Origin of the sequence: Georgenia sp. EYE_87 (assembly GCF_023148685.1) — a bacterium.
Lineage (GTDB): Bacteria > Actinomycetota > Actinomycetes > Actinomycetales > Actinomycetaceae > Georgenia.
In genome coordinates this window covers 276,900-330,976 of sequence record NZ_JAHXNL010000003.1, presented here as the reverse complement: position 1 = coordinate 330,976, position 54,077 = coordinate 276,900, and the positions used below count along the sequence as shown (strand labels likewise).

At 73.5% G+C, this 54,077-nt stretch carries 60 protein-coding genes and 1 riboswitch (1 of these 61 only partly in view); of the genes, 31 read left to right on the top strand and 29 right to left on the bottom strand.

Features of this window, described 5'->3' with window-relative positions; translation table 11 throughout:
• Positions 1-2: 2 nt before the first annotated feature.
• Positions 3-209 carry a hypothetical protein gene (locus tag KZX45_RS07300; protein ID WP_248257063.1) on the top strand — a complete coding sequence of 69 codons (207 nt, stop codon included), beginning with the start codon at positions 3-5 and terminating at the stop codon, positions 207-209.
• Positions 210-680: 471 nt separating this feature from the next.
• On the opposite strand, the gene KZX45_RS07295 is transcribed toward KZX45_RS07300, so the two are convergent.
• From KZX45_RS07295 to KZX45_RS07285, 3 genes are all read right to left on the bottom strand, one after another.
• Positions 681-1,340 (bottom strand): hypothetical protein, encoded by a 660-nt coding sequence (locus tag KZX45_RS07295; RefSeq protein WP_248257062.1) that lies wholly within the window; start codon positions 1,338-1,340, stop codon positions 681-683.
• A 99-nt stretch (positions 1,341-1,439) separates the two neighbouring features.
• Positions 1,440-1,799, bottom strand: coding sequence for a hypothetical protein (locus KZX45_RS07290; protein WP_248257061.1), 360 nt, complete (start codon positions 1,797-1,799; stop codon positions 1,440-1,442).
• Positions 1,800-1,996: 197 nt separating this feature from the next.
• On the bottom strand, positions 1,997-2,281 hold the full coding sequence (locus KZX45_RS07285) for a hypothetical protein (RefSeq protein ID WP_248257060.1): 285 nt from the start codon (positions 2,279-2,281) through the stop codon (positions 1,997-1,999).
• Positions 2,282-2,480: 199 nt separating this feature from the next.
• On the opposite strand from KZX45_RS07285, the gene KZX45_RS07280 reads away from it, so the two are divergent.
• Positions 2,481-3,134: a TetR/AcrR family transcriptional regulator gene (locus KZX45_RS07280; RefSeq protein WP_248257059.1), complete on the top strand. Its 654-nt coding sequence runs from the start codon at positions 2,481-2,483 to the stop codon at positions 3,132-3,134.
• Between the two features lie 86 nt (positions 3,135-3,220).
• Here KZX45_RS07280 and KZX45_RS07275 read toward each other — a convergent pair whose 3' ends face one another.
• Positions 3,221-3,592, bottom strand: a complete 372-nt coding sequence (locus tag KZX45_RS07275) for a DUF4190 domain-containing protein (protein WP_248257058.1) — start codon at positions 3,590-3,592, stop codon at positions 3,221-3,223.
• Positions 3,593-3,882: 290 nt separating this feature from the next.
• Here KZX45_RS07275 and KZX45_RS07270 point away from each other — a divergent pair, with 290 nt between their 5' ends.
• Positions 3,883-4,398 carry a hypothetical protein gene (locus KZX45_RS07270; RefSeq protein WP_248257057.1) on the top strand — a complete coding sequence of 172 codons (516 nt, stop codon included), beginning with the start codon at positions 3,883-3,885 and terminating at the stop codon, positions 4,396-4,398.
• Positions 4,399-4,586: 188 nt separating this feature from the next.
• Complete coding sequence (locus KZX45_RS07265; RefSeq protein ID WP_248257056.1) at positions 4,587-6,014, top strand: flotillin family protein; 1,428 nt, start codon at positions 4,587-4,589, stop codon at positions 6,012-6,014.
• Here the strand turns inward: KZX45_RS07265 and KZX45_RS07260 are convergent.
• The 5 genes from KZX45_RS07260 to KZX45_RS07240 form a co-directional block, all read right to left on the bottom strand.
• Positions 6,011-6,382 carry a DUF4180 domain-containing protein gene (locus tag KZX45_RS07260; protein ID WP_248257055.1) on the bottom strand — a complete coding sequence of 124 codons (372 nt, stop codon included), beginning with the start codon at positions 6,380-6,382 and terminating at the stop codon, positions 6,011-6,013. The two genes, KZX45_RS07265 and KZX45_RS07260, sit on opposite strands and share 4 nt — an antisense overlap.
• 105 nt (positions 6,383-6,487) lie before the next feature.
• A complete protein-coding gene (locus tag KZX45_RS07255) occupies positions 6,488-7,087 on the bottom strand; it encodes a hypothetical protein (protein WP_248257054.1) in 600 nt (199 codons plus the stop codon).
• A complete protein-coding gene (locus KZX45_RS07250; protein ID WP_248257053.1) occupies positions 7,084-8,346 on the bottom strand; it encodes an RNA polymerase sigma factor in 1,263 nt (420 codons plus the stop codon). The genes KZX45_RS07255 and KZX45_RS07250 overlap by 4 nt, the downstream gene beginning before the upstream one ends.
• Positions 8,343-8,696 carry a YciI family protein gene (locus tag KZX45_RS07245; RefSeq protein ID WP_282453373.1) on the bottom strand — a complete coding sequence of 118 codons (354 nt, stop codon included), beginning with the start codon at positions 8,694-8,696 and terminating at the stop codon, positions 8,343-8,345. The genes KZX45_RS07250 and KZX45_RS07245 overlap by 4 nt, the downstream gene beginning before the upstream one ends.
• Before the next feature lie 111 nt (positions 8,697-8,807).
• A complete protein-coding gene (locus KZX45_RS07240) occupies positions 8,808-8,951 on the bottom strand; it encodes a hypothetical protein (protein ID WP_248257052.1) in 144 nt (47 codons plus the stop codon).
• Positions 8,952-9,089: 138 nt separating this feature from the next.
• Here KZX45_RS07240 and KZX45_RS07235 point away from each other — a divergent pair, with 138 nt between their 5' ends.
• Positions 9,090-9,917 (top strand): alpha/beta hydrolase, encoded by an 828-nt coding sequence (locus KZX45_RS07235; RefSeq protein ID WP_248257051.1) that lies wholly within the window; start codon positions 9,090-9,092, stop codon positions 9,915-9,917.
• A gap of 18 nt (positions 9,918-9,935) precedes the next feature.
• On the opposite strand, the gene KZX45_RS07230 is transcribed toward KZX45_RS07235, so the two are convergent.
• Positions 9,936-10,421 (bottom strand): GNAT family N-acetyltransferase, encoded by a 486-nt coding sequence (locus KZX45_RS07230; protein WP_248257050.1) that lies wholly within the window; start codon positions 10,419-10,421, stop codon positions 9,936-9,938.
• 118 nt (positions 10,422-10,539) lie between these two features.
• On the opposite strand from KZX45_RS07230, the gene KZX45_RS07225 reads away from it, so the two are divergent.
• Complete coding sequence (locus KZX45_RS07225) at positions 10,540-11,952, top strand: MFS transporter (protein ID WP_374112565.1); 1,413 nt, start codon at positions 10,540-10,542, stop codon at positions 11,950-11,952.
• A gap of 472 nt (positions 11,953-12,424) precedes the next feature.
• On the opposite strand, the gene KZX45_RS07220 is transcribed toward KZX45_RS07225, so the two are convergent.
• From KZX45_RS07220 to KZX45_RS07195, 6 genes are all read right to left on the bottom strand, one after another.
• Positions 12,425-12,922 (bottom strand): metallophosphoesterase, encoded by a 498-nt coding sequence (locus KZX45_RS07220; RefSeq protein ID WP_248257049.1) that lies wholly within the window; start codon positions 12,920-12,922, stop codon positions 12,425-12,427.
• Between the two features lie 30 nt (positions 12,923-12,952).
• Positions 12,953-13,576 carry a hypothetical protein gene (locus KZX45_RS07215; protein WP_248257048.1) on the bottom strand — a complete coding sequence of 208 codons (624 nt, stop codon included), beginning with the start codon at positions 13,574-13,576 and terminating at the stop codon, positions 12,953-12,955.
• Between the two features lie 106 nt (positions 13,577-13,682).
• Positions 13,683-14,438, bottom strand: coding sequence for a Mut7-C ubiquitin/RNAse domain-containing protein (locus KZX45_RS07210; RefSeq protein ID WP_248257047.1), 756 nt, complete (start codon positions 14,436-14,438; stop codon positions 13,683-13,685).
• A gap of 4 nt (positions 14,439-14,442) precedes the next feature.
• Positions 14,443-15,195, bottom strand: coding sequence for a 5'-methylthioadenosine/S-adenosylhomocysteine nucleosidase (gene mtnN / locus KZX45_RS07205; protein ID WP_248257046.1), 753 nt, complete (start codon positions 15,193-15,195; stop codon positions 14,443-14,445).
• Positions 15,192-15,644: an S-ribosylhomocysteine lyase gene (locus tag KZX45_RS07200; protein ID WP_374112570.1), complete on the bottom strand. Its 453-nt coding sequence runs from the start codon at positions 15,642-15,644 to the stop codon at positions 15,192-15,194. Before KZX45_RS07200 ends, mtnN begins: the two co-directional genes overlap by 4 nt.
• A 38-nt stretch (positions 15,645-15,682) precedes the next feature.
• Complete coding sequence (locus KZX45_RS07195) at positions 15,683-16,750, bottom strand: enoyl-CoA hydratase/isomerase family protein (protein ID WP_248257044.1); 1,068 nt, start codon at positions 16,748-16,750, stop codon at positions 15,683-15,685.
• 481 nt (positions 16,751-17,231) lie between these two features.
• On the opposite strand from KZX45_RS07195, the gene nrdH reads away from it, so the two are divergent.
• From nrdH to nrdF, 4 genes are all read left to right on the top strand, one after another.
• Positions 17,232-17,480, top strand: a complete 249-nt coding sequence (gene nrdH, locus KZX45_RS07190; protein WP_248257043.1) for a glutaredoxin-like protein NrdH — start codon at positions 17,232-17,234, stop codon at positions 17,478-17,480.
• A gap of 107 nt (positions 17,481-17,587) precedes the next feature.
• A complete protein-coding gene (gene nrdI / locus KZX45_RS07185; protein ID WP_248257042.1) occupies positions 17,588-18,004 on the top strand; it encodes a class Ib ribonucleoside-diphosphate reductase assembly flavoprotein NrdI in 417 nt (138 codons plus the stop codon).
• Positions 17,974-20,130, top strand: a complete 2,157-nt coding sequence (gene nrdE, locus KZX45_RS07180; RefSeq protein ID WP_248257041.1) for a class 1b ribonucleoside-diphosphate reductase subunit alpha — start codon at positions 17,974-17,976, stop codon at positions 20,128-20,130. Before nrdI ends, nrdE begins: the two co-directional genes overlap by 31 nt.
• Positions 20,131-20,283: 153 nt before the next feature.
• On the top strand, positions 20,284-21,258 hold the full coding sequence (nrdF, locus tag KZX45_RS07175) for a class 1b ribonucleoside-diphosphate reductase subunit beta (protein ID WP_248257040.1): 975 nt from the start codon (positions 20,284-20,286) through the stop codon (positions 21,256-21,258).
• A 162-nt stretch (positions 21,259-21,420) separates the two neighbouring features.
• On the opposite strand, the gene KZX45_RS07170 is transcribed toward nrdF, so the two are convergent.
• Together KZX45_RS07170 and KZX45_RS07165 are read right to left on the bottom strand one after the other, a co-directional pair.
• Entirely contained in the window at positions 21,421-22,218 is a 798-nt protein-coding gene (locus tag KZX45_RS07170; RefSeq protein WP_248257039.1) for a C40 family peptidase, read from the bottom strand.
• A gap of 2 nt (positions 22,219-22,220) precedes the next feature.
• Positions 22,221-22,370: riboswitch (cyclic di-AMP (ydaO/yuaA leader) on the bottom strand.
• 323 nt (positions 22,371-22,693) lie between these two features.
• A complete protein-coding gene (locus KZX45_RS07165; RefSeq protein WP_248257038.1) occupies positions 22,694-23,305 on the bottom strand; it encodes a superoxide dismutase family protein in 612 nt (203 codons plus the stop codon).
• A 387-nt stretch (positions 23,306-23,692) separates the two neighbouring features.
• On the opposite strand from KZX45_RS07165, the gene KZX45_RS07160 reads away from it, so the two are divergent.
• From KZX45_RS07160 to KZX45_RS07110, 11 genes are all read left to right on the top strand, one after another.
• On the top strand, positions 23,693-26,044 hold the full coding sequence (locus KZX45_RS07160; protein ID WP_248257037.1) for a heavy metal translocating P-type ATPase: 2,352 nt from the start codon (positions 23,693-23,695) through the stop codon (positions 26,042-26,044).
• A 208-nt stretch (positions 26,045-26,252) separates the two neighbouring features.
• Complete coding sequence (locus tag KZX45_RS07155) at positions 26,253-26,558, top strand: glutaredoxin family protein (RefSeq protein WP_248257036.1); 306 nt, start codon at positions 26,253-26,255, stop codon at positions 26,556-26,558.
• Between the two features lie 6 nt (positions 26,559-26,564).
• Positions 26,565-27,527: a cytochrome c biogenesis CcdA family protein gene (locus KZX45_RS07150; RefSeq protein WP_248257035.1), complete on the top strand. Its 963-nt coding sequence runs from the start codon at positions 26,565-26,567 to the stop codon at positions 27,525-27,527.
• Entirely contained in the window at positions 27,524-28,159 is a 636-nt protein-coding gene (locus tag KZX45_RS07145; protein ID WP_248257034.1) for a peroxiredoxin, read from the top strand. Before KZX45_RS07150 ends, KZX45_RS07145 begins: the two co-directional genes overlap by 4 nt.
• Positions 28,160-28,268: 109 nt before the next feature.
• The gene (locus KZX45_RS07140; RefSeq protein ID WP_248257033.1) at positions 28,269-29,573 is read left to right on the top strand and encodes a hypothetical protein; all 1,305 of its coding nucleotides are present in this window, start codon (positions 28,269-28,271) and stop codon (positions 29,571-29,573) included.
• On the top strand, positions 29,570-30,412 hold the full coding sequence (locus tag KZX45_RS07135; protein WP_248257032.1) for a hypothetical protein: 843 nt from the start codon (positions 29,570-29,572) through the stop codon (positions 30,410-30,412). Before KZX45_RS07140 ends, KZX45_RS07135 begins: the two co-directional genes overlap by 4 nt.
• Entirely contained in the window at positions 30,409-30,768 is a 360-nt protein-coding gene (locus KZX45_RS07130; RefSeq protein ID WP_248257031.1) for a hypothetical protein, read from the top strand. The genes KZX45_RS07135 and KZX45_RS07130 overlap by 4 nt, the downstream gene beginning before the upstream one ends.
• A gap of 23 nt (positions 30,769-30,791) precedes the next feature.
• The gene (locus tag KZX45_RS07125; protein WP_248257030.1) at positions 30,792-30,935 is read left to right on the top strand and encodes a hypothetical protein; all 144 of its coding nucleotides are present in this window, start codon (positions 30,792-30,794) and stop codon (positions 30,933-30,935) included.
• The gene (locus KZX45_RS07120; protein ID WP_248257029.1) at positions 30,932-31,585 is read left to right on the top strand and encodes a DUF305 domain-containing protein; all 654 of its coding nucleotides are present in this window, start codon (positions 30,932-30,934) and stop codon (positions 31,583-31,585) included. The genes KZX45_RS07125 and KZX45_RS07120 overlap by 4 nt, the downstream gene beginning before the upstream one ends.
• Positions 31,586-31,617: 32 nt before the next feature.
• The gene (locus tag KZX45_RS07115) at positions 31,618-32,343 is read left to right on the top strand and encodes a response regulator transcription factor (protein WP_248257028.1); all 726 of its coding nucleotides are present in this window, start codon (positions 31,618-31,620) and stop codon (positions 32,341-32,343) included.
• A complete protein-coding gene (locus tag KZX45_RS07110) occupies positions 32,340-33,473 on the top strand; it encodes an ATP-binding protein (protein WP_248257027.1) in 1,134 nt (377 codons plus the stop codon). The genes KZX45_RS07115 and KZX45_RS07110 overlap by 4 nt, the downstream gene beginning before the upstream one ends.
• Here KZX45_RS07110 and KZX45_RS07105 read toward each other — a convergent pair.
• Both KZX45_RS07105 and KZX45_RS07100 read right to left on the bottom strand, forming a co-directional pair.
• Positions 33,458-33,598 (bottom strand): hypothetical protein, encoded by a 141-nt coding sequence (locus tag KZX45_RS07105; RefSeq protein ID WP_248257026.1) that lies wholly within the window; start codon positions 33,596-33,598, stop codon positions 33,458-33,460. The two genes, KZX45_RS07110 and KZX45_RS07105, sit on opposite strands and share 16 nt — an antisense overlap.
• A gap of 95 nt (positions 33,599-33,693) precedes the next feature.
• A complete protein-coding gene (locus KZX45_RS07100) occupies positions 33,694-34,416 on the bottom strand; it encodes a DUF4386 domain-containing protein (RefSeq protein WP_248257025.1) in 723 nt (240 codons plus the stop codon).
• Positions 34,417-34,571: 155 nt separating this feature from the next.
• Here KZX45_RS07100 and KZX45_RS07095 point away from each other — a divergent pair, with 155 nt between their 5' ends.
• A complete protein-coding gene (locus tag KZX45_RS07095) occupies positions 34,572-35,261 on the top strand; it encodes a TetR/AcrR family transcriptional regulator (RefSeq protein WP_248257024.1) in 690 nt (229 codons plus the stop codon).
• A 79-nt stretch (positions 35,262-35,340) separates the two neighbouring features.
• On the opposite strand, the gene KZX45_RS07090 is transcribed toward KZX45_RS07095, so the two are convergent.
• Positions 35,341-36,756: a sugar porter family MFS transporter gene (locus KZX45_RS07090; RefSeq protein ID WP_248257023.1), complete on the bottom strand. Its 1,416-nt coding sequence runs from the start codon at positions 36,754-36,756 to the stop codon at positions 35,341-35,343.
• A gap of 196 nt (positions 36,757-36,952) precedes the next feature.
• Between KZX45_RS07090 and KZX45_RS07085 the strand changes: the two genes are divergently transcribed.
• A complete protein-coding gene (locus tag KZX45_RS07085) occupies positions 36,953-37,891 on the top strand; it encodes a Gmad2 immunoglobulin-like domain-containing protein (protein ID WP_248257022.1) in 939 nt (312 codons plus the stop codon).
• Between the two features lie 47 nt (positions 37,892-37,938).
• Here the strand turns inward: KZX45_RS07085 and KZX45_RS07080 are convergent, their stop codons facing one another.
• Positions 37,939-38,745, bottom strand: a complete 807-nt coding sequence (locus KZX45_RS07080; protein ID WP_248257021.1) for a dihydrofolate reductase family protein — start codon at positions 38,743-38,745, stop codon at positions 37,939-37,941.
• Positions 38,746-38,796: 51 nt separating this feature from the next.
• Between KZX45_RS07080 and KZX45_RS07075 the strand changes: the two genes are divergently transcribed.
• Positions 38,797-39,513: a hypothetical protein gene (locus tag KZX45_RS07075; RefSeq protein ID WP_248257020.1), complete on the top strand. Its 717-nt coding sequence runs from the start codon at positions 38,797-38,799 to the stop codon at positions 39,511-39,513.
• Here the strand turns inward: KZX45_RS07075 and KZX45_RS07070 are convergent.
• Both KZX45_RS07070 and KZX45_RS07065 read right to left on the bottom strand, forming a co-directional pair.
• Positions 39,470-40,720: an acyl-CoA dehydrogenase family protein gene (locus tag KZX45_RS07070; protein ID WP_248257019.1), complete on the bottom strand. Its 1,251-nt coding sequence runs from the start codon at positions 40,718-40,720 to the stop codon at positions 39,470-39,472. The genes KZX45_RS07075 and KZX45_RS07070 overlap by 44 nt on opposite strands.
• 10 nt (positions 40,721-40,730) lie before the next feature.
• Positions 40,731-41,489: an SDR family NAD(P)-dependent oxidoreductase gene (locus KZX45_RS07065; RefSeq protein WP_248257018.1), complete on the bottom strand. Its 759-nt coding sequence runs from the start codon at positions 41,487-41,489 to the stop codon at positions 40,731-40,733.
• Between the two features lie 260 nt (positions 41,490-41,749).
• On the opposite strand from KZX45_RS07065, the gene KZX45_RS07060 reads away from it, so the two are divergent.
• The 3 genes from KZX45_RS07060 to KZX45_RS07050 are packed head-to-tail and all read left to right on the top strand — an operon-like array spanning position 41,750 to position 45,234.
• On the top strand, positions 41,750-42,112 hold the full coding sequence (locus tag KZX45_RS07060; protein ID WP_248257017.1) for a VOC family protein: 363 nt from the start codon (positions 41,750-41,752) through the stop codon (positions 42,110-42,112).
• A gap of 25 nt (positions 42,113-42,137) precedes the next feature.
• Positions 42,138-43,535, top strand: a complete 1,398-nt coding sequence (locus KZX45_RS07055) for a phosphoribosyltransferase (protein ID WP_248257016.1) — start codon at positions 42,138-42,140, stop codon at positions 43,533-43,535.
• A gap of 55 nt (positions 43,536-43,590) precedes the next feature.
• Positions 43,591-45,234: a helix-turn-helix transcriptional regulator gene (locus KZX45_RS07050; protein ID WP_248257015.1), complete on the top strand. Its 1,644-nt coding sequence runs from the start codon at positions 43,591-43,593 to the stop codon at positions 45,232-45,234.
• A gap of 50 nt (positions 45,235-45,284) precedes the next feature.
• Here KZX45_RS07050 and KZX45_RS07045 read toward each other — a convergent pair whose 3' ends face one another.
• Positions 45,285-45,764 (bottom strand): GyrI-like domain-containing protein, encoded by a 480-nt coding sequence (locus KZX45_RS07045; RefSeq protein ID WP_248257014.1) that lies wholly within the window; start codon positions 45,762-45,764, stop codon positions 45,285-45,287.
• 76 nt (positions 45,765-45,840) lie between these two features.
• The gene (locus KZX45_RS07040) at positions 45,841-46,893 is read right to left on the bottom strand and encodes an LLM class F420-dependent oxidoreductase (RefSeq protein ID WP_248257013.1); all 1,053 of its coding nucleotides are present in this window, start codon (positions 46,891-46,893) and stop codon (positions 45,841-45,843) included.
• A gap of 96 nt (positions 46,894-46,989) precedes the next feature.
• On the opposite strand from KZX45_RS07040, the gene KZX45_RS07035 reads away from it, so the two are divergent.
• Positions 46,990-47,589 carry a YdeI family protein gene (locus KZX45_RS07035; protein ID WP_248257012.1) on the top strand — a complete coding sequence of 200 codons (600 nt, stop codon included), beginning with the start codon at positions 46,990-46,992 and terminating at the stop codon, positions 47,587-47,589.
• Positions 47,590-47,663: 74 nt separating this feature from the next.
• Here the strand turns inward: KZX45_RS07035 and KZX45_RS07030 are convergent, their stop codons facing one another.
• From KZX45_RS07030 to KZX45_RS07020, 3 genes are read right to left on the bottom strand one after another with little or no spacing between them, the layout of a single operon-like run.
• Positions 47,664-49,262 (bottom strand): ABC transporter permease, encoded by a 1,599-nt coding sequence (locus tag KZX45_RS07030; RefSeq protein ID WP_248257011.1) that lies wholly within the window; start codon positions 49,260-49,262, stop codon positions 47,664-47,666.
• A complete protein-coding gene (locus KZX45_RS07025) occupies positions 49,259-50,152 on the bottom strand; it encodes an ABC transporter ATP-binding protein (protein WP_248257010.1) in 894 nt (297 codons plus the stop codon). The genes KZX45_RS07030 and KZX45_RS07025 overlap by 4 nt, the downstream gene beginning before the upstream one ends.
• 30 nt (positions 50,153-50,182) lie before the next feature.
• On the bottom strand, positions 50,183-51,106 hold the full coding sequence (locus tag KZX45_RS07020) for an LLM class F420-dependent oxidoreductase (RefSeq protein WP_248257009.1): 924 nt from the start codon (positions 51,104-51,106) through the stop codon (positions 50,183-50,185).
• Positions 51,107-51,150: 44 nt separating this feature from the next.
• Between KZX45_RS07020 and KZX45_RS07015 the strand changes: the two genes are divergently transcribed.
• From KZX45_RS07015 to KZX45_RS07005, 3 genes are all read left to right on the top strand, one after another.
• A complete protein-coding gene (locus KZX45_RS07015) occupies positions 51,151-52,212 on the top strand; it encodes a winged helix DNA-binding domain-containing protein (protein ID WP_248257008.1) in 1,062 nt (353 codons plus the stop codon).
• Between the two features lie 640 nt (positions 52,213-52,852).
• Positions 52,853-53,653 (top strand): histidine kinase, encoded by an 801-nt coding sequence (locus tag KZX45_RS07010; RefSeq protein ID WP_248257007.1) that lies wholly within the window; start codon positions 52,853-52,855, stop codon positions 53,651-53,653.
• Positions 53,650-54,077: the 5' portion of a response regulator transcription factor gene (locus KZX45_RS07005; RefSeq protein ID WP_308221714.1), read on the top strand. Its footprint extends 193 nt past the window's final position; the window shows 428 of its 621 coding nt (coding positions 1-428); it begins with the start codon at positions 53,650-53,652; the stop codon falls past the right edge of the window. The genes KZX45_RS07010 and KZX45_RS07005 overlap by 4 nt, the downstream gene beginning before the upstream one ends.

Sequence of the window (54,077 nt, the reverse complement as noted above, 5' to 3'; positions counted from 1 at the left end):
CCATGCCCACCCAGGCAGCGCCCAGCCCCATCCCGCCAGCCACGTTCAGCGGCCAGACGAACCACCGGCCACCCACGAAGGAGACGGCCACCACCGCCACCCCCACACCCAACGCGATCAGCGACATCCCCTCCAGGCGGGCCGGGCCGTCGATCGGCACCCACGGGACCGACGGCATGTACTGGTCGTACAGGTGGTCCTGCATGTAGGTGCACCACCACAGCGGCTGGTCCGCGGGCAGGTCCACCGGTGGGGCGCCGCCGATGCACACCCCGAACCGCGCGTACCAGGCCCGCCATCCCAGCACGACCGACGCCCCGAGCAGGGCCACGCCGGCCACTCGTACGAGTGCTGCGACCACGACGCCGGCGGCCCGAAGGTCGCGCCTTCTGCGTGCAGGAGCTTCGGTGACCATCGCCGCTCCTTCCAGGTGGAGGTGCCCACATGGTCCCGGCAGCGGCGCGATCGCGCCGGCGAATGGAGCTCGACCGCCGCAACCGCTGAGCCGCGAGTCCATCGACTCACAAAGGGCGGCCGGCTCGGGATCCCGGCGGTCGCCGGGGCCCCGCCTGTTCCCTGGCGCATGCGCGCGGTTCGCCGGTCGCGGGGATCGGTCCGCCCGTCGTCGACGGCGAGGACGTCGCCGTCCCGCCCGGTGACCGGAACCGGTGACGGAGGCCCTACGGCCGTCGAAGGTGATCGTGGCGCCGGACGGCCCGCCGTCGGCGAGCAGGTCGCTGACGAGCGCACGAACGAGGACCGCTGGGGTGCCGATCCGCCGTGCGGCCTCGTCGGCGAGGGTGGTGCCGCGGCCGCCGGCCACGCGGGTGTGGGCGAGGGTGTCGCGGGTGCAGCCACGGTCGGGTTCGACCGCTCGCCGCTGTACCGATCGGGACGGTCCGCGCGCCAGGGACGAGCGGTGCCAGCGACCAGGCGAGGGTGGCGTTGAGCAGGACCGCCGCCTCCAGCAGCGCCAGGGCGGTGATCCCCGCCCTGGCGGGGAGGGCCGAGCCGACCGCGACGGTCCAGGCGAGTCCCGCGACCGCGACGGCGGGCACAGCGGAGCCGACGACGCGCACGGCCGCCGCGCTGCCTCCGTGCCGGGAGGTGAGGAGCACCGCCGCGCAGGTGATGCTCTGCAGGGACAGGCCGGCGACCATCCCGAGGCACGCGCCGATCAGCAGGCCGCCGACCCAGAACGCCGACCGGTCGTCCGGGGCCAGGAGGAGCAGCGCGCCGACGGTGGCACCGATCACGGCGCCCGAGACGGCGCCGGCGACCAGGAGACGACCGAGGGTGCGGAGGCCGGGCTGGGGATCAGCGGCCGGCCCGAGCGTCATGACGTGACGGTACCGCGGTGAGGCGCCCGCCCCGGAATCCGCCGGCGGGCGTGGGTCGGCCGGGGCCGGCATGAGTCCCCGATTCTTCGACGGGCCCGGCTACCGGGCGAGATCGCCGGCGGACTCCCCGAAGATCTCGAGCTGACGCTGCAGATCCGCGCCGGTGTACGCGGTGGTGACACCGACGTTGTCCACGACCATGGAGACGCGGGTGAGGAGTCGCTCGAAGGCGGCATCACGCCGGACCTCGTCGAGCTTGGTCCTGTCTCCCCGCAGCAGGAAGAAGCCGTTGAGGTCGCCGCCGTGGCGCTCCATGAACCACGGCTCGAAGCCCTCGATGCGGCCGTCCTGCTGCAGCTGGCCGAAGTACTCGACGGCCTCCTTGAAAAGCTCTGGGCCGCTCCGCTCACGGCCTCGGACGATCTCGCCCCAACCGACGAACAGCGCTGAATCGGCCATCTCGCCCTCCTTGGCGTTGATCCGACAGCGTCACGGTAGGCGGTGCACGTAGGACCGATCAAGAGTGGCGATCAGGGCGGGGCTTATCGCTGCCACCTGAGGATCAGGGGCGTTCCGGCAGCCACCGGTTCCCGGGGCGAGGGAGGTACTCGTGGAGGAGACCGGACGCCGTTCGCCGACCGGTCCGGCCGGCGGGGTCAGCCGGAGCCGTCCTCGATGATGCCGACGTCGTCCGCCACCGGCTCGGTCAGCTGCCAGCCGCTCTCCTCGAGGTCGCGCAGCTCCTGCGCGAACGCCTCGAGCTTCGCGGCGGCCTCCGACAGGGTGCGGGCGCCGTCCATGGACCACTTCGCGCGGATGATGTCGCGGCCCTCGCTCAGCTCGTCGAGGTCGTCCAGCTCGTCGTCGTCGGAGGTCTCGAAAAGGTCGTCGTCCAGCTCCGTGGCGTCGTCCAGGTCGTCGTACGAGTGCTCGGCGGACATCGTCCCTCCCCGTGAGCGGTGGTGCCTGCGCGGCGAGATTCTGCCAGCCGCACCCGGCCTTGCGAAGGCCTACGGAGAACCCGAGCGGGCTGCCGGGTGCCGCTCACCCTATTACCGCCCGTGGGCGTCCGCCGCGATGTAGTCTCCGTCCACACGTTTGGCGCTGCTCGGGGGAACAGCGAGATCAAAGGGGCTCGACATGACACAGCTGACAGCGACCTCCCCCACGGAGACCGGCGAGCAGCAGCCGCGCCGCCGTCCGGGGCGTCCGCGGCACGCCGACACGGAACCGCGGGCCTACAAGGCCGTGATCGAGCTGTTCGGGCAGCGCGGGTGGTCCGGGCTCACCCTCGACGCGGTGGCCACTCACGCGGGCATCGGGAAGTCGTCCATCTACCTGCGGTGGGACACGAAGCACGATCTGCTGATCGAGGCGATCCGCGACTTCGAGTCGAAGAACGACCTGAGCCCGGACGAGAACCTGCCGCTGCGGGAGTACCTCGTCACCTACGCCGTCGGCCGCGGGAAGGCGCTGCTCGGCGAAGAGGGGCAGACCATGCTCAACATCGTCTCCGCGGCGGCCGCCAACCCGGTCGAGTTCCAGGAGATCCGTGAGGAGTCCATCGGTCACGGCATCCTGCCGCTGACCGGTCGGCTGGAGCGGGCCGTCGCCGAGGGGGAGCTGCCGCCCGGGACGGACACCGGCGCGGTCATCGACGGGCTCGAGGGCGCGCTCATCTTCCACCTGCTCATCGCGCCGCGCGGGGCCACCCGCGAGGAGCTGGCGGCCGACCTGGAGCGGTACGTGACGAACCTGGTCGACGTCGCCGTCCGGGGCCTGAACAGCCGCTGACGAGCACCGCACCCACGACGACGGCCGGTCCCCTCGCGGCGCCGGCCGCCGTCCGTGGTGCCCGGCGGCGGTGGTGGTGACCGGTCTCAGATCCCGGAGGTCACCGAGGCGCCCGCCATCAGCACGAAGAAGGCGATGGCGGCGACCACGCCGAGGATCACCATGACGATGCCGATCCACCCCAGCACCTTGCCGGCGGTGGCGGGCTTGCCGAGCCGCTCGGCCTTCTTGGCCTGCCACAGGGCGAGCGGGCCGAAGACGATCGGGAGGAGGACGACGGCGAGGATGCCGAAGACCAGGGACAGGGTCGCCGCGCTGTTGGCCTCCTGCGAGGTGGCGTCGTAGCCGTAGGCGGGCGGGGCGGCGGGGACGTAGCCCCCGGCGCCGGCGCCGTACGAGCCGTACTGGCCCTGGGGGCTGTGCTGCTGCGGGGTGGGCTGGTACGGGTTCTCAGACATCGTTGCTCTCCTGCTGGTGGGGGTCACGACGCGGGCCCTCGCCCAGCGTACGTCCACGAAGCGTAGGGGCACGGGGGCCAGTTATGAGACAGAACTGGTCAGGAAAGTCGTTCGTCGTCAACTTCGCCCGGTGAGGCGTCCGCGTGGCAGGAACGGGCCATGGCAGCAAGTGGCGCCAGGATTTCGGACGCTCCATGGGTGATCTGGGGGCACTGTCGAGATGTCGGTGCTGAGCACGGCGGAGGATCCGTCGTCGTCGTGGCCCGACGTCCGCCACAGGGAGTCGCACGTTGTCCAGGCCCACGCTCAGCGCCGCAGCCTCCACGCTCGCCGGCGTGGCCCTGCTGCTCGGCGCCCCCCACGCGTTCGGGTCCGTCGACTCCGGGGCGCCCCTCGGCGCCGGGACGGTGGAGATCGAGGCGACCGGCGTGGAGACGGAGGCGTCCGGGCGCGCCGCCGGCGAGCTCGTCGTCGTCCCGGGAGAGACCGTGACGTTCACGGCCAGGGCCCGGGCCACCGTGCGCGGCGAGGGAATGAGCGCCGTCCTGCGGCTCGACGCGGCCGAGCTCTTCGCCGTCGCGCCCGAGCCGCTGCGCGACGACCTGGAGGCCGGCACCCGCGTGCAGCTGAAGGGGCTGACCCCGGTCGCGGGCACGGACGACACCTGGCTGCTGCCGGCCCGGGAGCGGCCCTACGACGTCGAGGCCGTCGTCACCGTGACGGTGCCCGACCTGACCGGCGCGCAGGGCCGTCCGCTGTCCGCCGGAACCCTCTCCTGGTCCCTGACGCAGGTCCCGCCCGGCTGACGGGCGCGCCCGGAGGCGGCCTGCCCTCCGGCTTCACACCCTCCACGGTGGCCGGCGTTGGAGACGGATGTCGCGACAACCGCAGTCGCCCCGACGAAAGCGGGCACACGGCCGGCCTATTTCCGGCAGAATCGTCCCGAAACCCGCGCCTGACGTCGTCGGCGCGCCCGGCGAACGAAGGAACGTCCGTGGAACTCATCCTCGGGAGCCTCCCGCTCCTCGTGGCGCTGCTCGTCGTGGCGATCGTCGTCTTCGTGGCGGTCAGGCGCTCGATCCGCACGGTCGACCTCAACGAGGCCCTCGTCATCGTGGGCCGCAGCGACGGCCGGGGCGGCCCCACCGGCAGCCTCGACGCCCTGCCCAGCTCCACGGAGGTCGCCGAGGGCAGGGGTGGTCCGCGGGTCGTCATCGGGGGCCGGGCCTTCGTCAAGCCGTTCTTCGAGTCGGTCACGAAGATCTCCCTCGAGCAGCGCCAGCTGTCGCTGACCGTGGAGGGCGTCGACAAGAACTTCATCGCGGTCGGCGTGAAGGCGTCCGTCCTGTTCAAGGTGCGCGGTGACGCCGACGGCGTCCGCCGGGCCGCCCAGCGCTTCACCAGCCAGCAGGCCAACCTCGAGCAGCCGCTCCAGCAGGCCCTCGAGGGCGCGCTGCGGCCGGTGCTCGGCTCGATGACGGTGGAGGAGATCATCTCCGACCGCGAGGCACTGCAGAAGCAGGTCTTCGACTCCATCCGCCCCGATCTTCACCAGCAGGGTTTCCACATCGACCTGGTGAACCTCTCCGACATCTCCACGCCGGGGTCGGACTACCTGGCCAACCTGGGTCGTGCCCAGGCGGCACGCGCGCGGCAGATCGCCGAGGTGCAGGAGGCCGAGGCACGCCTGGCCTCGGAGACGGCGCAGCTCCACGCCCAGGAGCAGATCGCGGAGCGTCAGCGCGACCTCGCCCTGAAGCAGGCCACCATCCGGGCACAGACCGACCGCGCCGGCGCCGAGGCCCAGGCGGCCGGCCAGCTCGCCCGCGCCGAGCAGGACCGGCTGGTCGCCGCCCAGGAGCGTGAGGCGCTGCAGGAGAAGGCGCGGGTGGCCGAGCAGCAGCTCGACATCGACGTGCGCAAGCCGGCCGACGCCGCCGCCTACGCCGCGGCCAAGCAGGCCGAGGGCGAGCGCGACGCCCGCAAGGCCGAGGCCGAGGCGGAGGCGTTCCAGCGCCGCACCCTCGCGGAGGCCGAGCTGGCGGCGCAGAAGAACGAGGCGGAGGCCGTCGAGACGCTCGGCCGGGCCCGCGCGGAGGCCGCCAGGGCGGAGGGCCTCGCCGCCGCCGCGGCCACCGAGGCGCAGGCCCAGGCGCTGGCCGAGCAGGGGCAGGCCGTCATCGTCCAGCAGCTGGTCGCGAACCTGCCCGAGATCATGCGCGCCGCCGCTGAGCCGGTCGGGCAGATCGACAACCTCACCGTCGTCTCCACCGACGGCGCCGGGGCGGTCTCGAAGATCGCCGGCCAGGTGCTGGGCGAGGGCCAGGCCGTCGTCCACAGCCTGTCCGGGATCGACCTCGGCTCGCTCCTCAACGGCTTCGCCGCCCGGTCCGACGTCGCCGAGACCGAGGTCGTCAACTAGGACCGTGCGGGCGGTGCGAGGCGGCGCACCAGGTCGGCCGGACCGTCGAGGAACCACACGTGCCCGCCGCGGTTGGACTCGCGGACGTAGTCGCGCAGCGCGTCGCTGGCCCCGACGTGCTCGGAGATGTCGCCGAGGACAGCCAGCCTCAGCCGGTAGTTGACGAGCTTCTGGACGAACTCGCCGGCCAGGCCCGAGCGCAGGTCGAAGAACGACGGGGCGAACCGGCTCACCGGGACGGCGACGACCTCGGCCTGCACCGCCCATGCCTCGCCGACGACGTCCAGGGCGTCCTGGCCGACGGCGATCGGCGACCCGGTCCCGGTCAGGTGCAGGACGACGGTGCCGTTCACGGTCTCCACGGGCATGGTCCCGACGCTACGGACGACGGCGGATCGGGGCCAGGGCATATCGGAGAACGCGCGCGCCCGGTGGTCGGAGGGCTCGGCCGGGAGCAGCCTGCGGCGGAGGTGTCAGTCGCCGAACCCGTCACGGAGGAACCCCACGATCCGCGGGGGCAGCCCGGCCAGCGCCTCCCCGGCCGAGGCCTCGGGGTAGGACGCGGCGCCCAGCCAGTCGCTCTTGACGACGCTACCGGCGTCCGCCCAGTGCGAGCCGGCACGCTCACCGTCCACCACCAGGTCAAGGCGCAGGCACTGCCGGGGCCCCGCGGCCAGCCCGACCGTCTCGGTCCCCGCCCGCGACAGCACGGCGCGTCGCGGTTCCCCGGCGGGGTCGGCGTCGTCCAGGCGCCGGAACGTCACGGAGTCGGCGCCCGACCCGAGCAGGTCGAGGACGAGCCTGAACTCCCCGAAGCTGGGCAGGGTGTCCGCGCCCAGTCCGGCCGCGGCGCGGGTGACGTCGGCCGCGGCCCCACCGGGATCCTGCCGGTAGCGGGCCGCGGCCCAGGTCACGCCGTCGCCCTCGAAGGCGATGACTGACTCCGCCCGGTAGTCCTCGCCGTCGCCGAGGGGGAAGGCGATCCGGGTGGTGAGGACGCCGTCTTCGAACCGGCGCCACAGCGCCCCCACCTTGCGGCCCGCCTCGTGGAAGCTCTCCCAACGCTCGGTCATGCGGTGCCCGTCGTCTCGCCCGCCGGCAGGTCCGGCGTCCCGGGCCGGAGCTCCGCGAGGCGGCGGCGCAGCAGGTCCCGCTCAGCCCCGTTGGCCGTCAGCTCGAGCGCCCTCTCGAGCGCCAGGACCGCCTCGTCGGTGCGCCCGAGGCGGCCGAGGAGGTCGGCCCGGGTGACGTGGAAAAGGTGGTAGCCGTCGAGGTCCAGCCCGTCCACCACCTCCAGCGCGGGACCGGGCCCGGACATCTCCGCCAGGGCCACGGCGCGGTTCAGGGCGACGACCGGCGTCGGCGTCATGACGAGCAGCTGGTCGTACAGCGCGAGGACCTGCGCCCAGTCGGTCTCTGCGGCGCTCGCGGCGTCGCTGTGCACCGCGGCGATGGCGGCCTGCACCTGGTACGGGCCGGGCGCGCCGCGGCGCAGGCACTGGCGCACCAGCTCCTGCCCCTCGGAGACCAGGGCTCCGTCCCACCGCGACCGGTCCTGCTCGGGGAGCGGCACCAGGGCGCCGTCCGCCGCCGTGCGGGCGGGCCGGCGCGACTCCGTCAGCAGCATCAGGGCGAGCAGCCCGCGGGCCTCGGGCTCGTCGGGCATGAGGCCGAGGAGAACCCGGCCCAGGCGGATCGCCTCGGCGGAGAGGTCCGGGCGGGTGAGCTCGGCGCCGGCCGAGCCGGTGTAGCCCTCGTTGAACACCAGGTAGATCACCGCGAGCACGGACCTCAGCCGGTCGGGCAGGTCGTGCTCCTCCGGCACCCGGTACGGGATGCGGGCGGCCACGATTTTCCGCTTCGCCCGGACAAGGCGCTGCGCCATCGTCGGCTCGGGCACGAGGAAGGCACGGGCGATCTCCGCCGTCGTCAGCCCGCCCAGGGTTCGCAGGGTCAGCGCCACCCGGGTCGCGGGCGCCAGGGCGGGGTGACAGCACATGAACAGCATCCGCAGCTGGTCGTCGCTCACGGGACCCACCGGCTCCGGCTCCTCGGGGGCCAGCAGCAGCGCGGCCTGGGCGTGCTTGTCATCGCGTTTCGCCTCCCTGCGCAGGCGGTCGACCGCCCGGCGCCGCGCGGTGACCACGATCCAGGCCCCCGGACTGGGTGGGACGCCCTCTACCGGCCAGCGCTCGACGGCGGTCGTGAAGGCGTCCTGGACCGCGTCCTCGGCGAGCGCGAGGTCACCGAGGACGCGGGTCAGGGTGGAGACGCACCGGCCGTACTCCTCGCGGAAGACTTGGCCGACGGCGTCCGGCACCGCGGTCGTCACTCCGCCTGGAACGGGCGGACCTCCACCTTGGCCATGCAGGCGGCGGAGGCCTCGCGGGCGAGCGCGAGGGCGGCGTCGAGGTCGGGCGCCTCGAGCACCCAGAACCCGCCGAGCTGCTCCTTGGTCTCCAGGAACGGGCCGTCGGTGACGACGGCCTCGCCGTTCCTGGCATCGACCGTGGTCGCCGTGCTCGGGGCCTCCAGGCCGCCGGCGAACACCCACGCGCCGGACTCCTGCATCCGCTTGTTGAACGCGTCGACCTGCACGTAGGCCTTCTCCATCACCTGGGGGTCAGGGTTCTCGTACGACTCCTCCTCGGTACCCCACACGGAGATCAGGTACTGCGTCATGGTTGTCAGCTCCCTCGTCGGTGGACGGGCCCCGTGCCCGTCCTTCACCCGCTCTACGAACGAGCGTGCCGTGGATCGACAGCTCGTGGGGAGGGAATTTCTCCCGGAGGGTCAGGGACGGGCAGAGCGGTCCCGCGCGTCCGCGTGCCGCTCCGCCTCCCGACGGCTGCGCTCGGCCTCCAGCCTGCGCTCGAACGCGCGGCGGGCGCGGGCGACGGCGGGGGTGGGGGAGTTGTAGGTGCCGGCCTTGCTCACACCCCGATCTTTCACCGCTGCGCCGGCGGGACGAAGGGACCTTCGGACCCGGTCCGAGGTGCCTGTCAGGGGGTTTCGACCGGTGCCCGTCCGTGCCAGGATCGACCGAAGGCGGGTCGATGCGCGGAGGAGGCCGACATGGGTGGATGGACGTTCCAGGGGCACGGCGGCGAGGTCGCCGCCCGCTCGTGGCCGGTGGCGGACCCCCGCTACATCGCGGTCCTGTGCCACGGCTACGGCGAGCACGTCGGACGCTACGAGTGGGTGGCTGCGACGCTCAACGAGCACGGCGCGTCCGTCTACGGGCACGACCACGTCGGGCACGGGGCGAGCGCCGGGGAGCGAGTCCTGATCCGGGACTTCGAGCCGGTGGTCGACGATCTGCACATCCTCGTGCTCGCCGCCCGGCGGGAGAACACCGGCGTGCCCGTCGTCCTCGTGGGGCACTCGATGGGCGGGATGATCGCCGCCCGCTACGCCCAGCGGTACCCCGAGACGCTCGCCGCGGTGGTGCTGTCCGGCCCTGTCCTCGGCCGGTGGGACGTCGTCCGCGAGCTGCTCGCCCAGGACCCGATCCCGCCGACCCCGATCGACCCGGCCACCCTCTCTCGCGACCCGGAGGTGGGCCGGGCCTACGCCGAGGACCCGCTCGTCTGGCACGGCGACTTCAGGCGGCCCACCCTCGAGGCGATCCAGGCGACCCTCGAGTCGATCCGTGCCGCTGGCGCCGTCGACCTGCCGCTGCTCCACCTCCACGGCGAGGCAGACCAGCTGGTCCCGGTCGGCCCGAGCCTGGAGGGACTCGACGCGATCCGCGGCTCGCGGACGGAGCGCCGGACGTATCCGGGCCTGCGGCACGAGATCTTCAACGAGACCACGAAGGAGGAGGTCCTGGCTGACGTGACCTCGTTCGTGGACTGTGCGCTCGCAGGGGAGCTCGCCCCGGAGGCCGCCCGCCGCGGCTGAGGCGCGGATGGCCGGGCTTCAGAGCATGCGGTGCATGACGTGCAGCCCGACGCGCCCCAGCGTGGGGTGCTCGAAGGCCTCGGGCACCGTGCCGACGATCGAGAACCCCAGCTCGGTCCACAGGTGCACGGCCGCGGCGTTGGTCTCCACCACCGCGTTGAACTGCATGGCCGCGTAACCGTCGGCCCGGGCGCGATCGAGGACGTGCTCGCCGAGCAGGCGGCCGACGCCACGGCCGCGCGCCGCACCCGCGACCATGAAGCTCGCGGTGGCGACGTGGGCCCCTCGGCCGGGCCGGTTGGGGCCCATCTTCGCCGTGCCGAGGATCTCGCCGGCGTCGACCGCGACCACGGTCCGGGCGGGGGGCGGTTCGACCCAGACCTCGTGGAGCCGCTCGCCGGTCCAGGCTGGGTCGTAGGCGTAGGTCTCCCCCGCGAGCACGACCTGCCGCAGGATCGGGAGGACGTGCTCCCAGTCGGCTTCGGCGTAGTCGCGGATGTGCACGGCAGCAGGGTACGCGGCGGCGTCGTCGGTGAAATCGATCTCAGATCGCGGTTGCCCCTGTCCGAAGTGTGGGCAGAGGCATATCGTCAGTCGGTCGATTTCCCGAACAGGAGACCCCGTGAGCACGTTGAGCACGACCACCGCCGACCGCCGGCCGACCGATCCCGAGCACGCGCCGGTCCCGCGCGGCCGCGTCATCTTCGCGAGCCTCGTCGGCACGTCGATCGAGTTCTACGACTTCTACATCTACGCGACGGCGGCCATCTCGGTCTTCCCGCTGCTGTTCTTCCCCTCCGCAAGCGCCACCGGCGCGCTCCTGGCGTCCCTCGCCACGTTCGGCGTCGCCTTCGTCGCCCGGCCGGTCGGGTCGGTGCTCTTCGGGCACTACGGCGACCGCATCGGCCGCAAGGCCACGCTCCTCGGCTCGCTGCTGACCATGGGCATCGCCACCGTGCTGATCGGCCTGCTGCCCACCTACTCCCAGATCGGCCTGTGGGCCCCGGCGATGCTCGCGATCATGCGCTTCGGCCAGGGCCTCGGCCTCGGCGGCGAGTGGAGCGGCGCCGCGCTGCTCGCCACCGAGTACGCCGAGAAGGGCAAGCGAGCCCGGGCCGCGATGTGGCCCCAGCTCGGTGCGCCGATCGGCTTCCTCTTCGCCAACGGGTTCTTCCTGCTGCTGGCCGTGGTCATGGGGCACGACAGCACCGACCCCGCCCACGACGGCGCCTTCCTCACCTGGGGCTGGCGCGTGCCGTTCCTGGCCTCGGCCGTGATCGTCGCGCTCGGCGTCTACGTCCGGGTCAAGCTGGAGGAGACCCCGGTCTTCTCCCGCGCCGTCGCCCGCGGCGAGAAGGTCAAGACGCCGCTGAAGGAGGTCTTCCGCACCAGCTGGCGTCAGCTGATCCAGGGCACGTTCATCATGCTGGCGACGTACACGCTGTTCTACCTGTTCACCACGTGGATCCTCAGCTACTCCATCGGCGCGGTCGAGGACGGCTTCCTCGGCATCGGGTACCAGAACTTCCTCGTCCTGCAGCTGCTCGCGATCCTCTTCTTCGCCGCGTTCGTGCCGGTCTCGGGCTCGCTGGCGGACCGCTTCGGCCGCAAGCCGTTCCTGATCGTGGTGACCGCCCTCATCCTCGTGTTCGGCCTGACCTTCAACGCCTTCCTCAGCCCCGACGTGATGGGCACCGGCGAGGGCGCGAACATGGGTCTCATGCTCGTCTTCCTCGTCATCGGCATGACGCTGATGGGCCTGACGTTCGGCGTGCAGAGCGCCATCCTGCCGGAGCTGTTCCCGACCAACGTGCGCTACACGGGCTCGGCGATCGCCTACAACGTCTCCTCGATCCTGGGTGCCGCCGTCGCCCCGTTCATCGCGGCCTGGCTGGCCAGCTCCCACGGGGTCGGCTGGGTGGGCGTCTACCTCAGCGCGATGGCCCTGCTGACCCTCCTCGCGCTGTTCACGACCAAGGAGACCAGGGACCTCGACCTCGACACCCTGGACGACGACGCGCGCGTCGCCGCCTGATCGTCCCCCGCCGCCCGGCCGCCCCGTCGTTCGGCCGCGAGGGCGCGCCCCCGCACCACGGTGTCTCTCGGGCCCCGTCACCTTCGGGTGGCGGGGCCCGCCCCGTCCCTGCTCGCCGCCGCCCGCTCGCAGACGGAGGACCGGAGGGCTGGGGACCGGGGACCCGGAGGTCCGGGTGACCGCGGGATCGGGGACCCGGAGGGCTGGGTGACCGCGGGACCGGGGACCGGGCGACCGCGGGACCGGGGACCGGGGAAGATTTGTGTCGCCTGGCGACAGCAAACGTCCCCGATGTCGGGGCCGCCGCCGCTCGCGCCTCTCCGCCGCTGGTCGCAGCCCCCGATCCCGTCGCCATTCCCCGGGCCCGGCGGGTGGTGCACCGGTCCGCCGTCGGCGCAGGGCGTGGCGGGTGGCACAACGGCCGCCGGCACCTCAGGGCGCGGCGGGTGGTCCGGGCCGCCGTCGCCGCAGCTCAGAGGCGGTGGAGGGTGACCTCGGGCGGTGCTGCGCCGTCGAGCACCACCGTCATGTACGTGCGGTGAGGCTGACGACGGCGATCGGTCGGCGACCCCGGGTTGAGCAGCCGCATCCCGCGCGGACTCACCGTGTCCCAGGGGATGTGGCTGTGGCCGAAGACCAGGACGTCGGCGTCGGGGAAGAGGGCGTCCATCCGGTGCTCGCGCCCCGAGGCGGCCCCGGTCTCGTGCACCACGGCGATGCGGGTGCCCTCGACCGTCACCCGGGCCACCTCGGGGAGCCGGCTGCGGATCTCCGGCCCGTCGTTGTTGCCCCAGCACGCGACCAGGCGCCGGGACCGCGCGGCGAGGTCGTCGACCAGCCGCACGTCCACCCAGTCGCCGGCGTGGAGCACGAGGTCGGCGTGATCGGCCGCGGCCCAGACCTCGGCGGGAAGCTCTCTGGCCCGCCTGGGCCAGTGGGTGTCGGCGAGCAGGAGCGCGGTGGTGGTCACCGCTGGGCCCCGGTCAGGTCAGTGAGCCGGTCAGGTGAGCGGTCGGTCGTCGGTCCTCCTGGGATCGACGTCGCCCTCGTGGCGACCGTGATCACGGTCGGTGAGGCGCTCCTCGTCGGCGAGGCGGTCCCGGTCGGCGAGGCGGTCCCGCTCGGCGAGGCGGTCCCGGTCAGGGAAGCCGTCCCGGTCGGCGTCCCGGTCAGGGAAGCCGTCCCGGTCCCGGTCGGTGAGGCGAGAGTCCGTCGCTCCGGCGTCGTCGGCGTACGTGTCGGTCGTGTGGCGGCCGTGCGTGCCCTCGCGCGAGGTGAAGTCGTCCGCGTCCGGGTCGAGCGCCGAGGCGTCGCGCTGGTGCCGCTCGGCCTCGAGACGAACCTTCTCAGCCTCCTCGGCACGCTGCCGTGCCTCGTGCTCGAGCTTGTCGGCGTCGACCCGGGCCCGCTGGGCCTGGGCGTCGGCCGCCGCCGCCTCGGCGGCACGCTCGCGGGCGGCCAGGTCCCGCTCCTCGCCCTTCGCGCGGAGGTCCCGGGCCTGGGCACGGCGCTCCTGCTGCGCGACCAGCTCCCGTTCCTTCTTCTTCCTGCTCGCGGCGATGGCCAGGATGATGATCAGCGCCACGACGACGACCGCGATGACGATCCAGATCCACGGTTCCATGAGGACGTGCCTCCTTAGGTTCGGTAATGCCTGGTCTCATGGAACCGGAGGTAGAGCGTTCCGGCCACCGGAGAGGCCCGCTCACCTGCGCTGATGCCCTGTCCGCTCACGCGTGCCTGCGCAGCGCCTGCTGCACGAGGGCGTCGAGCCGGCGCCCGTGGGCGCCGTGCCAGTAAGGCCGCCCGCACCCAGCGCAGCGGACGAACACCTCATAGGTGCGCAGCGTGCCGGGCTCGAGCAGGTGTGCCACCTCGTCGACGCTCGCCGGCACCAGCTCCCCGCCGCAGGCGACGCAGCGCGTGTACGGAGCAAGCAGGGGCGCGAAGCGGTTCAGGACGTCGTCGAGCTGGTCCGCGACCGCGCTCCCGCGCACGTGCGCCGCCCGCGCGAGCCGCGGGCAGCCGTCGGCCGCCGGGACGGGCGCCAGCGCGCGCCGGCGCAGCAGCGCGTGGTCCTGGGTGAGCAGCACCCGGGCCTCGCCGAGCGCGCGGGCCACCAGCTCGGCGTCGCCCGCGTCGTTGCCGTAGGCCACGTCGAGCCCGAGGAGACGCAGCCGGCGGGCCAGCGCGCCGAGGTGGACGTCGAGCACGAAGCGGGCGGAGACCGCCGGCTGGGGACGACCGACCGCGCCGACCTCCACCATCGCGCCGGGGGAGGGGCGGTGCTCCGGGGTGACCTGGGCGTCGTCGTCGACGACCCGCAGGGCGCCCACCTCGGTGAGCGGGACGCCCGCCGCCGGGACGAGGTGGACGAGGGGCGTGCCGGGGTCGAGCGGGACGTCGAGGCCGCCGTCGCCCCGGGACCGTGGCGGGAGGAAGGCGCGCAGCTCAGGCGCGACGAGCAGCCGGACCGTCGCGCCCATCGCGCTACGCCCCGAGCGCCGCCAGGACGACGACGGCGGCCCGCTCGGCGGCCTCGTCCACGCCGAGGTGGAAGTCCTCGTCGGCGTCCGGCCCGCACAGGTCGGAGATGCCGCGAACCGAGAGGAAGGGCAGGGAGTAGGAGTGGGCCACCTGCGCCAGGGCGGTGGTCTCCATGTCCGTGCTCAGCGCGTCGGGGAAGTGGCCGCGGACCTCGGCGAGGTTGACCTCGGTGATGAAGGAGTCGTCCGAGACCATCTGGCCCACCCGGAGCGCACCGGCGGGCGGGGCCGTCCGGGAGGCCGCCGCGAGCAGCTCCGCGTCCGCCTCGTAGGACGCCGGCATGCCGGGGACCTGCCCGCGGACGTAGTCGAACGCCGTCGCGTCGGCACCGGCGTACGTGTAGGAGTCGCCGACGACGACGTCGCCCACCTTCACGCCCTTCGCGAGACCGCCGGCCGAGCCGGTGGAGATGATGGCGCGTGGCCGGGAGGTGGAGAGGGCGGCCACCGCCGCCGCGGCCGCGTTGACCAGCCCGATCCCGCTGCGCACGATCAGCAGCGTCGCGCCGCCGATCGTCACGACCTGGCCCCGGGCGCGGCCGCGCTCGACCACCGGGCCGGCGTCGGTGGCGCGGCGTGAGTAGGGGCGGATCTCTTCGTCCATCGCCCCGACGACGACGGCGTCCACCACCGGCCCGCGGCCGGGCGGCGTCGCGATGCCCGAGGCGTCCGCGGCGGTGGTGTGGTGGGTGCTCACGCGGTCACCTGCGTCCACTCGTCGCGGCGCGCGAGCATCGCCCGTGCGGCCTCCTGCGCCCCGGGGAGGGTGTGGCTGGCGGCCCACCCGCACTGCGTCTCGTTGGCGGCGGGGACCTCGGTGGCATCGACGACGTCCTGCAGGGTGGTGGCGACGAGGTCGATCACCTCCTCGTACGGGTGCTCGCCGACCAGCAGCAGGTAGAAGCCGGTCTGGCAGCCCATGGGGGAGAAGTCCACGACGTCGCCCGAGTGGTTGCGCACGTGCTCGGCGAAGGTGTGCTCGAGGGAGTGCACCACCGGCATCTCGAGGTGGTCGACGTTGGGCTGGCAGAAGCGCACGTCGTACTTGGTCAGCACGTCCCCGCCGGGCAGGCGCTTGGTGTCGGCCACCCGGACGTACGGCGCGGCGACGGTGCGGTGGTCGAGGTTGAAGCTCTCGACGTTCATGGGCATGCGGGGCTCCTTCGGTGAGGTCTGCGCCGCCATCATCCCGCAGCCGGCGCCGTGACGAGCAGCTGACGGATCTCGTCAGCGTCGACGTCCCGGACCGCGGGCGGCGACCAGGCGGCGTCGCGGTCCTTGTCGACGAGCACCGCGCGCACGCCCTCGGCGAAGTCCGGGCGCCCGGTAAGAAACACGGCGGCCCGCAGCTCGTTCTCCAGGGACCGGGCGAGGGACGACGTCGCGGCCGCTTTGAGCAGCTCCAGCGCCACGACCAGGGAGGTCGGGCTCATCGCGCGCAGGGTCGCGGCGGTGCCGGCCGCCCACTCGTCGCCGGCGGCGTCCAGGCGGTCGAGGATCTCCGGCACCGTGCCGGCGGAGAAGACGGCGTCGATCGCGTCGCGGTGCGGCGCGAGGCCTGGTGCACCGGCGTCCGCCGGGTCCCCGGCGTGGCGGGCGAGGGACGCCGCGGCGCCGTCGGCTCCGACGTCGTCCAGGAGGGCGACGACGGACCCGGCCGGGACGAAGTGGGTCGCCAGGCCCAGGGCGAGGGCGTCGGCAGCACCGATGCGGGCACCGGTCAGGGCGAGGTAGCGGCCGACGGCGCCCGTGGGGTCCCCGGCGAGGTGGGAGAGGAAGTGCGTGGCGCCCACGTCGGGGGTGAAGCCGAGCGCCGTCTCGGGCATGGCGAGCAGTGCCCGCTCGCTGACCACGCGCGCGCTGCCGTGGATGCTCACGCCCAGCCCGCCGCCCATCGCGACCCCGTCGATCACCGCGACGTACGGCTTGGGGTACTCGGCGATCGCCCGGTTGAGGGCGTACTCCTCGGCGAAGAACGTCTCCGCGAGCTCGGGGCGCCCGGCGAGGATGGCCTCGCGGGCGGCGCGCACGTCGCCGCCCGAGCAGAAGGCGCGCCCGCCGGCGCCGGTGATGAGCACCTCGGCCACCGCGTCGTCCGACCGCCAGCGCTCGAGCACCTCGCGCAGGGCCCGGATCATGCCCAGGTCCAGCGCGTTGAGAGCCTGGGGCCGGTCCAGCTCGAGCCGGCCGACCTCCCCTTCCGTCCACGACCGCACCGTCATGCCCGTCACCTTCTCACGACCCGCTGCCACGCGATCTCCCTGGCGAGATGTCACGACACGCCGGGACGGCGGCGACACGCCGGAATATCGGACCGCTCCAGGACGCGTGCCGGGCCGGTTCGACGGCGTGGGTGCACAGCGTGTGGACGACGGGCGCCCGGCGCTGTCCACAGGCAGGCCGCCCGGTGGGCACGGGGGTCGATGTCAGTGGTGCGTGGGAGTGTCGGACACGGGCGAGGCACCCGTCACAGGTGGGACCAGGCCTCGTCCACAGGCCGTCCCCACGAAGGCGGCGCGGCTCCACAGAGAGGTGGTGAGGGGTGTGGACGCACGGGAGGCACCGACACGCCCTTCCCCATCATCTTGGGGTCCCTCTCGCGGACCACCCCCAGGTGTAGTGTTTGAACCCGGGATGAACTACAGCCCGGCACGAACCACATTCTTGTTGTTACAACCGTGTCAGACTCTCTCTGGCCTGTGACGACGCACCGAGGCAAGGAGATCGGCTCAGATGAGCATCACCGTCTACAGCAAGCCGTCCTGCGTCCAGTGCGACGCCACCTACCGCGCGCTGAACAAGCAGGGTCTCGAGTACGAGGTCGTGGACATCACGGTCGACGCCGAGGCGCTGGAGAGCGTCAAGGCGCTCGGCTACCAGCAGGCGCCGGTGGTCTTCGCCGACGGCGACCACTGGTCCGGCTTCCGTCCCGACAAGATCAAGGCGCTGGCGGCCCAGCAGGCCGCCGCGGTGAGCGCCTGAGGTTCGCCACCGAACTTCGGCCGGGCCATCGCGACCCGGTGGCCCGGCCGAACACCAACGGCACCACCCGCGGCGGCGCGGTCAGCACCGGCACGAGGAGGGCAGGAATGGGCAGCATCGTCTACTTCTCCTCCGCCACGAACAACACCCACCGGTTCGTGGAGAAGCTTGGGCTGCCCGCTCACCGCATCCCGCTGCGGGCGACCGACCCGCCGCTGCGTGCGGAGGAGGAGTACGTGCTCCTCGTCCCCACCTACGGCGGCGGGAACGGCCGCGGCGCGGTGCCCAAGCAGGTCATCCGGTTCCTCAACGACGAGCACAACCGTTCACTCATCCGGGGCGTCATCGCCGCCGGCAACCTCAACTTCGGTACGGCCTACTGCATCGCGGGCGACATCGTCGCCGCGAAGTGCGAGGTGCCGTACCTGTACCGATTCGAACTACTGGGAACGACTGAGGACGTCACGCGCGTCCGCGAGGGATTGGGGCAGTTTTGGCAGCAACGCTCACAGATACCGGCGTAGAGGTCGCCAGCGCACCGGAGCTCGACTACCACGCGCTGAACGCGATGCTCAACCTGTACGACGCGGACGGCAAGATCCAGTTCGACGCCGACCGCGAGGCGGCACGCCAGTACTTCCTCCAGCACGTCAACCAGAACACCGTCTTCTTCCACACCCTCAAGGAGAAGCTCGACTATCTGGTCGAGGAGGGCTACTACGAGGGTGAGGTGCTCGCCAGGTACTCCTTCGAGTTCCTCACGAAGCTCTGGGACCGCGCCTGGTCGAAGAAGTTCCGGTTCGACACCTTCCTCGGCGCGTTCAAGTACTACACGTCGTACACGCTCAAGACGTTCGACGGGAAGCGTTACCTCGAGCGGTTCGAGGACCGCGTGGTCATGGTCTCCCTCGCCCTGGCCGACGGCGACGAGACGTTGGCGACGAACATGGTCGAGGAGATCCTCGCCGGCCGCTTCCAGCCCGCCACCCCCACGTTCCTCAACGCCGGCAAGGCCCAGCGCGGCGAGCTCGTCAGCTGCTTCCTGCTGCGCGTCGAGGACAACATGGAGTCGATCGCCCGCGGCATCAACTCCGCGCTCCAGCTCTCCAAGCGCGGCGGGGGCGTGGCGCTGTCCCTGACCAACATCCGCGAGGCCGGCGCCCCGATCAAGAAGATCCAGAACCAGTCCTCGGGCGTCATCCCCGTGATGAAGCTTCTCGAGGACTCCTTCTCCTACGCCAACCAGCTCGGGGCCCGTCAGGGCGCCGGTGCGGTGTACCTCAACGCCCACCACCCCGACATCATGAAGTTCCTCGACACGAAGCGGGAGAACGCGGACGAGAAGATCCGCATCAAGACCCTCTCGCTCGGCGTGGTCATCCCGGACATCACCTTCGAGCTGGCCAAGAAGAACGAGGACATGTACCTGTTCTCGCCCTACGACGTCGAGCGCGTCTACGGGGTGCCGTTCTCCGAGGTGAACGTCTCGGAGAAGTACCACGAGATGGTCGACGACGGCCGCATCAAGAAGACCAAGCTCAACGCGCGCAACTTCTTCCAGACCCTCGCCGAGCTGCAGTTCGAGTCGGGCTACCCCTACATCGTGTTCGAGGACACGGTGAACCGGGCCAACCCGATCAAGGGCAAGATCACCATGTCGAACCTGTGCTCGGAGATCCTCCAGGTCTCCACGCCGTCCACGTTCAACGAGGACCTCAGCTACGCCCAGGTCGGCAAGGACATCTCCTGCAACCTCGGCTCGCTGAACATCGCCAAGGCCATGGACTCCCCGGACCTCGGGAGGACGGTCGGCACCGCGATCCGCGCGCTGACCGCCGTCGCCGACCAGACCCACATCTGGTCCGTGCCCTCGGTCGAGCAGGGCAACAACGACTCCCACGCCATCGGCCTGGGCCAGATGAACCTGCACGGCTACCTGGCGCGCGAGCGGATCTTCTACGGCTCCGACGAGGGCCTGGACTTCACGAACATGTACTTCTACACGGTGGCGTTCCACGCCATCGCGGAGTCCAACAAGATCGCCATCGAGAAGGGTCAGACCTTCAAGGGCTTCGAGGACTCCAAGTACGCCAGCGGCGAGTACTTCGAGAAGTACGTCAACGGCACCTGGGAGCCCCGCACCGAGCGGGTGCGTCAGCTCTTCGCCGACGCCGGCGTGCACATCCCCACCCAGGAGGACTGGCGCGCGCTGGCCGAGTCCGTGAAGCAGCACGGCATCTACAACCAGAACCTCCAGGCCGTGCCGCCCACCGGCTCGATCTCCTACATCAACAACTCCACGTCCTCCATCCACCCGATCGTGTCCAAGGTGGAGATTCGCAAGGAGGGCAAGATCGGCCGCGTGTACTACCCGGCGCCGTACATGACGAACGACAACGTGGAGTACTACGAGGACGCCTACGAGATCGGCCCCGAGAAGATCATCGACACCTACGCCGAGGCCACGCAGCACGTGGACCAGGGGCTGTCGCTGACGCTCTTCTTCAAGGACACCGCCACCACGCGTGACGTGAACAGGGCCCAGATCTACGCCTGGCGCAAGGGCATCAAGACGCTCTACTACATCCGCGTGCGCCAGCTCGCCCTCGAGGGCACCGAGGTGGAGGGCTGCGTCAGCTGCATGCTCTGACGCCCCATATCCACCAACCACCGGCCGACGGCGGACGCCACGCTCCGCCGTCGGCCCCCGGTGGGAGGATCCCACCCGGGCAGCCCCCGCTCCCGAGAACGCCGCACACCCCCGGCCCGCGCGCCGGATGACGAAACAGGAGAGGCACGCACCGTGTCGGAGAAGCTGAAGCTGGTCAGCAGCGTCCAGGCCATCAACTGGAACCGCGTCCAGGACGAGAAGGACGTCGAGGTCTGGGACCGCCTGACCTCCAACTTCTGGCTGCCCGAGAAGGTGCCGCTGTCCAACGACATCCAGTCGTGGGCCACGCTGACCGAGTCAGAGAAGCTCATGACCACGCGCGTGTTCACCGGCCTGACGCTCCTGGACACCATCCAGGGCACGGTCGGCGCCGTCTCGCTCATCCCCGACGCGGTGACCCCGCACGAGGAGGCCGTCTACACGAACATCGCGTTCATGGAGTCGGTCCACGCGAAGAGCTACTCCTCGATCTTCTCCACGCTGATCTCCACCAAGGAGATCGACGAGGCCTTCCGCTGGTCGGAGGAGAACGAGAACCTCCAGCGCAAGGCGCAGATCGTCATGGACTACTACCGCGGCGACGACCCGGAGAAGCGCAAGGTTGCCTCGACCATGCTCGAATCCTTCCTGTTCTACTCCGGCTTCTACGCGCCGATGTACTGGTCCAGCCACGCCAAGCTGACCAACACCGCCGACCTCATCCGCCTGATCATCCGCGACGAGGCCGTCCACGGGTACTACATCGGCTACAAGTTCCAGAAGGCCCTCGAGCAGGCGTCCCCCGAGCGCCGCCAGGAGCTCAAGGACTACACGTTCGAGCTGCTCTTCGAGCTGTACGAGAACGAGGAGCAGTACACCGAGGACCTGTACGACCCGCTCGGCCTGACCGAGGACGTCAAGGCGTTCCTGCGCTACAACGCCAACAAGGCGCTGAACAACCTCGGGTACGAGGGCCTGTTCCCCAAGGACCAGACGAACGTCAGCCCGGCGATCCTCTCCGCGCTGAGCCCCAACGCGGACGAAAATCACGACTTCTTCTCCGGCTCCGGCTCCAGCTACGTGATGGGCAAGGCCGTGAACACCGAGGACGACGACTGGGACTTCTGAGGGCGACGGGCGGGCGGCGGCGGCCGGCCGGCCTGCGGCGGCGGATCGCGCCGCACGCGAGTGGGGCGCCTGCCCGCCGGTAGGGGCGTCCAGGAGCGTTGCGGCGGTGGCGGCCCGCCCCCTCGGGGCGGACCGCCGTCACCGGTGGGACGTCAGTGCCGCTCAGCTGACGCGGATGAACGTCGGACTCGAGTGGTAGATGGGTCCTTCGGTCAGCGGGGTGCCCGGCTGACGTGCCGCGATGTTGTTCCCGTTACCCGTGTAGATCCCCACGTGTCCCGGCCACGTGACCAGGTCGCCCGGCCGTGCCTCCGCGGCTGAGACCCGGGTCCCGGCCGTCGCCTGCGCGCCGGAGGTCCGAGGCAGGCTGATGCCGAACTGCGAGAACACGTACAGGGTGAAGCCGGAGCAGTCGAAACCGGCCGGTGTGGTTCCACCCCACACGTACGGCGTGCCCAGGAACTGGCGGGCGTAGTCGACGATCGCGCTTCCCGACGTGGCCGGAGCCGGTGCGACCTCGGCAGAGGTGTATGGAGCGGTGCTGGCCGGCGCGCCGCGCTCCCCGGCACGTGAGGCAGCGCCCGCCCGCGTCGCGACAGGTTCCGGATCGACGGACGGTTCGGGCTCGAGCACCGGCCCAGGCTCCGGGGGCGGAGCCGCCTCAGCGGTGACGGTGTCGACCTTCCACTCGACGTCCGCCGGGACCGAGACAGCCGGCGTGGTCAGCATGGCCGTGGCTGCTTCCGCCACGGAGGCGGTCGAGTCCACCGCCGGCAGTGCCGCATCGGCAGTCCCAGCCGCGGTAGCGCTGGTCGCCGCCATAGTGAGCACGAGGCCGGAGGACGCTACAGCGGCGAAGCCGCGCCGGGTGCTCGGAGTGATGTTGTCGGCGAGAAGAGAGAGTGGGGTTGAGGGACGGACTTCCGCGCGATGGCGCGCGGGGGCGTTGCGGGAGCTCACGGACTACCTCTCTGGCTCCTGCGGGGTGAGCTGTCGGGTCAGGGCAGAGATTCCCCTGTGCCGCGCACGGCACTTCACCCCAAGGCCCCGGTGGGCCACAGGCACTGGTTCCCCCGCCCCTGCCGCTCGTCGGTGCACAGATGAGACCTGGACGCCGGCAGGGTTCGGACTGCGTCCAAGGACTTCCGGACGGGCTGCCCTAGAAGCATCGTCACGCTACAAACCAGGCCGTGCGATGTCACGGTTCAATAACGCTCTTCGTCAAACCTTCATAGAACCGTGGTCGAGGGTTCAGGACGTCCGCGAGAGGAAGTGGCCGGCGGCGTCTGCATGTCTGCGGGTGGGGGAGCGGGAGTGTGGGCAGGACCGTGGCTCGGTGCGCCGGGCGCGACCGCCCCACCGGGAGCACCGCAACTCCTTCGGCGGTGAGGATCCTCGTGGCCCCCGGTGGGGCGAGGTCGTACGGCGGACGGGCCTAGTCGTCGACGACGGCGCAGGCCACCCGCCCACCGGCGTCCCCGGTGGCGCGGGTGGTCGCGTCCGGGCCGTCGGGTGCGTAGCGCTCCGGGATGTTGGCGAAGTTGTCCCGGCCCGCGTGGATCATGACGGCGCTGCCGTCGTCGTCGAGCAGGTCGTCCTCGTCGAAGGCGTCCGTCACGAACGTCAGCGTCGCCCGCCCGTCCTCGCCGACGAACAGCGACGGCAGGTCCCCGATGTGCTCGCCGTGGTCCGCCTCGCCGGCCCCGAGGTGGCCGCCGGCCGAGAGGAAGTCGCCCACCTGCTTCGGGTCGGACGGGTTCGCGCTGTCCGGCTCGCACTTCCCGATCGCGTGCACGTGGAAGGCGTGGAAGCCCGGCTCGAGGTCGCGCACCCGTACCGAGACGCGGCTCTCGTCATCGTCGGTGTCGATCCGGACCCTGCCGAGCGAGTCGCCGTCGGCGTCGTGGAAGGTCCCCGACAGGTCCCAGCCGCCGTGGCGCTGACCGTGACCGTCCCCCCGGCCGTGGTCCTGGCCGAAGCTCAGCATCCCGCCCGCCGCCAGCAGCATGCCGACAGATGCGGCGCTGGCCATCACTGCTCTCCGCATGACTTCCTCCTTCGGTGGTCAGCCGAGGCGGCTCCGCCCAGGACGGGGAGCGCCCGCCCGGCGGTCGTCCCGGTGCGCGACCCCGATGTCGCGCCGGTCCTCGGCGCCCACATTCTGTCCTGGCGGCTATGACCCGATCGTCATCGGGGTGTCACCGACGCGTTGCAGGCTGCTGATCGCCCGAAGCCTTCGTCCAACGGCAGGTCCCGCCCCGACGACGGCGCACTGCGCTCAAGCGCCCGCAGGCCCCTCCTCGCCGTCGCCCCGGAGCGACCCGCTGCGGGCAGCGTCCGCGGGGTGGGATGTATGAAGAAATGACGAATTCTGGTGAATCGGGAACACGCCGGGGCGGCGGGGGGTTGTGCCGCATACCCCATGGGGGTATCAATGAGGGGAAGGCAGGAGGCCTACGCGATGAACGGCACCGAGCACAGGCACGGTCACCACGGCGACCACGGCGACCACGGCGATGCCGGCGAGGTGTCGCCGGCGCACGACCGCCACGGCGGCCACGACGCCGAGCAGCTGGCCCAGGCCGGGCATCACACGCCGGCCGCGGTGAGAACCGGCCACCACGGCGACGGCGACGACGATCACGCCGGCCATGTCGGCGACGACGCCCACGGCGGGCACGACGCCCACGCGGGGCACGGCGGGCACGCCGGCCATGTCGGCGACGACGCCCACGGCGGGCACGCCGGCCACGGCGACCACGTCGGGATGTTCCGCCGCCTCTTCTGGATCAACCTCATCCTCGCGGTCCCCACGGTGCTGCTCAGCGGCATGTTCGCGGACCTGCTCGGGTACTCCCTGCCCGAGATCCCCGGCCTCGAGTACGTCGCGCCGGTCCTGGGCACGGTCATCTTCGCCTGGGGCGGCCGGCCGTTCCTCACCGGCGCCGTCGCGGAGGTCCGCGCCCGCAAGCCCGGGATGATGCTCCTGATCGGCATGGCGATCACCGTCGCCTTCGTCGCCTCGTGGGGCGCCACGCTCGGCGTGCTGGCGCACGACCTCGACTTCTGGTGGGAGCTCGCGCTCCTGGTCGTCATCATGCTGCTCGGCCACTGGCTCGAGATGCGCTCGCTCGCCAAGACCTCCTCGGCCCTGGACGCCCTCGCCGCCCTCCTGCCGGACGAGGCGGAGAAGGTCGACGGCGACCGCGTCGTCACCGTCTCCCCCGCGGACCTGCGGCTCGGCGACGTCGTCATCGTCCGCCCGGGTGGGCGCATCCCCGCCGACGGGACGGTGGTCGACGGCGCCGCGGACGTCGACGAGTCCATGATCACCGGCGAGTCCCGCCCGGTGCGTCGCGAGGTCGGCGCGCACGTCGTCGCCGGCACCGTGGCCACCGACAACGCGCTGCGGGTGCAGGTCGACGCCGTCGGCGACGACACCGCCCTCGCCGGCATCCAGCGGCTGGTCGCCGAGGCGCAGTCCTCCACCACCCGCGCCCAGCTCCTCGCCGACCGGGCCGCCGGCTGGCTGTTCTGGTTCGCGCTGATCGCGGCGATCATCACGGTCGCGGTGTGGTCCGCCGTCGGCAGCCCCGACTTCGCGATCGTCCGGGCGATCACCGTCCTGGTCATCGCCTGCCCCCACGCCCTCGGCCTCGCGATCCCCCTCGTGGTGTCGATCTCGACCGAGCGCGCTGCCCGCGGTGGCGTTCTGGTCAAGGACCGCGCGGCGCTGGAACGCATGCGCACCGTCGACGCCGTCCTCTTCGACAAGACCGGCACCCTCACCAAGGGCGAGCCCGCGCTGCACGACATCGAGACCACGGGCCTGGGCCAGGACGAGCTCCTCGCGCTCGCCGCGGCCGCCGAGTCCGACAGCGAGCACCCGCTGGCCCGGGCGATTACCGGCGCGGCGAGGGACCGGGGCCTGGACGTGCCCCGCGCGAGCGACTTCTCCGCCTCGACCGCCGTCGGCGTCACCGCCACCGCGGGCGGGCGCCGGGTCGCCGTCGGCGGACCCAACCTGCTCGCCGAGCACGGCCTGGAGCCGCTGCCGCAGACGGCGGCGTGGTCCGACCGGGGCGCCATCGTCCTGCACGTGCTCGTCGACGGGCAGGTCGCCGGCGCGCTGGCCCTGGAGGACGAGGTGCGCCAGGAGTCCCGCGAGGCGGTCGACGCCCTGCACGCGCTCGGCCTCCACGTCGTGATGATCACCGGCGACGCCGAACCGGTCGCCCGGGCCGTCGCGGCCGAGCTCGGCATCGACCAGGTCTTCGCCGGCGTCCGGCCCGAGAACAAGAGCGAGAAGGTTCTCGAGCTGCAGCGGCAGGGCCGCACCGTCGCCATGGTCGGCGACGGCGTGAACGACGCGCCCGCCCTCGCCCAGGCCGACGTCGGCATCGCCATCGGCGCCGGCACGGACGTCGCGATCGCCTCGGCCGGCGTCATCCTCGCCTCCGACGACCCGCGCTCGGTGCTCTCCGTCATCCAGCTCTCCCGGGCCGGGTACCGGAAGATGAAGCAGAACCTGTGGTGGGCGGCCGGCTACAACATCGCCGCGGTCCCGCTGGCCGCCGGCATCCTCGCCCCCGTGGGGTTCGTCCTGCCCATGGAGATCGGCGCGCTGCTCATGTCCGCCTCGACCATCGTCGTCGCCGCCAACGCCCAGCTCCTGCGGCGGCTCGATCTCAGCCCCGAGGCCTCGACCGCCGCCGCGCACGGTGCGGCGCAGGTCCCGAGCCCCCAGGCGTCCCGCCGGGACGAGGCAGAGCTCGTGCGGCGCTGACCGGGTCTCCGGCGTGCCGGCCCTCCACCGTCGACGGTGGAGGGCCGCCGCGTGCGTGGGCACCGCCGTGCCCGACTCGTCCCTTTTCGGAAGGCGCCTTCACCATTTCTTGACGGAACGGCCATCGTCCGACCGGCACTGGGGCCCGATGCTTCTCGGGCGGGGACGACCCCGCGGAGCGTGGCAGGGGCTGACCGAGGGGGCCGACGTGGACCAGGACGACCGTGGGGCCGAGGTGACGGTGGTGCACGCACCCGCCTGTCACCTCTGCGACGACGCCGAGCGGGCGCTGAGCACCCTCGCCGAGCGGTTCAGGCTCGCGGTCTGCACGGTCGACGTCGACTCCGCCGAGGGGCGCGAGCTCCTCGCGGTGCACCGCCCGGCGATGTATCCGCTGGTGCTCGTGGGCGGCAGCTTCTTCAGCTCGGGGCGGCTGCCGCGCCGCAAGCTCGAGAAGCTCCTCACCTCCGGACGGGCCCGGGAGCTCACGGCTCCGGCAGCGGTCAGGGAGTAGGCGACCGTGGGTACCGAGCTCCTGGCGACCGGCAGCGTCCTGGCCGCCTTCTTCGCCGGCGGCGTTGCGCTGTTCGCCCCGTGCTGCATCGTGTTCCTGGCGCCGAGCTACCTCGCGGGGGCGGTGAAGAACCGGCTGTGGCGGCTGCTGCCACTGACGTTCGTGTTCGCCGCAGGCCTCGCGCTCGTGCTCGTCCCGATCACCCTGGGCGTCAGCATGATCGCCGGGGCCATCAACCAGTACCACGCCCAGCTGTACTGGGCCGGCGGCCTGCTCATGATCGCCCTGGCCGTGCTCTCCCTCTCCGGGAGGATGTGGTCGCTGCCCAGCTTCCTGCGGGCGCCGGACACCTCCCGCGGGGACACCGCCAGCTTCTTCGCCCTCGGGGTCTTCTCCGGGATCGCCTCGAGCTGCTGCGCCCCCGTCCTCGCCGGCGTCATGGCTCTCTCCGCGCTCTCGGGATCGGCGGCCGGCGGCGTGGTGCTGGGACTGGCGTACGTCTTCGGCATGGTGTTCCCCCTCTTCGTCATGGCGCTGGTGTGGGACAGGACCCGCCTCGGTGAGCGCACGCTTTTCCGCGCCAGGCTGGTCAAGCTTCGCCTCGGCTCGCGGGTGCTGGTCACCAGCACGGTGAACCTCGCCGTCGCGATCGGGTTCACGGTCATGGGTGTCTGGGTCATCACGCTCGCCGGCAGCGGGACCATGACCGGCGGCACGGCGATGCAGACCGCGGTCGGCGAGTGGCTCGCCGACGTCCTCGGCCGGTTCCAGGTGCTGGTCGCCCCGGTCCCCGAGCCGGTCCTCGGCCTGGCGCTGATGGCCCTGGCCGGCGCCTTCGTCGTCGTCACCCTGCGCGACCGCCGCCGGGACGACGCTCGCGGTGCCTCCTGCCACGAGCCCCACGACCACGAGCCGGCCACTGCGAGCGACCAGCACGACGAGCACCGCCAGGAAGGACTGCCCCGATGACCTCCGCCGCCACCACGCCCCGCCCGACCGCCAAGGAGCGGAAGATGGAGGCCCGGGCCGCCCGGGCCCGGGCCGAGACCGCAGCGGCCGCGCGGCGTGCCCGCACCCGGCGCATCGCCTGGGTGGTCGGTCTGCTCGTCGTGGTCGCCGTCGTCGCGTTCGGGCTGGCCAGCTCCCGCCAGGTGTCCTCCGAGGGCACACGGGTCGCGCCCGACTTCACGCTGCCGACCACCGACGGCGGAACCGTCAGCCTTTCCGACCTTCGTGGTTCGCCCGTGGTGCTGTACTTCAACGAGGGCGCCGGCTGCGCGTCCTGCACGGTCCAGATGGTGGAGATCGAGAAGGAGCCCGGGTTCGCCGAGGCCGGCATCACCGTGCTGCCGATCGTGATGAACACGGCCGAGCAGATGCTGGCAGACATGCAGCGCTACGGCGCGACCACGCCGTACCTCCTCGACGACGGCACCGTCTCCGAGGCCTACGGCACGCTCGGCACCGGCATGCACGAGGGTCTCCCCGGGCACGGGTTCGTCCTGATCGACGCCGAGGGCAACCAGCTGTGGCAGGGGGAGTACCCCTCGATGTGGCTCGAGCCGGCCCAGCTGCTCGAGGAGGTCGTCTCCCGTCTCTGACCCCGGCGGGGCTTCATGAAATCTTCACCGGCAAACCGGGATCGGCGCGGTGCCCCGCGGATACGGTCGGTGTGAACTCCCCCCGACCGTCCTGCCGGCTGGAGCACCCATGGACCCCCTCGCCCTCGCCCGGCGAACAGCGTTCTGGACGCTGGACCGGCTGCGCGGGCGACCGGTGGCGAGCGCCGTCGCCGGGATCACCGCGCTCCACCACGACCCCGGGAGCCCGGCCGCCGTCGCGACGCGTCGGGCCCGGCTGGCCCGCATCCTCCGGCACACCCGCGCCACCACGCCGTTCTACGCCGCCCACGACGGGGACACGCTCGAGTCGTTCCCGGTGGTGGACAAGTCGACGTTCCGCGAGAACGGCCCGGCGATGCTCGCCTCCGGGTACGACCGCGAGAGGCTCCACCCGCACCGCACCTCGGGCTCGACCGGCACCCCGTTCACGGCGCTGTGGGACGACCACAAGGTGATGCGCAACCGGGCCGACACCATCGCCCACGCCCAGCTGGCCGGGTACCGCCTCGGTGGACCGATGTACTACCTCCGGATCTGGGACGGGCAGTACCGCAAAGGACGCCTCCGGCAGCTCCTGGAGGGCATCGTCCCGGTCGAGGTGCGAGGTCTCGACGAGGACCGCGCGCGAGAGCTCCTCGAGGCGATCCGGCGACGGCGGAGCCCGGTCGCCCTCCTCGGCTACGCCTCGGCCCTGGAGTCGCTGTGCCGTGCGGCGGCCCGCGACGGCACGAGCGTGACCGGGCACGTGGACGCCGTCGTCGCCGTCGGCGAGGCGCCCACCGAGCTCCTGCGGGCCGGCGCGTCCGCGACGTTCGGCCGCCCGGTCGTCGCGCGGTACTCCAACACCGAGAACGGCATCCTGGCGCAGGAGCGACCGGGGAGCCCGGGCTACCGGGTCAACGTCGCCGGCTACGCCGTCGAGATCCTCCAGCACGACGCGGACCTGCCCGCGCCACCCGGCCACGAGGGGCGCATCGTGGTGACCGACCTGCACAACCGGGCCATGCCCTTCATCCGGTACGACACCGGCGACGTGGGCAGCTTCGCGGTGGACGCGCACGGCGAGGTCGACGACACCGTGCTCGCCACCGTCGCCGGACGCACGCTCGACAGCCTCTTCGACACCGCCGGTCGCAGCATCAACCCCATGGCCGTCCCCGAGCTCACCGACCACGACCTCAGGCAGTACCAGCTCGTCCAGACGGGCCCGGGGGCGTACACGCTCCGGCTCAACGCGGACCGGGACGCCCGCCGCGACGGGCGCATCCGGGAGGAGTTCCTCAGGGTGCTCGGGCGCGACGCCGACGTCGTGGTCGAGTACGTCGACGAGGTCCCGCTCCTCGCGTCCGGCAAGCGGCAGATCGTCGTCAGCCAGTGGCAGCCCCCGCCGTGACCGGTGGACCGCCGGCGGACCAGGGCGGCTCGGCGGCGCGCCGCCGCCGCGCGCGACTGGCGGCCCTCGCGGGCGGCCTCGCCGTGACGGTGGCTGCGTGCCAGCCGTCGCCCCCGGGGGGCCAGCCGTCGTCCCCGGGCGACCGGCCGTCGTCGGACCAGGTCCGCCCGGGCCCCGGGGCCGTGGAGCGCCACCTGATCAAGTACGGCCAGGACATCCCGTACCCCCAGGAGGTGGCGGCCGACCCGGCGGCGTACACCCGGCTCCCCTTCGACGGCATCGTCCTGCGCGTCCCGGCGTCCGTCGACATCTTCTCGCCCCGCGCCGTCGACGGGTCCGCGCTGCTCCGCGACGTCTCGGAGCTGCCGGCCGACCTCGGCGACCTCGAGCGCAACTGGGTCAGGATCGCCATGCTCGACGAGCTCGACTGGTCCGACGACGCCCTGTGGGACGGGATCGCCGCGAACAGCGCCGCGCTCGCCGAGGCGATGCGCGAGAGCGGCGACCCCTACGTCGGGGTCTGGTTCGACAACGAGTTCTACGGCGAGGGCTCGTCCCCGTGGAACTACGGGGAGGGCCACGACCCCTGGACCTTCTCCGCCACCGACGGTGCCACGCCCGGGCTGCAGCCCGAGGAGGCGCGGGACCTCGTCCGCCGGCGCGGCGCCCAGGTGATGGCCGCGATGGCCGACGCCTGGCCGGGACTGGAGGTCATGGTGCTCTTCGGCCCGTGGTTCTCCGCGCCGGCGTCGTCGCCCGGGCCTGCCGAGGCGGGGCTGCACTGGAACGACCTGGCCTGGGTCGCGGAGTCGACGCCGCCGACGACCGGGCCCGGGTGATCGACGGCGGCGAGTTCTACGACGCGCGCAGCGCCGCCGACTACCGGGCCTTCCGGGTCTGGCAGGACGGGGCCTTCCTGGAGGGGGACGGCGGGTTCCTGGCGCCCGGCCTCACGCCGGAGGACTATGACGCCGCCGTCTCCTCGGCCCTGGCGGTGTACGACCGCGACCAGCTGTCTGGCTACGAGGTGCTGGCGCCGGAGACCGTCGGCGAGCTCGTGCGGGACGCGCTGGCGGAGACGGACGAGTACGTCTGGCTGTACACGGAGGAGCACGAGTGGGGGGCCTCCGCCTCGGGCAAGCCGCCCGTGCCGGAGGAGTACGTCGACGCGGTGAGGGCGGCCGGCGGCGGCTGACGGGTCCCTTCTGTGAAGACTCGATGAAGTTCGGGCTCGTGGCTGGCGACGCCCGCAGCCACCTTGTTGACTCGAGGGCGTGGCACGAGGTGACGCTCTGCCGCGCCCCGGAGAACCCCGATCTCACCGGCACCGCGGGTGGGATCTCGATCGAGAAGGACCTATGACTCTCAAGAACCGTGTGTGGACCGCAACCGGCGCCGTGGCCCTGGCCCTGACCCTCGCCGCCTGCGGCGGCGGCACCGAGGAGCCCGCCGGCCCGGCCGCGGAGCCGACGGCCACCACGGGGGAGTCGACCGCCGCCGCGTCACCGGGATCCTCGGCCGACGGCGAGGTCGACGCCGCGCACAACGACGCCGACACGATGTTCGCGCAGATGATGATCGTCCATCACGACGGCGCCGTCGAGATGGCGGACATCGCGGTCGAGAACGCCGGCTCCGAGGAGGTCCGGACCCTCGCCGAGGGCATCTCCGCGGCGCAGGGTCCCGAGATCGAGCAGATGACGTCCTGGCTCGAGGCCTGGGGGGAGGACGCCGCCACCGCCGGCGGGACGGGCCACATGGAGCACGGCGGCATGGACATGGAGGGCATGAGCCAGGAGGAGGCGATGGGGGAGCTCGAGGGTCTCTCCGGCGCAGAGTTCGACCGGCGGTTCCTCGAGCTGATGATCGCCCACCACCAGGGCGCGGTCGAGATGTCGGAGACCGAGCTCTCCGACGGCGAGAACCCGCAGGCCCTCGAGCTGGCGGAGAAGATCATCGACGACCAGGAGGCCGAGATCGCCGAGATGGAGCAGATGTTGGAGAGCCTCTGACACCGGACGGCGTTGCGGACGAAGATGGAGAGATGACGAACACCTCGTCCGACCCGCGGGTCGCGACCCGCGTCCTCGTCGTGGACGACGAGACGCCGCTGGCCCAGGTGGTGGCCAGCTACCTCCGGCGTGACGGCTTCGACGTCCGCGTCACGGGCGACGGTCGCGCGGCGATCGAGCTCGCCCGCGAGTGGGAACCGGGCGTGATCGTGCTGGACCTCGGGCTGCCCGGCACGGACGGCATCGAGGTCTGCCGAGCCGTCCGCACCTTCTCGGACTGCTACATCGTGATGCTGACCGCCCGTACCGAGGAGGTCGACAAGCTGGTCGGGCTGTCCGTCGGGGCGGACGACTACGTCACCAAGCCCTTCAGCCCCCGCGAGCTGATGGCGCGGGTGCGGGCGATGCTGCGCCGTCCGAGGGGACCGGTCGACGCCGGCCGCGACGTCCCGGAGCCGCTGTCCTTCGGCAGCCTCACCGTCGACGTCGGCGGCCGGGAGGTGCACGTCGACGGCTCGCCGGTGGAGCTGACCCGCACCGAGTTCGACGTCCTCGCGGCCCTGGCGGCCAACCCCCGCGTGGTCTTCAGCCGCCACCAGCTCGTGGAGGCCGTCTGGGGGCCGGGATGGGTCGGCGACGAGCACCTCGTCGACGTCCACATCGGGCACGTGCGCCGCAAGCTCGGCGATCCGCCCGCCGAGCCCCGGTTCATCAGGACGGTGCGGGGCGTCGGCTACCGGATGGGCACGGGCGAGTGAGACCGCTGCGCCGCTGGGGGCTCGGGGCGCGGCTGCTCGCGGCGATCATCGCGGTCGTCCTGGTCGCGGCCTCGACCGCGCTCGCGGTCGCCGTCGTCATCGGCCCGGTGCTGTTCCACGACCACCTTCTCCTGGCCGGCGGCGAGGACAACGTCGTCGAGCACGCGGAGCGGGCGTTCGACGACGCCTCCGCGATCTCGCTCTCCCTCGCCCTCCTCGCGGGCCTCGCCACGTCCGTCGTCGTGAGCGTCTTCCTGACCCGGCGCATCACGCGGTCCCTGCGGAGCGTCCGGCAGGCAGCCGGCCGCGTGGCCGACGGCGACTACGCGGTCCGGGTCCCCGAGGTCGGCATGGGGGAGGAGTTCGACGACCTCGCTCGCGCCTTCAACACCATGGCCACGGACCTGGGACGGATCGAGCAGACCCGCACCCAGCTGCTGGGCGACCTCGCCCACGAGATGCGCACACCCGTGGCGACCCTGGACGCCTACCTCGAGGCGATCCAGGACGGGTTCGAGCAGGCCGACACGGACACGCTGCTCATGATGCGCGAGCAGGTCGGCCGGCTCGCCCGCCTGGCGGAGGACATCAGCCTGGTCACGACGGCGGAGGAGGGCCGGCTGAGCATGCGCCGCGAACCCGTCGACGTGGGGCGGCTCGTCAGCGCGGCCGTCACCCAGGCGAGTGGGCGGTACGGCGCCGAGGGGGTGGACCTCGCGGTGCGGGCGCCCGACGACGCCCGACGCACGGTCCTGATGGCCGACGCCGACCGGCTGGGCCAGCTCCTGACGAACCTCCTCGACAACGCCCTGCGCCACACCCCCGCCGGGGGCCGCGTGGAGGTCGCCGCGGAGCGCGTGGGCGACGTCGTCCGGCTGCGCGTCGCCGACACCGGGTCAGGTATCGCCGCCGAGCACCTGTCCCACGTGTTCGAGCGGTTCTACCGGGCGGACTCCGCCCGCGACCGCGCGCACGGGGGCTCCGGCGTGGGGCTCGCGATCGTGCGGTCCATCGCCCGCGCCCACGGCGGGCGGGTGACGGTCGGAAGCGACGGCGTCGGCCGCGGGGCGGTCTTCACGGTGGAGCTGCCCGTCCTGGACCGGGCGCCCGCCCCTCACCGGCGCGACTGAGCCGCCCCGTCGCCCTCGCCGTCCCGGGTGCTGGCGCGCGGCCCCGGGATCAGCCTGCTGACCACCCAGAGGCCGAGACCCAGGGCGACCACCACCGCGGGGATGAGCCACAGGGCTTCCGCCATGGTCGCGCCGCCTTTCCGGTCGATGCAGCCAGCATGGTGGGGGCGGCCGGACATCTGCCGCAGGGGCGGTCAAGTTTCGATGAAGACCCCTGCTGCTAGGCGGACACCGGCGTGCGGCCGGGGTCGCTCTGGGCGAGGCCGAGCCGTCCCAGGGCCGCGGGCCGGAAGCCCCTGAGGACCAGGTAGAGGGCCAGGCCGATCTCCCAGGCGAAGATCGGGAGGACGACGGCGGCCGTCAGCGCGGGGCTCGGCTCGTACCCGAAGAGCATGGCGGTCCGGCCGGCGAGGATGAGCGGGGCGCCGACGAGCCCGAGCACGGGGATGAGCCGCGGCACGAGGTGCGACCGGTACATCAGGTACGCGGTCAGGATCGTGCTCACCCCGATCACGAAGCCCTGGCCCACCACGAAGGCGCCCTCGTGCAGCGCCACGAGCGACCGGCCGACGGTGACGAGCGTGGCGCTGTCCGTCCCGGTGGCGCCGGCCAGGTCCTGGCGGAGCGTCGCGACGGCGAGCAGCGGGACCACGCCGACGGCGATGACGGCGCCCTCCAGGACACGCAGCCCCACGTAGCCGAGCGCGACTCCCTCGCTCTGACGCCTCAGGACGGGGAAGAGGGCGACGGCGGTGCCGACGACGGCCATCGCGAGCACCATCTCGAGGAGCGAGCCCACGAGCAGCTGGGTGTCCGGGCCGGCGCCCGTGATGTAGCCGGGGTCGGCCAGCACCGGCCCGTACGCGACCGTGGCGATCGAGGTGACGTGGGTGACGAGGTAGAGGGCGCCGGCGACGGCGGCGGTCCTTCGGGGGGAGGTCATGGCTGTCCTTGGTGGTGGGTGGGAGGGAGTGGCGCTGCGGGGCGGTGGTCCGGGGCGCTGCCGAGGTGTACTGCGTACACCCGGAATGTAGGTGTACGCGGTACACCCGTCAAGGGGTAAACTCGGCGGCCAACCGGGTGAGGGCGGAGGGCGAGATGTCTCAGGTCGCGACGCCGCGCCGCGCTCCCCTCAGCCGGGAACGGGTGCTCCGGGCGGCCGTCGCGCTCGCGGACGCGGACGGCATCGAGGCGCTGAGCATGCGTCGCCTCGCCGAGCGGCTGGGCGTCGTCCCGATGGCCCTGTACAAGCACGTCGCGAACAAGGAGGAGCTCCTCGACGGCATGGTCGACGTCGTCCTCGGCGAGATCGAGCCGCCCCCCGAGGAGGCCGACTGGCGCACCGCCGTCCGCGAGCGGATCCTCTCCGCGCGGCGGGCGCTGCTGCGGCACCCGTGGGCGCGCCCGGTCATCGAGTCGCGCACCGGGGCGTCGCCCGTGGTGCTGGACCACATGGACGCGCTCGTCGCGACGTTCCGCGCGGGCGGCTTCTCGGCCGTGCTGACCCACCACGTGATGCACGCCCTCGGCAGCCGCATGTGGGGCTTCACCCAGGAGGTGTTCCCCAGCCCGCCCCCGCCGGACGACCCCGAGCAGCGAGAGGCCATGTTCCGCCAGGTCGCCGCGCGCTGGCCGCACATCGTCGAGATCGCCGGCGCGCGGGCCCACGACGACGACTCCGTGGTCGGCCAGGGCTGCGACGACCAGTTCGAGTTCGAGTTCACCCTCGACCTCATGCTCGACGGGTTCGAGCGGCTCCGTCAGCGCGACTGGTCCCCGGGGCACTGAGTGACCCCCGGGGCCCGACCAGGCCGCCGCGACAGCCCCGGGAGAGCTGGCAGGGCGTGGCGCGGCGACGCAGGGCTGCCTACATGTCCTCCAGCTGGCGGCCCTTCGTCTCGGGCACAAACCTGAGGACGAAGAAGAAGGAGAGCAGCGCGCAGGCCGTGTAGAAGCCGTACGCGAACGACAGCCCGATCTCGGCCATCTTGGGGAACGAGGTGGAGATCGCGAAGTTCGCGAGCCACTGCGCGGCCGCGGCCAGGCCCAGCGCCGTGCCCCGGATGCGGTTGTTGAACATCTCGCCCAGCAGCACCCACACCGCCGGGCCCCACGACATCCCGAAGAAGACGACGAAGCCGTTGGCGGCGATCAGGGCTATCACGCCCTGGGTGTCGCCGAGCATCGGCTCGAGCACTCCCTCGGCGTTCTCGACGAGCTCGGCCGTGCTGAACACGAACGCGAGCACGCCCAGCGTGACGAACATGCCCGCGGACCCGATGAGCAGCAGCTTGCGGCGCCCGATCCGGTCGATGAGGGAGATGGCGACCACCGTCACGACGATGTTCGTCACCGACGTGATGACCGTCTGGGTGAGCGCGTCCGCCTCCGTGAACCCCACCGACTGCCACAGGGTGGAGGAGTAGTAGAAGATCACGTTGATGCCCACGAACTGCTGGAACACGGACAGCGCGATGCCGATCCAGACGATGGGCAGCAGCCCCCCGCCGGGTTTGCGCAGGTCGGCGAAGGAGGTCCGGCGCTCCTCCTGGAGGGTCCGGCGGATCTCGGCGATGCGCTCGCGGACGCCGGTGGTGAGCACCTGGCTCAGCACGGCGTGCGCCTTCTCGTGCTCGCCCTGGGCCACGAGGTAGCGGGGCGACTCCGGGATCTGCAGGGAGAGCACCCCGTAGGCGACCGCCGGCACCAGCTCGGCCCAGAACATCCACCGCCACGCCTCCCGGCCGAGCCACAGCTCCTCGGCGGCGCCGCCGGCGACCCCCGCGAGGAACGCGTCGGAGAGCAGGGCGACGAAGATGCCGGTGACGATCGCCAGCTGCTGGAGCGACCCGAGGCGGCCCCGGACCGCCGCCGGCGAGATCTCCGCGATGTACGCGGGCGCGATGACCGAGGCGGCGCCGACGCCGAGACCGCCGACGAGCCGCCAGACGAGGAGGTCCCAGGGTCCGAAGGCGATCCCGGACCCGAGCGCGCTGATGCTGAAGAGGACGGCAGCGAGGACCATGACGCGGATGCGTCCCCACCGGTCGGCCAGCCGGCCGGCGAGGTAGGCGCCGACGATGCACCCGAGCAGGGCGGAGGAGACGACGAAGCCGGTCAGCCCCGCGCCCATCCCGAACTGCTCGCGGACCGCGACGACCGTGCCGTTGATGACCGCGGTGTCGAAGCCGAAGAGGAACCCGCCCAGGGCTGCGACGGCGGCCAGCAGCACCACCCTGCCGGTGTTGAACTCCTCGCGGACGCCGATCGTCTCGTCGGCCATGGTCAGCCTCCTCGCTGCACGGGGCGATGCAGTGGTCTATCACGTACGTGGCCCGCCCGCGCGGCGAGGGCCCCGCCGGGCCCGACGGCGGAGCACGAGCCGTGCTGTGATCCGATCGAGACCCCGGGGCGACGGCACCGGTGAGACACTCAGGCAGGCGGCGCGACGGTGCGCCGCACGCTCGGAGGAGGCGGTCATGACACTGCTGCCAACGCGGGCCCTGCCCGGGCCCGGCCACCCCCACCGGCCTGGCTCTGGCTGGCGGACCTCGTCCGTCTCCGCCGTCGCCGCGCTCGTCCTGGTGACGGGGTGCGGGGACGGCCCCACGCCGGCCCCGGACCCGGGGACGACGGCGCCGCCCACCACCGAGCCGGCGCCGACCGCCGCCCCGACGGCGACTCCCGCGCCGACGGCGACCTCGGAGGCGCCGACCCCCTCCGAGGTGGCGGTGTACTACCTCGTCGACACACGGGCCGGGTTCCGGCTCGCGCGCGAGCTGCGGGAGGTCACCGGTGACCCGCTCGTCGGCGCCGTCGAGGCGATGATCGAGGGTCCCACCGACCCCGACTACGCCACGACCTGGAACTCCGACACCGAGGTCCTCTCGGTCGAGCAGGGACCGGGCACGATCACCGTCGACCTCTCCGAGGACGCGCGCACCGCGAATGCCGGCTCGGAGGCCGCGGCGCTGATGGTCCAGCAGCTCGTGCACACGGTCGTCGAGGCGGCGGGGGAGGACGCGTCCGTCCAGCTGCTCATCGACGGCGAGCCGGCCGGCGAGCTCTGGGGCGTCCTGACCTGGGACGAGCCCGTGGCGCCCGAGAACCCGGTGGACGTGCGCGTCCTGGTCCAGATCGACCGACCGGTCGAGGGTGCCGAGGTCACGTCACCAGTGACAGTCAGCGGTGAGGCGAACGCGTTCGAGGCCAACGTGCCGTGGCGGGTCCTGCGGCCCGACGGCACCGAGGTGACCGACGGCTTCACGATGACCACCGCGGGGCAGGAGTTCGCGCCGTTCTCCTTCGAGGTCGAGCTCGAGCCGGGGACCTACGTCGTCGAGATCTCCGAGGACGACCCGTCCGGCGGCGAGGGCGGGACGCCCATGACGGACACGCGGACGTTCACGGTGGAGTGACGTGCCGGCCGGGCCCGTCCCCGGTGCGCGCCGGGCGGCGCACCGGTTCACGGACCGGCCGGGCCGAGGACGTCGTAGCGCAGCCGGAGCCGTCCTCCGCCGGCCCGTTCCACCGAGCGCAGCTCCAGCCGGACCGGCCACTCGTTGCGACCGAGCGGCGGGGCGTCGAAGAGCGCCGGCGTGCCCCGGCCGCCGATCGCGGCGGGCAGCACCTCCAGATCGATCTCGTCGACCAGTCCGGCACGCAGGAGGGCGCCGCCGAGGCGGCCGCCACCCGTGCAGATGACGGTCGCGACGCCCAGGAGGCGGGCGAGCTCGTCCAGCGCCCGGGCGAGGTCCACCCGACGTGCGCCCACGACGAGGTAGGGGATGGTCCGGGCACGCAACTGCGCCAGATGCGCGGCCGGGGCCGCGCCGCTGGTCAGCACGAGGGCGTGCCAGCCCGCCCAGCCCGGATCGGGCGGCTCGGCATACTCGAGGTTCACCCGGCCGCGTCCGTCGACGACGGTGAACCAGCGCCGCCCCGATGAGCTCACCACCGCGTCGGGGAGAAAGACCCGGTCCGCGTCGCCGTCGGGAAGGGAGACCTGGTCCGCGTCGCCGGCGCGCTCGCCGCCGCTCGGCGCCTCCACGTGCCCCGGCTGAACGCCCTCGCCCGCGTGCGGGAGAAAGGAGCCGCTGCCCTCGAGGATCACCTCGGGGTCGTGGGTCTGTCGCACCCAGGCGTACGGGTCCCCGAGGCCGGCGGTGATCGCGGCCCAGCGGTCGTCTCCGGCGAGCAGGCTCACGCCGGGGGCGATCGTCAGGCGGCCGTCGACCGAGACGACGTTGTGCGTCACGACCCTCGGCCTCATGGCCCCATGGTGCGCCGGGCGCTCGTACGGGGCGATCGTTACCGTGGGCGGATGCGCACCGGACGGACCCGTCACCGCGGGACGCGCTGGCGCTTCGCCGGCAGCATCACCGGCCTCGGCACGCGCGAGGGCACGCGGGCCGTCGTCGGGCACTGGCCGGTCTCGCCGTTCGGTTCCTTCGCCGACGTGATGGTCGAGCGCGCGGACGGCCACCGCGTCCTGCTCGCCCCGGACGACCGTGTGGCGGAGTTCGTCGCCTCCACCTACGTCTTCGACGAGGTCCTCACCGCACCGGTGAGCGTCTCCGTCGACGGCGACCGCTACGCCGTCCGGGCCGGGCCGCTGGACGCGTGGTTCGTCGTCGGCCGGCGTACCGGGCTCGGCCACCTGCTCCGGGCGGTGCCCGCCCCGCTGGCGGAGAGCCCCGACTGGGCACGGCTGACGGACCGGGTCGCCGGCGTCGTGCTGCCCGGCGTCCGCACCCTCGGGACCGCCGGTGGCGGGCGGCGGGAGTGGTACGCCGCCCGCGACCTCCGGCGGGTCGACGCCGCCCGGCTCCGCTGGGACGGCGCCGACCTCGGCGACTTGCGCCCGGTCGACCCGCCGGCTCGGTTCGGGTTCAGCTCCACCCCCGCCGGGCCCAGCCACGTCACCGTGGTGAGCACCGTGGAGACCCCAGGGGCGCAGCCGGGCTCGGCCAGCGCGGGCAGCCGGACGCTGATCGTCAGACGAACGCCGATACCCCCGTCAGCTCCCGCCCGACGATGAGCTGGTTGACCTCCTGGGTGCCCTCGTAGGTGAACATGGCCTCGGCGTCGCCGAACAGCTTGGCCATCTCGTAGTCGGTGGTCATGCCGTTCCCGCCGAGCAGGCTGCGCCCCAGCGCCACCGTCTCGCGGGCGTGCGCGGTGCACGTGGCCTTGACCAGCGCGGCGTGCGCCATCTCCAGCGACCCGGCGTCCTGCAGCCGCGCCACCTGCACCATCAGGCCCAGGGACGACGCGGTGTTGCCGGCCATCCGGGCGAGCGAGTGCTGCACCAGCTGGAACCCGGCGAGCGGCCGGTCGAACTGCCGCCGGTCCAGCGCGTAGGCGCGGGCGACGTCGAGGGCGGCGAGCTGAAGCCCGACCGCCTGCCAACCCACCCAGGCGCGGGAGTGTCGCAGGACGGTGTTGACGGCGGCGAACCCCACCGCCCCGGGCAGCCGGTTGCGCTCGGGCAAACGCACGCCGTCGAGGGTCACGTCGGCGTTGGGCATGATCCGCAGGCCGATCTTGTTGCGGATCAGCTCCGCGCGGAAGCCCGGGCGGCCGGTCTCGACGAGGAACGCCCTGACCTGGGCGTCGGCGACGTCGCGCGCCCACACCACGGCGAAGTCGGCGACGGTGGCGAGCCCGATCCAGCGCTTGGCGCCGTCGAGCACCCAGTGCGAGCCGTCGCGTCGCGCGGTCGTGGCCAGGCCGCCGGCGACGTCGGAGCCGTGCTCCGGCTCGGTGAGCGCGAAGGCGCCGAGCAGCTCCATGGTGGCGAGGCGCGGCAGGAGCTCGCGGCGCTGCTCCGGCGAGCCGAGCGCGTCGACGAGGCCGACGACCAGCTCGTTGTGCACGCCGATCACGGTGGACAGCGAGAGGTCGGCGCGCGCGACCTCGGCGTGGGCGAGGCCGCGGAACAGCGCGCTCACGGGCTCGAGCTGCAGGCCGCCGAGGCCCGCCCCGGCCAGGACGGGCAGCAGGTCGGCGGCGAACTCCTCGCGGTTCCAGTAGGCGATCGACGGCCGCCGCACCTGCGCCTGCAGCAGGTCGTGCAGGACGCCCAGCCGGGCGCGCTCGGCGGCCGGCAGCAGCTCGGCGACGCCGAGCAGGTCGAGGTCCGTGAAGGCGGAGGTCGGCCGCGCGGGCGGCGTGGGGACGGCAGGGTCGGCGGGCCCGGCGGCGGGCCCGGCGGCGGACGCGGCGCGGGGCAGGGTGTCGGTCATCCCGGCCCCCTCAGCGCGGCGCCATGCGCAGGGCGCCGTCCATGCGGACGGTCTCGCCGTTGAGGTAGTCGTGGTCGACGATCGCGAGCACGAGCTTCGCGTACTCCTCGGGCCGCGCGAGCCGCTGCGGGAAAGGCACGCCGGCGGCCAGCCGGGCGCGGAACTCCTCGTCGATCTGCCCCATCATCGGGGTGTCCACGAGGCCCGGTGCGATGGTGCAGACGCGGATGCCGTGCTGGGCGAGGTCGCGCGCCGCGGGCAGGGTGAGGCCGACGACACCGCCCTTGGAGGCCGCGTACGCCACCTGGCCCACCTGCCCCTCGAACGCCGCCACCGACGCGGTGTTGACGATGACGCCGCGCTGCCCCGCGCCGTCGGGCTCCGTGGCGGCGATCCGCTCCGCCGCGAGGGCGAGCAGGTGGAACGTCCCCACGAGGTTGACGCCGACGACCCTGGCGAAGAGCGCCGGGTCGTGAACCCCCTGCTTCCCGAGCAGCCGTGCGGCCGGGGCGATCCCGGCGCAGCTCACCGCGATCCGCAGCGGCGCCGGACCGTCCGCGGCCGTGGCGACGGCGGAGCCCAGCTCCTCGAGGTCGGTCACGTCGGCCGTCAGGTACTCGACGCCGTCGCGCAGCGTGGCCCGCTCGAGCGCGGCGGGCAGGTCGACGGCGAAGACGGCGGCCCCGCCGTCCGCCAGGGCCGCGACGGTGGCGGCCCCCATCCCTGAGGCGCCGCCGGTCACGACGGCGGCACAACCCTGCAGTTCCATCCCTGGACGCTCCTTCGCATCACGTGCCGGGGGATCGCCCCGCACGCCGGTTCGGGCTCGGCGTCGGGGCGGGAGCTGTCGTCCCCGGTTCGTGGCCTGGCCCCGTCGCCGCTCCCACCGTACCCGGGACCGCCCACGCCCGATATGGGTATGTTCCGACGTTCCCGGCCGGCCCCGGCCCGTGGGTGCGCCGTCGCTCGGAGCCCTTGCCGGGCCAGGCGGACCTCCGTAGCGTGGTCCGAACGACGGGAGGGACGACGATGTCCGGTGAGCTGGCCTTCTTCGAGCTCGGCGTCGGGGACGCCGCCCGCGGCCGGAAGTTCTACGAGTCGCTGTTCGGCTGGAGCTTCTCGCCCGGCCCCTCCGGTGGTGACGGCGGCATGATCACCACGCCGAACGTGCCGGGCGGCATCCACGGCGGCGACGCGGGCGCCTCGCCCTACCTGTTCTTCCGGGTGGACGACATCGACGACGCCGTCGCCAGGGTCCGCCTGCTGGGCGGGTCGGTGGACGGCACCGACGTCGAGGGCGACGAGGAGGTGCAGGCCACCTACGGCCGCTTCGTGCTGTGCCGGGACGACCAGGGCTCACCCTTCGGGCTGTACCAGGAACCGGCGGGCTAGTCACCCGGGGAAGGGGACGGGGCCAATGACCCGAGAGCCGTACGCGGACCGCCGCGAGGCGGGATGGGTGCTCGCCGACGAGCTGAGGGAGTACGCCGGGCGGGACGACGTCGTCGTGCTCGGCCTGCCCCGCGGCGGCGTCCCCGTGGCCGCGATCGTCGCCCGGGCGCTCGGTGCGCCGCTCGACGTGGTCGTGGTGCGCAAGCTCGGCGTGCCGGGGCAGCCCGAGCTCGCGATGGGGGCGATCACCGGGGTCGGGGATTCGCTCGTGGTGGTGCGCAACGAGACCGTGCTCGCGCACACCCGCGTCGGCGAGGAGGCCTTCCGGCGTGTCCTCGACGCCGAGACGGCCGAGCTCCGCCGCCGCGAGAAGCTCTACCGCGGCGACCGCCCGCGGCTGCCGGTGCGCGGCAAGATCGCGCTGGTGGTCGACGACGGGCTCGCCACCGGCTCGTCGGTGCGCGCCGCCATCGCTGCGCTCCGCCGCGAGGAGCCCGCGCGCCTTGTGGTCGCCGTGCCGGTCGGGTCGGCGTCCAGCTGCGCGGTGGTCGCCCGCGAGGCGGACGAGGTGGTGTGCGCCTGGGCACCCGAGCCGTTCTACGGGGTCGGCCAGGGTTACTACGACTTCTCCCAGACCTCCGACGCCGAGGTACGCGACGCGCTGGCCGCCGGCCGCGCCGTGGACGACGGCGGTGCCGGGCAGTCCGCGGACGGCGACGGAGCGCGCCGCCCCGCGGACGGCGAGGGTGCGCGCCGCCCCGGCGACGGAGGCGCCCGCGAGGAGGCGGTCCGCATCCCGGTGGGGGCGGCCGAGCTCGACGCGGACCTCGTCGTCCCCGCCCACGCCCGATCCGTCGTGATCTTCGCGCACGGCTCGGGCAGCGGGCGGCACAGCCCCCGCAACCGCTACGTCGCGGAGGCGCTCCGCCGCGCCGGTCACGCGACGCTGCTCATGGACCTGCTCACCCAGGACGAGGAGCAGGTCGACCTGCGCACCCGGGAGCTCCGGTTCGACATCGGCCTGCTGGCGACCCGCCTGGCCGCGGCGGTGGACTGGTGGACGGCCCGGCACGGCACGGACCTGCCCGTCGTCACCTTCGGGGCGAGCACCGGCGCGGCAGCGGCGCTGATCGCGGCGGCGGAGCGCCCCGCCGTCGTCGGCGTGGTCTCCCGGGGCGGCCGGCCGGACCTGGCCGGCGGCGCGCTCGGCCGCGTCCGGGTGCCCGTGCTCCTCGTGGTGGGAGGTGAGGACCGCCAGGTGCTCGAGCTCAACCGGCAGGCGGCCGCCGCGCTCGGGGGGCCGGTGGAGATCGCCGTCGTCCCCGGGGCCACGCACCTGTTCGAGGAGCCCGGGACGCTCGACGAGGTGATCCGCCTGACCGTCGCGGCCCTGGACCGGTGGCTCGCCGGAAGACCGGCGTAACCTGGAGGGCAACCATTTCGGCGCCCGGACGCACGGGCCGCCGCGAGGAGCAGCGATGAGCGTCGAGCAGCTCGCCGACCGGGGAAGCGCCGCCGTCCTGCGCCAGGACTGGTCCGCGGCCTACAACGATCTCTCGGCCGCCGACGGCGAGGGCGTCCTGAGCGCCCGGGGCCTGCGCGACCTCGGGATCGCCGCCTGGATGCTCGGCGCCGACGACGAGGGCTGCCGGTACCTGGGCGACGCCTACCGGGCGTTCCGGGACGCCGGCCTGCCGGACGACGCGGGGAGGTGCGCGTTCTGGGTGGGGATGAACCTCGTCTACCGCGGCCACCACGCCGAGGGGGGCGGCTGGTTCGGGCGGGTGCAGCGGCTCGTGCCCGAGTCCGGCGACGGCGTCGTGGCGGGCTACCTGCGGGTCGCCGGCGCGCTCGACGCGCTGTACGCCGGGCGAGCCCGGGAGGCGCTGGAGGGGTCCACCGCGGCCCACGCGATCGGGGAGCGGGAGCGCGACGCCGACCTGGCGGCACTCGGTCTGACGGGTCGCGGCCAGGCGCTAATCCGGCTCGGGCGGACGGCCGAGGGGGTGGCCGCGCTCGACGAGGTGATGCTCGCGGTGACGGAGGGACAGGTCTCGGACATCCCGACGGGCGTCACCTACTGCACGGTGATCGGCGTCTGCCACCTGCGGTTCGACCTGCGGCGGGCCGAGGAGTGGACCGCGGCCCTGGGCCGCTGGTGCGACCGGCAGCCCGACCTGGTGCCCTTCCGGGGAGAGTGCCTCGTGCACCGCTCCCAGGTGCTGCAGCACCAGGGCGACTGGCCGGCAGCGCGCGCCGAGGCGGAGCGTGCCGTGCAGCGGCTCCTCGATCCCGAGGAGCAGCCGGCCCTCGGCACGGCGTTCTGCCAGCTCGCGGAGCTGCAGCGGCTGGGCGGAGACCTGGAGGCCGCGGAGCGGTCCTACCGCCGGGCGCACGAGCACGGGCACGACCCCCAGCCCGGCCTGGCGCTCCTCCGCCTGGCCGAGGGGGACGCCGGGACGGCGGCCGCCGCCCTGCGCCGGGCGCTGGAGGAGGCGCCCGACCCCCTCGCGCGGTGCGTGCTGCTCCCGGCCGGCGTCGAGGTGTTCCTCGAGGCCGACGACGTCGACGCGGCCGACCGGGCGGCCGTGGAGCTCGGCGAGCACGCGGCGGGCGACGCGTGCCCGCCCTGGCTGGCCGCCCTCGCGGCACGGGCGAACGGGGCCGTGCTCCTCGCGCGGGACGAGACGGCCGCCGCGGCCGCCGAGCTGCGCCGCGCCGTCGGACTCTGGAGGGACCTGCGCGCGCCCTACGAGGAGGCGACGACGCGCCTGCTCCTCGCGCGGGCGAGGCGGGCGGCGGGTGACGAGGAGGCCGCCGGTCTGGACCTGGAGGCCGCCCGCGCCGTGCTGGCCCGGCTCGGCGCCCGGACCGACCTGGCTCGCACCGAGCACCCGGACGGTGCGTACGCGGCGGGCGGCCGTGCGGCCGGCGGGCTCACCGCCCGCGAGGTCGAGGTGCTGCGGCTGGTCGCCACCGGGCGGACCAACCGGGCGATCGCGCACGAGCTCCGCCTCAGCGAGAAGACGGTCGCCCGGCACCTCAGCAACATCTTCACGAAGCTGGACGTCCAGTCCCGGGCCGCGGCCACCGCCTACGCCTACGAGCGTCACCTGGTGTGAGCGGGCGGCGCCGCACGGGGGCCCGCGAGGCGCCGGGTGCCCCGAGGCGGCTAGCGGCTCTCCACCTGTGGTCCGGTGACCGGGAAGATCACCCGGGTGCGCCAGGTGGCCGGGTCCGGGTCGGACTCCGGGCCGGCCTCGTAGATCTCCCAGGACTGGTCCAGCGGCCTGAGGTCGCGCTCGCCCATCCACCGCTCGACCGCCTCGTAGGTCTGTTTCAGCGAGTCGTACCCGCCCTCGTGGACGGCCTCGACGGCGCGCACGGCCGGCAGCGTCTCGCCCACGACGTCGCCGGACCCCGCGAACGGCTGCGTGACCGGGAAGCCGACCTCGACGTCGACGGTCTCGCCCACCCCGCCGCGGTAGCGCGCGTACGGCGCGCCGGCCGGGGCGACCCCCGCCGACCGCAGCGCCTGCAGCACCTCGGTGAACCGGGTGTCGAAGACGGTGGTGATCTCCTCCATGCGGATCCGCTGGCGCACGCCCGCCACGGACTGCTCCTGGAGCTCGATGAGGTGGATGTCGCCCATGATCATCTCCCTAGGTCCTTGACCCGATCGTGCCGTGACCGCGGCCCGCGGTCCAGGGCGGATGGTCCCGCCGCCGTCAGGGACGCAGCGCCGCGACGACCTGGGGCAACGCCCGCGGGTCCGTCTGGATGATCAGCGTGGTCACCACGCTCGCCGTCCACGGCGCGAGCTGCTCGCGCAGCTGCGCCGGGTTGCCCGCGAGGGCGACGTCGAGCACCAGCTCCGTGGGGACGGCCGCCGCGGCGCCGGGCCGGTCGCCGTCGGCCCACCGGCGGGCGATCTCCGCGCACGCGGCCTCGTGGCCGAGGCGCTCGACCGCCTCGCGGTGGTAGTTCGCCGACCCCGAGCCCATCCCGCCGATGTAGAGCGCGAAGTGGGGGCGCAGCGCGTCGGCGGCCTGCTCGACGTCCCGGCCGAGCGCCACCGGCACCGCCGCGCAGACCTCGAACTCCGACGACGGCGACCGCTCCGGTGCCCGGCGCGCGAACCCGTCCGCGAGGTGCTCCGCGTAGGCGGCGGACAGGCGCGGGGAGAAGAGGAACGGCAGCCAGCCGTCGGCGATCTCGGCGGCCAGCGCGGTGTTCCTCGGCCCCTGCGCCGCCAGGTGGATCGGCAGGTCCGTGCGCAGCGGGTGCACGGTCGAGCGCAGCGCCTTGCCCTGGCCGGTGCCGCTGCGCAGGGGCAGCTGGTAGTGGGCACCGTCGATCCGGACCGGCTCCTCGCGGCGCAGCACCTGCCGGACGATGTCGACGTACTCGCGGGTGCGCTCCAGCGGGCGCGGGTACGGCTGGCCGTACCAGCCCTCCACCACCTGCGGCCCGGAGGCGCCCAGCCCGAGCACGAACCGACCGCCCGAGAGGTGGTCGAGGGTCATGGCCGCCATCGCCGTCGCGGTCGGGGTGCGCGCCGCCATCTGCGCGATCCCCGTGCCGAGCCTGACGGTGCGGGTGCCCGCCCCCCACCACGCGAGGGGGGTGAAGGCGTCCGAGCCGTACGCCTCGGCGGTCCAGACGGAGTCCAGTCCGAGCTCGTCCGCGGCGGCGACCGCCTCGGCCGCCCCGGCCGGCGGCCCGGCCGACCAGTAGCCCGTGGAGAAGCCGAGGCGGAGGGGCGTGGCGTCGTCGTCCATGGCAGGCATCATGCCCGACGGCGGAGGCGGCCAATTCCCTTGGCGGCGCGCCCCGGTCCCGCCACACTTGCCCCGACGCGGTGAGGGGAAGGGCCGATGACCGAGGACGAGCTGCTGCTGCCCGACGCCGCGGCCTGGCGCGCCTGGCTCGAGGAGCACCACGCGACCAGCGACGGCGTGTGGCTGGTCATCGGCAAGAAGGGCGGTTCGACGACGGCGCTCGGTTACGAGGCGGCCGTGCTGGAGGCGCTGTGCTTCGGCTGGATCGACGGGCAGACGCGACGGCGGGACGACGAGACGTTCGTGCAGCGCCTGACCCCGCGGCGGCCCAGGAGCCCGTGGTCGGCCAGCAACGTCCGGCGCGTGGCCCAGCTCGAGGCGGAGGGCCGGATGACCGAGGCGGGGCGTGCGGCCGTCCGTGCCGCCCAGGCCGACGGGCGCTGGGAGCGGGCGTACGTCGGGCAGGCGGACGCAGAGCCGCCCCCGGACCTGCTCGCGGCGCTCGACGCCGAGCCGCGCGCCCGGGCGATGTTCGACCTCCTGACGAGGTCGAACCGCTTCGCCGTCATCTACCGGGTCGCCGAGGCGAAGCGGCCCGAGACGCGGGCGCGCCGCATCGCGGGGTTCGTCGAGACGCTCGCCCGCGGCGAGTCGCCCTACCCCCAGAAGCGGCGGCTGGAGGACCCGCCCGGCTGAGGACCCGCCCGGCTGAGGGACCCGCCCGGCTGACGGCGCGGCGCGCCGGGGCCGCATGGCGCGGGCACGGCCCGTCAGACGTTCAGGTCCCGCCGCCGGTAGCCCGCCAGCCCGACCAGCAGCAGCACGGCCGCGATCGCCGCGGTGACCAGCACCGGCGCCCAGCGCATCGCCTCGACCGGCAGCTGCGGGAGCTGCGCGAAGGGCGTCAGCTCGAGCAGCCACTCCGGCAGGTTCAGCAGGGCGCCGATCCAGGTGACGACCAGGGACCAGCCGACCACCAGCCACGCCAGCCACCCGGCGTGCGGCAGCCAGCCGTGAAGCAGCACGCCCAGCCCGACGACCAGCCACACCCCGGGCACCAGGGCCGCGGCGCCGGCGACGACGTCGGTCACGGGGCGCCAGGTGCCGTCGGTCGCCGCCTGGGGCGCCCCGAGCAGGGCCCCGCACACCAGCAGCAGCACGGTGGGGACGACCAGGGCGAGCAGCACGTGGGACGCGGCGAACCCGGTGCGGCGCACCGCGGCGGAGAGCACCACCTCCGCCCGGCCCGTGGTCTCTTCCTGGTGCAGGCGCCCCAGGAGCTGCAGCCCGTGCGCCGCGATGACCAGCACCACGATGCTCAGCATGGCCACGTAGAAGCCCTCGGTGAGCTGCTCGGCCCCGGCCCCCATGCGACGCAGGACGATCTCCAGGCGCGGGACGTCGCTGAACATGGTGGCGAAGCTGGGCGTCAGCGAGCCGATGGCCGCCGAGAAGACCACCAGCCCGACCGTCCAGCCGAGCACGGTGCCGCGCTGCAGCCGCCACGCCAGACCCGCCGGGGAGGACAGCAGGGGCGCGGCGCGCGGCGGGCCGGGCCGGGCCGGCCAGAGCCCCGAGCCGTGGTCGCGGCGCGCCTCGAGCCGCACGGCCAGAGCCACCAGCATCGCGGTCAGGGCGGCCGGGAGCAGGAGGGCCCACCACCGCTCCCCGGCGTACGGCCGGGCCAGCGCCAGCCACTCGACGGGCGAGAGCCACTGCAGGCGACGCAGCGGGCTGTCGTCGGCCACGCCGTCGGCCACCGCCCGGAGCAGGTACGCCGCCCCGAGCACGGCCAGGGCGATCCCCCTCGCGGCGCGGGCGGAGCTGGTCAGCTGCGCGGCCAGCGCGCCGACCCCGACGAACACGGTCGCGGTCAGCGCCATCCCCAGCCCGAACGCGACGGACCCGGCGACGTCGGTGCCCACGCCCACCATCCCCGCGGTGACCAGCAGCCCCAGGAGCGCGCACGCGGCGAGGCTGACCAGGACCGCGGCGGCCAGCGGCGCGTGCCGGCCGACGACGCCGGAGCGGACCAGCTCGGTGCGGCCCTCCTCCTCGTCGGCCCGGGTCAGCCGGATCGTCGCGAGGATCGCCATCACCCCGGCGACGGTGGCGACGAAGGTGCCCACCCGCCAGACCGTGAACCCGCCGGGCTCGGTGAGCGAGAAGGGCGGGCCGAGCATCGCCCGCATCGTGGGGTTGCTGGACAGCCCCTCGATGACGAGCCCGGCCTGCGCCGGGTCGGGGAACACCTGCTCGTACGCCGCGGCCGTGGCGGGCACGACGACGAACAGGCCCAGCAGCCAGACCGCCAGGAACCAGCGGTTGCGCCGGACCGCGAGCCGAACGAGCGCGCCCAAGCCGGTCATCGGGGCGCCGGAGCGTCCTGGTAGTGGCGCAGGAACAGCTCCTCCAGCGTCGGCGGGCTGGTGGAGAGACTGCGCACGTCGAGCGCGCCGAGGCGCGAGACCAGCCCGGCCAGCGCGACGTCGTCGACCTGGCACTCCAGCCGCGTGCCGTCGACGACGACGTCGTGCAGGCCGGGGAGCGACGTCAGCTCCGGCGGGACCGGGCCGGGCAGCTCGGCGACCACCTGCGTGCGGGTCAGGTGCCGCAGCTGGGTCAGCGTCCCGGCCTCCACCACCCGGCCGGCCCGGATGATGCTCACCCGGTCGCAGAGGTGCTCCACCTCGGAGAGGATGTGGCTGCTCAGGAGCACGGTGCAGCCGTCCCGCCGCTCCCGGACGACCTGACGGAACTGGGCGTCCATGAGCGGGTCGAGACCGGCGGTGGGCTCGTCGAGGAGCAGGAGCTCGATGTCGGAGGCCAGCGCCGCCACGAGCGCGACCTTCTGCCGGTTGCCCTTGGAGTAGGCGGACCCGCGCTTGGACGGGTCGAGCTCGAAGCGGGCGATCAGCGCGTCCCGGCGCGCCGGGTCCAGCCCGCCGCGCAGCCGGCCCAGCAGGTCGATCACCTCGCCCCCGGTGAGGTTGGGCCACAGCGCCACGTCGCCCGGCACGTACGCCAGGCGCCGGTGCAGCTCCGGCGCCTGGGACCAGGGGTCGCCCCCCAGCAGCCGGACGGAGCCGGCGTCGGCGCGGAGCAGGCCGAGGAGCACCCGGATGGCGGTCGACTTGCCGGCCCCGTTCGGGCCGAGGACGCCGTGCACCTCGCCCTCGGCCACGTCCAGGTCCAGGCCGTCGAGCGCGACGGTGGAACCGAACCGCTTGACCACGTCCCGCATGGCGACGGCGCTCATACGGCCGACGCTACTCCCGGCGCACCGCCGTCATCCGACCTTCGCCATCACCGCGTCGGCGATGAGGTCGAGGTGGTCGAGGTCGGTGAGGTCGAGGCACTGCAGGTACACCCGCGTCACGCCGATCTCGGCGAGCTGCCCCAGGCCGTCGAGGACCTCGGCCGGGGAGCCGGCGAGGCCGTGCTCGCGCAGCTCAGCCGGCTCGCGGCCGATCGCGTCCGCCCGGCGCCGCACCTCCGCCTCGTCGCTCCCGACGGCGGCCACGAAGGCGACGGAGTACGTGAGCTCGTCGGGGTCGCGACCGGCCTCCTCGCAGGCGGCGCGCACGCGGGCGATCTGGGGGGCGACCGCGTCCTTCTCCGGGAAGGACTGGTTGTACTCGGAGGCGAACCGGGCGGCCAGACGTGGGGTGCGGCGCGGACCGTTGCCGCCGACGACGACGGGCACGCTCGCCTGCACCGGCTTGGGCAGGCCCGGGTTGTCGGTCAGCTGGTAGTGGCGGCCGTCGAAGCTGTACGTCTCGCCCGCGGGGGTGGACCACAGTCCGGTGAGGATCTCCAGCTGCTCCTCCAGCATCCGGAACCGCTTCTCCGGGAACGGCACGCCGAGCGCGGCATGCTCCTCCGCGAACCAGCCGGTGCCCAGGCCGAGCTCGACGCGTCCGCCCGACATCGCGTCCACCTGGGCCACCTGCACGGCGAGGATGCCCGGGTGGCGGAAGGTGGCCGACGACACCAGCGTCCCCAGCCGGATGCGGGAGGTCTCCCGGGCGAGGCCGGCGAGCGTGGTCCAGGCGTCGGTCGGGCCGGGCAGCGCATCGCCGTCGCCCATCCGCAGGAAGTGGTCGGAGCGGAAGAACGCGTCGAAGCCCAGCTGCTCGGCGCGCTGCGCCATCGCGAGCTGGTGGTCGTAGGAGGCGCCCTGCTGCGGTTCGGTGAAGATACGGAGGTCCATGCGTCCTACCCTGCCAGGGCCGGACGTGCCTACGCTCTTCTGCCATGACCGCCAAGGACGTCGCCCTCCTCCGGCTCGTGGCCCAGCGGGTCGCGGGACCGCCGCTGCCGACGGCCGCGGAGACCGTGCGTCACCTGTGCGCGATGCAGGCGCAGGACCTGCCCGCGGCCCTCGCCGCGGTCACGCTCCGGACCAGCACCGACGACGACGCCGGGATCGTGGGTGCGTTCGGGCGCGGGGAGGTCGTGCGGTCGTGGCCGATGCGCGGCACCCTCCACCTGGTCCCGGCGGAGGACCTGCGGTGGATGCTCGACCTGACCACCGACCGGCTGATCGCTGGCGCGGCGCGGCGCCGCCGCCAGCTCGGCATCGACGACGCGATGCTCGACCGGGCGCTGGAGCTCGCCGCCGTCGCCCTGACGGGCGGGCGCTCCCTGTCCCGCAGCGAGCTGATGGGGCTGTGGGAGGACGCCGACCTGCTGGGCGTCCCGCAGCGCGGCTACCACCTGCTCTGGAACCTGGCCCAGCGCGGCTTCCTCTGCCTCGGGCCGTACGTGGACGGCGAGCAGCGCATCGTCCTGCTGGACGAGTGGGTGCCCGCCCCGCGCCGCCTCGGGCGCGAGGAGGCGCTGGGGGAGTGGGCCCTGCGCTACTTCCGCGGCCACGGGCCGGCCACCCTCAAGGACTTCGTGCGGTGGACCAAGCTCACCGTCGCCGACGCGCGCGCCGGGCTGGCGATCGCGCGCCCGCACCTGACCAGCCTCGAGGTGGACGGGACGGAGCAGCTCATGGACCCGGTCACGCGTGAGCTGCTGGCCGAGCACCGGGCCGAGGCCCGCGGCGTCTTCCTCCTGCCCGCGTTCGACGAGATCATCCTCGGCTACCAGGACCGCTCCGCCACGCTGCCGCCGGAGCACGAGGAGAAGATCGTGCCCGGCGCCAACGGGATGTTCCGTCCGGTCGTGGTGGCCGGCGGGCGCGCGGTGGGCACGTGGCGGCGGGCAGGTAGCGGCGCCGCCAGGCGGATCGAGGCCGAGCCGTTCACGGCGTTCACCCCCGCCGTCGCGACCGCGGTGGAGAACGCGCGGGCCGTCCTGGCCGGCTGACGACGCGTAAGCCTTTGGTCGGAGAGCGCCGAGCCCGACGACGGAGCCCGCCTCCCGCGGCGATCCGTACGCTGACAAATCGTGACCGTCCCGCCTGCCCCGCCGTTGTCGCCTGCCCCGCCGTTGTCGCCTGCCCCACCGCTGGAGCCTGCCCCGCCGTTGCGCCCCGCCGCCCGGCCGCAGCGCGAGCGGCGTCGGCCGGCGCCCCCGCCGCTGCGGCCGTGGTCGCGCGTCTGGCGCTACCTCATCGCCGGTGGCCTCGCCCTCGTGGCCTGGACCGTCGTCGTCGACGACCTGATGCCCGAGGACCCGGCGGCCGCGGTGCCGGACGTGGTCAACGGCGTCATCGCGATCGACCTGCTCCTCGGCCTGGCCGCGCTCGCGCTGCTCCCCCTGCGCAGGCGCTTCCCCGTGCTCGTGGCGTCCGCGACGGTGGCGCTGTCCGCCGCGTCGGCGGCGGCGTTCGGCCCGAGCGTGCTCGCGGCCGTCTCGATGGCCGCGCGGCGGCGCGGCCGGGACGTCGTGGTGGTCGGGTTCTTCTGGCTGGCCGCGACCTTCGTCTACGAGGCCGTGTACCGCCAGGCATGGCACTCCCTCGGGGAGGACTACCCGGCCGCCTTCTCCTTCGCCGCCTGGCCTGGTGCTCGCGGTGTACGCGACCTGCGTGGCCCTGGGCTTCTACGTCGGGGCCCGTCGCGAGCTGGTGGCCAACCTGCACGAGCGAGCCGTCACCGCGGAGCGGGAGCAGGCCCTGCGCGCCGACGCCGCCCGCGAGGCGGAGCGCACCCGGATAGCTCGGGAGATGCACGACGTGCTCGCCCACCGCATCTCGCTCGTCGCCATGCACGCCGGGGCGCTCGCCTACCGCACCGACCTGAGCGGGGAGGAGACGGCGCAGGCCGCCGGGGTCATCCAGGACAACGCGCACCTGGCGCTCACCGAGCTTCGGCAGGTGCTCGGCGTCCTGCGTCCGGGCGACGGCGGCGCGTCGGCCGAGCCGCCCCAGCCCACCCTCGCCCAGCTCGAGCCGCTGCTCGCCGAGACGGCGGGCACCGGGACCACCGTGCGGCTCGACGTCGCCGGTTTGCCCGGCGGGGACGCGTCCGCGCTCGCCGCGCTGCCCGTGACCTCCTCGCGCACCGCCTACCGGATCCTGCAGGAGGCGCTGACCAACGCGCGCAAGCACGCGCCCGGCGCACCGGTCGACGTGCGCCTCGGCGGCGGTCCCGGCGGGCTGCTCACGATCGAGGTGCACAACGGGGCCGCCGCTGCCCCGCGCGAAGCGCCGCCCGGCGCCGGCGTCGGGCTGACCGGCCTGACCGAGCGGGCCGAGCTGCTCGGCGGCGTGCTCGAGCACGGGTTCGGACCCGACGGGTCCTTTGCCGTGCGAGCGTGGCTGCCGTGGGAGGACGACGGGGAAGCGGACGAGGAGAACCGGTGAGCGAGACGGAGCGGGCGCAGGTGCGGGTCGCCCTCGTCGACGACGACCCCCTGGTCCGCGCCGGCCTGCGCATGATCCTCGGCGGGGACGCCGGGCTCGACCTCGTCGGCGAGGCGGCGGACGGCCACGAGGCCCTCGACCGCGTCGAGCGGGAGCGGCCCGACGTCGTCCTCATGGACATCCGGATGCCCCGGCTCGACGGGCTCGCCGCCACCCGGCGGCTTGCCGAGCGCGGTGCGAGCACCCGGGTGATCGTGCTGACCACCTTCGACACCGACGAGATGGTGCTGACGGCGCTGCGGCACGGCGCGGCCGGGTTCCTGCTCAAGGACACCCCGCCGGAGGACCTCGTGCGGGCGGTGCGGCGGGCCGCCCGCGGGGAGCCGATGCTCTCGCCGAGCGTGACCGCCCAGCTCATCGCCGC

Excerpts from the sequence above, each read along its gene's own strand:
- KZX45_RS07300 (WP_248257063.1), top strand. The coding sequence starts at position 3 with ATGCCCACCCAGGCAGCGCCCAGCCCCATCCCGCCAGCCACGTTCAGC.
- KZX45_RS07295 (WP_248257062.1), bottom strand. The coding sequence starts at position 1,340 with ATGACGCTCGGGCCGGCCGCTGATCCCCAGCCCGGCCTCCGCACCCTC.
- KZX45_RS07290 (WP_248257061.1), bottom strand. The coding sequence starts at position 1,799 with ATGGCCGATTCAGCGCTGTTCGTCGGTTGGGGCGAGATCGTCCGAGGC.
- KZX45_RS07285 (WP_248257060.1), bottom strand. The coding sequence starts at position 2,281 with ATGTCCGCCGAGCACTCGTACGACGACCTGGACGACGCCACGGAGCTG.
- KZX45_RS07280 (WP_248257059.1), top strand. The coding sequence starts at position 2,481 with ATGACACAGCTGACAGCGACCTCCCCCACGGAGACCGGCGAGCAGCAG.
- KZX45_RS07275 (WP_248257058.1), bottom strand. The coding sequence starts at position 3,592 with ATGTCTGAGAACCCGTACCAGCCCACCCCGCAGCAGCACAGCCCCCAG.
- KZX45_RS07260 (WP_248257055.1), bottom strand. The coding sequence starts at position 6,382 with ATGCCCGTGGAGACCGTGAACGGCACCGTCGTCCTGCACCTGACCGGG.
- KZX45_RS07255 (WP_248257054.1), bottom strand. The coding sequence starts at position 7,087 with ATGACCGAGCGTTGGGAGAGCTTCCACGAGGCGGGCCGCAAGGTGGGG.
- KZX45_RS07245 (WP_282453373.1), bottom strand. The coding sequence starts at position 8,696 with ATGACGCAGTACCTGATCTCCGTGTGGGGTACCGAGGAGGAGTCGTAC.
- KZX45_RS07235 (WP_248257051.1), top strand. The coding sequence starts at position 9,090 with ATGGGTGGATGGACGTTCCAGGGGCACGGCGGCGAGGTCGCCGCCCGC.
- KZX45_RS07215 (WP_248257048.1), bottom strand. The coding sequence starts at position 13,576 with ATGGAACCGTGGATCTGGATCGTCATCGCGGTCGTCGTCGTGGCGCTG.
- KZX45_RS07210 (WP_248257047.1), bottom strand. The coding sequence starts at position 14,438 with ATGGGCGCGACGGTCCGGCTGCTCGTCGCGCCTGAGCTGCGCGCCTTC.
- KZX45_RS07200 (WP_374112570.1), bottom strand. The coding sequence starts at position 15,644 with ATGAACGTCGAGAGCTTCAACCTCGACCACCGCACCGTCGCCGCGCCG.
- nrdH (WP_248257043.1), top strand. The coding sequence starts at position 17,232 with ATGAGCATCACCGTCTACAGCAAGCCGTCCTGCGTCCAGTGCGACGCC.
- nrdI (WP_248257042.1), top strand. The coding sequence starts at position 17,588 with ATGGGCAGCATCGTCTACTTCTCCTCCGCCACGAACAACACCCACCGG.
- KZX45_RS07165 (WP_248257038.1), bottom strand. The coding sequence starts at position 23,305 with ATGCGGAGAGCAGTGATGGCCAGCGCCGCATCTGTCGGCATGCTGCTG.
- KZX45_RS07160 (WP_248257037.1), top strand. The coding sequence starts at position 23,693 with ATGAGGGGAAGGCAGGAGGCCTACGCGATGAACGGCACCGAGCACAGG.
- KZX45_RS07145 (WP_248257034.1), top strand. The coding sequence starts at position 27,524 with ATGACCTCCGCCGCCACCACGCCCCGCCCGACCGCCAAGGAGCGGAAG.
- KZX45_RS07140 (WP_248257033.1), top strand. The coding sequence starts at position 28,269 with ATGGACCCCCTCGCCCTCGCCCGGCGAACAGCGTTCTGGACGCTGGAC.
- KZX45_RS07125 (WP_248257030.1), top strand. The coding sequence starts at position 30,792 with ATGAAGTTCGGGCTCGTGGCTGGCGACGCCCGCAGCCACCTTGTTGAC.
- KZX45_RS07120 (WP_248257029.1), top strand. The coding sequence starts at position 30,932 with ATGACTCTCAAGAACCGTGTGTGGACCGCAACCGGCGCCGTGGCCCTG.
- KZX45_RS07115 (WP_248257028.1), top strand. The coding sequence starts at position 31,618 with ATGACGAACACCTCGTCCGACCCGCGGGTCGCGACCCGCGTCCTCGTC.
- KZX45_RS07105 (WP_248257026.1), bottom strand. The coding sequence starts at position 33,598 with ATGGCGGAAGCCCTGTGGCTCATCCCCGCGGTGGTGGTCGCCCTGGGT.
- KZX45_RS07100 (WP_248257025.1), bottom strand. The coding sequence starts at position 34,416 with ATGACCTCCCCCCGAAGGACCGCCGCCGTCGCCGGCGCCCTCTACCTC.
- KZX45_RS07095 (WP_248257024.1), top strand. The coding sequence starts at position 34,572 with ATGTCTCAGGTCGCGACGCCGCGCCGCGCTCCCCTCAGCCGGGAACGG.
- KZX45_RS07090 (WP_248257023.1), bottom strand. The coding sequence starts at position 36,756 with ATGGCCGACGAGACGATCGGCGTCCGCGAGGAGTTCAACACCGGCAGG.
- KZX45_RS07085 (WP_248257022.1), top strand. The coding sequence starts at position 36,953 with ATGACACTGCTGCCAACGCGGGCCCTGCCCGGGCCCGGCCACCCCCAC.
- KZX45_RS07080 (WP_248257021.1), bottom strand. The coding sequence starts at position 38,745 with ATGAGGCCGAGGGTCGTGACGCACAACGTCGTCTCGGTCGACGGCCGC.
- KZX45_RS07075 (WP_248257020.1), top strand. The coding sequence starts at position 38,797 with ATGCGCACCGGACGGACCCGTCACCGCGGGACGCGCTGGCGCTTCGCC.
- KZX45_RS07070 (WP_248257019.1), bottom strand. The coding sequence starts at position 40,720 with ATGACCGACACCCTGCCCCGCGCCGCGTCCGCCGCCGGGCCCGCCGCC.
- KZX45_RS07065 (WP_248257018.1), bottom strand. The coding sequence starts at position 41,489 with ATGGAACTGCAGGGTTGTGCCGCCGTCGTGACCGGCGGCGCCTCAGGG.
- KZX45_RS07060 (WP_248257017.1), top strand. The coding sequence starts at position 41,750 with ATGTCCGGTGAGCTGGCCTTCTTCGAGCTCGGCGTCGGGGACGCCGCC.
- KZX45_RS07055 (WP_248257016.1), top strand. The coding sequence starts at position 42,138 with ATGACCCGAGAGCCGTACGCGGACCGCCGCGAGGCGGGATGGGTGCTC.
- KZX45_RS07050 (WP_248257015.1), top strand. The coding sequence starts at position 43,591 with ATGAGCGTCGAGCAGCTCGCCGACCGGGGAAGCGCCGCCGTCCTGCGC.
- KZX45_RS07045 (WP_248257014.1), bottom strand. The coding sequence starts at position 45,764 with ATGGGCGACATCCACCTCATCGAGCTCCAGGAGCAGTCCGTGGCGGGC.
- KZX45_RS07040 (WP_248257013.1), bottom strand. The coding sequence starts at position 46,893 with ATGGACGACGACGCCACGCCCCTCCGCCTCGGCTTCTCCACGGGCTAC.
- KZX45_RS07035 (WP_248257012.1), top strand. The coding sequence starts at position 46,990 with ATGACCGAGGACGAGCTGCTGCTGCCCGACGCCGCGGCCTGGCGCGCC.
- KZX45_RS07030 (WP_248257011.1), bottom strand. The coding sequence starts at position 49,262 with ATGACCGGCTTGGGCGCGCTCGTTCGGCTCGCGGTCCGGCGCAACCGC.
- KZX45_RS07025 (WP_248257010.1), bottom strand. The coding sequence starts at position 50,152 with ATGAGCGCCGTCGCCATGCGGGACGTGGTCAAGCGGTTCGGTTCCACC.
- KZX45_RS07020 (WP_248257009.1), bottom strand. The coding sequence starts at position 51,106 with ATGGACCTCCGTATCTTCACCGAACCGCAGCAGGGCGCCTCCTACGAC.
- KZX45_RS07015 (WP_248257008.1), top strand. The coding sequence starts at position 51,151 with ATGACCGCCAAGGACGTCGCCCTCCTCCGGCTCGTGGCCCAGCGGGTC.